Below are 40,761 nucleotides of genomic sequence, written 5' to 3' on the forward strand. Positions count from 1 at the left end.
AGATGGGTATAAGAGACAGCCTGCGTGGTGACCAGCAGCTTGGCCGCGTCCCATGAGGTCTCCGGCTTGCGCGGGTACGTCACCGGCCGCCGGTTGTCCGGATCGACCAGGGAGAAGTCGGTGGTCTCATTGCCCTGGTACACATCCGGCACCCCCGGCATCATGAGCTGGACGAGCTTGGCCCCCAGCGAGTTCGACATCGCGAAGGGCTCGATCCGCTCGGTGAACTCGCCGATCGGCAGCCGGACGGCCGCCTGCGCGAACTCCCGCAGGCGCCGCTCGTAGGCCGGATCCGGGTTCAGCCAGGAGATGGCGGTCTTGGCCTCCCGCGCGGCCTTCAGCAGGTAGTCCGTGAACCGCTCGGCCGAGATCGGCCAGGCCGCCATGAGGTTCTGCCAGGCCAGGTAGTCCAGGTGAGGATCGAAGGACACCTCCGACGACCACGCGGCCACCGCCGAAGCCCATTCCTCGGGCAGCTCCGACAGCACCGACAGCCGCGCGCGCACGTCCTCCGACCGCTTCGTGTCGTGCGTGGACAGCGTGGTCATCGTGTACGGGAGCAGCTCGGCGCAGAAGTCGTGAAACTCCTCCACCCCCACCCCGAACACGTCCGGCTCGCCCCCCACCTCGTTGAGGCAGGCCAGCGGATACCACCGGTAGAGCGCGGTGTCCTCCACGCCCTTGGCCATGACCGGTCCGCAGGTCTGCTGGAAGCGGACGATCGCCTCGTCCGAGCCGTACAGGACCTTGCGGACGAGCGGCCCCACGGCGGGCGAGCACGCCTCGGCGGCCAGCTCGACGATCTCCACGGACTCCGGCGGCGGCTCCTCGCCCGGCACCACGTACGCACGATAGACCGGCATCGCGGCGAGCAGCTCGCGCACGGCGGCCGGGTCGGCGTCGGCGGCCCTGGCCAGCCGCTTCACCTCCGCCCCGAAGAACAGGTCGAGCACCTCCCGCTTGGCCTGCGCCATGACGGGCCGGTAGTCCTCCGGGCCACCGGTCAGCTCGGTGAACAGGCGGACGAGCGGCTCCTTGCCCGCCGGGTCCACGAACAGGCCGTTGACCCGGTTGAGCACGTCGTAGCCGGTGGTGCCGTCGCAGGCCCAGTCGCCGGGCAGCCGCTCGGGGCCGATGAGGATCTTCTCGACCACGGTCCAGGTCTCGCCCACGCGGGCGCGCAGCCGTTCGAGATAGCCGCGCGGATCGGCCAGCCCGTCGGGGTGATCGACGCGGAGCCCGTCCACCAACCCCTCGTCGAGCAGCCAGAAGATCACCTCGTGCGTGGCGAACAGCACGGACGGGTCCTCGACGCGCAGCCCGATTAACGACGACACGTCGAAGAAGCGCCGGTAGCCGGGCCCCTCCCGCCAGTCGACCAGCCGGTAGTGGCCGGGATGGGGGAAGACGTGCTCGTGGTAGCGCAGCACGTCGCCGTCCACGACCGGCTCGGTGTCGTCGCCGAGCACGGGCAGCGCCACTTTCCCGCCGTCCCACTCGATGTCGAACCAGTGCGCGTACGGCGAGCCGGGCCCGTCCTTCAGCACCGACCAGAACTGGGCGTTGACCGGGTTCATGTGGTTGGGCACGATGTCCACCACGACGCCGAGGTCATGGGCGGCCAGCTGCTGCGCCATCTCCCTGAACCCCGTCGCCCCACCGAACTCCTCCCTGATCCTGGAGTGGTCGATGACGTCGTAGCCGTGCCGCGACTCGGGCGTGGCCTGGAGGATCGGCGACAGGTAGACGTGGCTGACGCCGAGGTCGCGCAGGTAGCCGGCGATCTCGGCGACCTGCGCGAAGCCGAAGTCCGGGGTCAGCTGCACCCGGTAGGTCGAGCTCGGCCTAGACACGACGGAGCACCCGTACGCTGCGGCCCGGCACCGCGATCGCCTCGCCCGCCCGGCACATCCGGGCGTCGAGCCTGATCGGCATGGCCGTGTCGATCTCCGTGTGCCACATCTCGCCGTAGTCCTTGGGGATCTGGAACTTGATCGTGTCGTAGTGGGCGTTGAACAGCAGCAGGAACGAGTCGTCCCTGATCGGCCGGCCACGGCGGTCCGGCTCGGTGATGGCGTCGCCGTTGAGGAAGACGGCCAGCGACTTCGCGTATCCCACGTTCCAGTCGCTGTCGGTCATCTCCTCCCCCGATGGGGTCAGCCAGGCGATGTCACTCAAGCCGCGCACCGGTTTGCCATAGAAGAACCTCCTGCGCCGGAATACCGGATGTTTCTTCCTCAGCTCGGCCAGGCTCTGCGTGAACTCGAGCAGCAGCCAGTTCTCCCTGACGTCCGACCAGTCCACCCAGGTCAGGTCGTTGTCCTGGCAGTAGCCGTTGTTGTTGCCCCGCTGGGTGCGGCCGAGCTCGTCGCCGTGCGAGAGCATCGGCACGCCCTGGGACAGGAAGAGCGTGGTGAGGAAGTTGCGCTTCTGCTGCTCGCGCAGCGACTCGATGTTGATGCCCGCCGGGCCCTCCTCACCGCAGTTCCAGGACCTGTTGTCGTCGGTCCCGTCGCGGTTGCCCTCTTTGTTGGCCTCGTTGTGCTTGTTGTTGTACGAGACGAGGTCCTGCAGGGTGAAGCCGTCGTGACAGGTGACGAAGTTGATCGAGGCGGCGGGCCGGCGGCTGTCGTCCTGGTAGAGGTCGCTCGACCCGGTGAACCTGGACCCGAACTCGGGCAGCGTGGCCGCCTGACCGCGCCACAGGTCGCGGATCGTGTCGCGGTACCGCCCGTTCCACTCCGTCCACCGGGACGGGAAGTTGCCGACCTGGTAGCCGCCGGGACCCACGTCCCACGGCTCGGCGATGAGCTTGACCTGCGACAGCACCGGGTCCTGCTGCACCAGGTCGAAGAACGAGCTCAGCCGGTCGACCTCGTGCAGCTCCCGCGCCAGCGTCGAGGCCAGGTCGAAGCGGAAGCCGTCGACGTGCATCTCGATGACCCAGTAGCGCAGCGAGTCCATGATCATCTGCAGGACGTGCGGCGAGCGCATGAGCAGGCTGTTGCCGGTGCCCGTGGTGTCCATGTAGTAGCGCTTGTCGCCCTCGACCAGCCGGTAGTAGTCGGGGTTGTCGATCCCCCTGAACCCCAGCGTCGGCCCCAGGTGGTTGCCCTCGGCGGTGTGGTTGTAGACGACGTCGAGGATGACCTCGATGCCCGCCTCGTGCAGCCCTCTGACCATGGCCTTGAACTCCAGCACCTGGCCGCCGCGCTGCCCCTGGCTGGAGTAGCGGTTGTGCGGCGCGAAGAACCCGATGGAGTTGTAGCCCCAGTAGTTCGACAGCCCGCGCTGTTCGAGGATGTGGTCGGTGACGAACTGGTGGACGGGCATCAGCTCCAGCGCCGTCACGCCCAGCTTGGTGAGGTGGTCGAGGATCTCGGGGTGGGCGAGCCCCGCGTACGTGCCGCGCAGGTGCCTGGGGATCTTGGGATGGCTGATCGTCAGCCCGCGCACGTGGGCCTCGTAGATCACGGTGTCGTGGTACGGGGTGGCCGGCGGCCGGTCGTGCCCCCAGCCGAAGAACGGGTTGATCACGATCGAGCGCGGCACGTAGGGGGCCGAGTCGGCGTCGTTACGCGTGTCCGGCTGCCCGAACCGGTAGCCGTAGACCGCCTCGTGCCACTTCACGCCGCCCTCGATGGCCATGGCGTACGGGTCGAGCAGCAGCTTGGCCGGGTTGCAGCGCAGCCCGCGCGCCGGGTCGTAGGGCCCGTGGACGCGGTAGCCGTAGCGCTGGCCGGGGCCGATCCCCGGCAGGTAGCCGTGCCAGATGAACCCGTCGACCTCGGAGAGCGAGACCCGGGACTCGACGTTCTCCTCATCGAACAGGCACAGCTCCACCGCGTCGGCAACCTCGGTGTAGAGCGAGAAGTTCGTGCCCGCGCCGTCGTAGGTCGCCCCGAGCGGATAGGGGTCTCCTGGCCAGATCTCGATCATCGAGGCTCCCTTGCGGTCTCTCCCATGTTCTGTTCCCCCGCTCCGCCGGACAAGCCCAGGCCCCATTGATCACTCTGTTCTTCCCACGCTCAGCCGATCATTACCCGCCCATCCGTTTCCGGAGCTCATCCATGGGCTCAACTATGGGCTCAACCATGGGCGCGAACAGGGCGTGAACAGGGATGGGCCGCCTCCGACGGCGCGGTATCGGAGGCGGCCCACACTCCCAGCATGCTCCTCGCCCGTTTGCCGCCGCGGATCCGGGCTACATGCGGATGTCATGGGCGGTTTCAGAAAGTTCTTACTACGCGGCAACATCGTGGAGCTCGCGGTGGCGGTGATCGTCGGCGCCACCTTCAGCGGGCTGGTGCAGGCGCTCGTCGCCGACCTGATCACCCCGTTGATCGGCGCCGTCACCGGCGGGAGGCAGCCGAACTTCGCCAGCTACTCCTTCACCATCAACGGCAGCCAATTCAAGTACGGCGACTTCCTCAACCACCTGCTCACCTTCCTGATCATCGCGGCGGTCGTCTACTGGCTGGTCGTGACTCCCATGTCCCGGCTCATCAGCAGGTTCGAAGGCGACAAGGCGGCCACCACCAAGCAGTGCCCCGAATGCCTCAGCGACATCCCCGTCGAGGCGCGCCGCTGCGCCAGCTGCACGGCCGAGCTCGTCCCGGAATCCGAGAAGCCCACGTAGGTATGTCGGGGATGTGCGGTCCAGGTTTCCGAGTCTTGGGTCACAGTGACGCGCGGCCGGGTTGCCGGTTCGGCAAGATGGACCGATGAGCGTTGAGTTGATGGTCTGGGACGAGCCGGTGCCGATCAGCAGGGACCAGGCCCGGGCGACCTACCTGGCGATCAAGCGGACCGATCCGGTGGCCGGCGGGGAGCCGCCGGAGGTGGCCAAGGAGCTGCCGGGGGACATCACGCTCTATCCGGGTCACGTGCTGGTGAGCATGGACCTGGACAGCATGGACGAGATGTCCGCGCAGGTGTTCACGACCGCGCGGGCGCACGGCCTGGTCTGCTACGACCCGCAGCGCGACCTCGTGCACAACGTGGCGCCGCTGGGCGTCTACGAGGGCATGCAGCTCCACACGGGTGACGGCATGGTCGTGCACGACCCCGACCTCGGGCTCGTGCACGACGTGCTGGCCACCCTGTCGCCACAGAACCCGTTCGTCGCCCTGGTGAACTTCGGCCGGCACTTCCTGCAGGTCTCGCCGGGCTACGAGCTGGAGTACAAAGAGGGCACGCTCGTCCGCGCCCTGGTGTCCGAGCTGGCCGAGGTCCAGAGCGCCTTCAACGAGTACGCCACCGGCGACCGCTCGTTCCTGATCCGGCACGAGTGGAGCCCGCCGGCCTGAGATGGGGCAGGATCATGGGCCATGAGAACCCTGTATCCGCCCATCGAGCCATACGAGTCCGGGCTGCTGGACGTGGGCGACGGCCACCAGATCTACTGGGAGGTCTGCGGCAACCCCGACGGCAAGCCCGCCGTCATGCTGCACGGAGGCCCAGGCGGCGGGTGCACCGCCAAGCAGCGCCGCCAGTGGAACCCCGAGCACTACCGCATCGTCCTGTTCGACCAGCGCAACTGTGGCCGCAGCCTGCCGCACGCCGGTGACCCGGCCACGGATCTGAGCGCCAACACGACCTGGAACCTCGTGGCCGACATGGAGCGGCTGCGCGAGCACCTGGGCATCGAGCGGTGGCAGGTGTTCGGCGGCTCCTGGGGCAGCGCGCTGGCGCTGGCGTACGCGCAGACGCATCCCGAGCGGACGACCGAGCTGGTGCTGCGCGGGATCTTCACGCTGCGGCCCGGGGAGCTGCGCTGGTTCTACCAGGAGGGCACCAGCCACCTGTTCCCCGACGTGTGGGAGTCGTTCGTGGCGCCGATCCCCGAGCAGGAGCGCGGCGACCTCATCGCCGCCTTCCGGCGACGGCTCGAAGGGCCGGACGACGACGCCCGGCTCGCCGCGGCAAAGGCGTGGTCGCAGTGGGAGGCCGCCACGATCACGCTGCTGCCCGACCCCGAGCTCGTCGAGGAGTTCGGGGAGGACAAGATGGCCGTCTGCTTCGCCAGGATCGAGAACCACTACTTCCACCACGGAGGCTGGTTCGAGCCCGAGCAGCTCATCAGGGACGTCGGCCGGATCAGGCACATCCCGGCGGTGATCGTGCAGGGCCGTTACGACGCCTGCACGCCCATGACCACCGCCTGGGACCTGCACCGGGCCTGGCCCGAGGCCGCCTTCCACGTCGTCGACGACGCCGGGCACGCCGCCACGGAGCCGGGCATCGTGGACCGGCTCATCGAGGCGACAGACGGGTTCGCGCCAGGCGTACCGCAGGGGTGACCGCCCCCACCACCAGCAGCGCGAACATCGGCGCGAGCACCAGCCCGAGCAGGAAGCCCACCGCCACGTCGTGCGGATAGTGCACGCCCACGAACACGCGCGAGAACGCCATGACCGCCGCCAGCGGCAGCACCGCCCAGGCCAGGGCACGCCACACCAGCACGAGCGTGGCCGCCGCCCCCGCCGCGATCACCGAGTGGTTGCTGGGGAACGACCAGTCGTCCGGCGGCGGGCAGGCGGCGATCGTCGCCACCCCGCCCCGGCACGGCCGGTCCTCCCTGATGAAGATCTTGATGACCTCGCTCACGACGTACGCGAACACCACACCCGCCGGACCCGCGATCACCAGCGCCAGGTCGCGGGCCGGAGCCCGCCACGCCCTGAACGCGGCGACCCCGAACAGGGCCACGAACAGGAATAACCCGGCGTCGGTGCCGACCTCGGCGAGGGTGTGCAGCCACCCGGGCGTGGTACGGGCGAAGTCGACGATGTCGTAGTACACGCGTGTCCAATCCGTAAATGACGAATGGACACGACCTTACGAACTAAGATCGTCAAGCGCCTCCACCATAAGGTGGAAAGTCGGCAAAACCTCGACCGAACGACTGACCGTCAGGTAAGGAACTGGCTGGCCAGAGCGGCCTGCTTCATCTCCAGCTCGCCCCGGGTGATCAGCCCACGGTCGAACGCCTCGGTGGTGGCGTCGCGCTCGGCGACGTAGAACGCGGCCATGATCTCGCTGCGCAGCGGGGTGAACCCGCGCTCCACGCAGTCGGAGAAGACGGTCACTTTCAGCTCGACGGCGTCCGAGGGGACCGTGCACGCGAGATCGTGCGCCTTGAGCTGCTGAACCGCTTCACGAAGGGTGACAGGACCGAGGGACCCGTTGAAACGGGTGTCAAGAGTGATCTTCACTGTTTTTGCGCCTCCATAGGTTTGCAACGTTCACATGAAGGCCGCGTATTCCCAGCTCAGAGGGGGTATGAGGGCTTTCGTGATCGGAGCGCACGTGATCGTCGGCTACAGCGGGGACCCGGGTGGGCGGGACGCTCTCGCCCTCGGCTCCGCCATCACCCGGGTGACCGGAGGAGAGCTCACCATCGCCACCGTCTACCCGCCGGGCAGCCCGGGGCTGGCGGTCGAGGCGCAGGCCAACCTGGCGCACGCGGCCGAGGAGCTGGGCCAGGCCCCGGCCGAATACCTCACCTACGAGAGCAGAGGGGCGGGCCGCGGCCTGTCGGTGCTGGCCAGCCGGATCAGGGCCGACCTGATCGTGGTCGGCTCGGCCGGCGGCGGGCAGCACGGCCGCATCGCGATCGGCGCCACCTCCGACCACCTGCTCCACCTGTCGTCGGAGGCGGTCATGCTGGCGCCGGCCGGCTACCTGCCGCCCGACGAGCCCGCCCGGCTCACGCTGGCCTACGTGCACAGGCCGCAGTGTGACGCGGCGGTCGAGCAGGTGGCGCAGGCCGCGCTGCGCCTCGACGTGCCGCTCCGGCTGATCACGCTCGACCTGCGCACGGAGGACCAGGGCAAGCTCAGGGACGATCTCGCGCTGGCGGTCCGGCTGGCGTGGGAGAGCACCGGCATCGAGGCCGAGGCCGAGGTGGCGGAGGGCCACGACGTGGCGGCCGCGCTGGCGGACATCGAGTGGCTGCCCGGCGAGCTGCTGGTGTGCGCGGCCAGCGAGGACGCGCAGCCGCACCGGGTCTTCCTCGGCGAGCTGGCCATGAAGGTGCTGCGTGCCTCCGCCTGCCCCGTGACCGTGCTGCCCAGAGGCTTCTCCTAGGCTCTACGGGTGCTCTCCGCCCGTCTGATCGTGATCGCGGTGCTCGCCGCTCTGTCCAGCGTCTACGTCCTGGCCGGGGCCGCGGGCGCGGTGCTCGTCTTCGCGGTGCAGTGCCTGTACACGCTCTGGTCCAGGAAATGGTGGCTGCTGGCCGCGCAGGCCGTGCTCGTCTACTGGGTGACGCTGGGGACGGGCGCGTCCGTGGTGGTGCTCGGCTACCTGGCGGGCTCGCTCCTGGTCACCCGGTTGTGGGCGCTGGCGCCCGGGGTGGTGTTCAGCGCCGTCGTGATCGCGTACGCGCGCGGCGGCGACGTGCTCGTGACGCTCGACCTGGCGATCACGACCGTGCTGATGACGCTGATCGTACCCGGGCTGATCCGGCTGGTCGAGCGGGTGGACGAGATGCACGCCACCCGGCTGGCGCTGGCCGCGGCGGCGGTGGGCGAGGAGCGGCTGCGCATCGCGGCCGAGCTCAGCGACGGCCTCGGCCGCGGCCTGACCCTGATCGGCGCGGGCGCGCGCCGCGCGCTGGCCGTCCCCGCCCGCGCCTCGGAGGTGCTCGGCGAGGTCACCGGCGCCGCGCGCCGATCGCTGGCCGACGCGCGCTCGGCGGCGGCGAGCTACCGCGCGATGTCGCTGGGCCCCGAGCTGACCACCGCCCGCGCCATGCTGGAGGCCGCGGAGGTCGCCGTCGAGGTGCGGGCCGGGCACACCGAGCCGCTGGGGCCCGCGGGCGCGCTGCTCGCCGCGGTGCTGCGGGAGGCCGTCACCGACGTCGTACGCCGCGGCGCCGCCCGGACCTGCCTGATCGAGACCGCCGAGCCGGGCGGCACCGTACGCCTGCGCGTCACCGACGACGGCCGCCGCACGGCCGAGGACGACAGCCTGGACGACCTGCGCGCCCAGGTACGCGCGGCCGGCGGCACGCTGGACGGCCGTCTGTCCGCCGAAGGCCGCTTCACCGTCGAGGCCGTGCTGCCCGCGCCGAACCGCAGGCCCGAGGTCCGCGAGCCGACCGACGTGTCGGTGCTGCTGCTGGCCGCCGTGCTCGTCGGGTTCAGCGTCAAGGGCCTGCTCCACGTACCACCGGGCCTGCTGCTGCCCGCCGCGGCGGTCCTGGCCGCGATCGTGGTCATGCAGCTCAGGTCCGTCACCGGGCGGCACATGGGGGCACTGGCCGTGATGGCCGTGCTCGCCTACGCCCCGATCCCGGTCTTCGGCCCGATCTGGCTGGGCACCCAGGGGTTCCTGGCGGGCCCGGTGCTGCTGGCCTTCCGCCCGCTGCTGGCCTGGCCGCTGGTCGCCGCCATCGTGGCCGGCACGGGCGCGGTCGCCTCGCTGTACGACCTGCCGCCCCAGGAGTGGCTGAACGTCACCGTCAACACCCTGGTGACCGCGCTGGTGGTCTACAGCCTGCTGCGCCTGGCCCAGCTCGCCGAGGAGCTCAAGGCGGCCAGGGAGAGCCTGGCCCGCTCGGCCGTCGTCGAAGAGCGCCTGCGGGCCGCCCGCGACCTGCACGACCTGCTCGGCCACAGCCTGGCGGCCATCCTGCTCAAGTGCGAGCTGGCCCGCCGCCTCCCGCCCGAGCGGTCGAGGGCCGAGCTCGCGGACGTCATCGCGATGGCCGAGCGCGCCGGGCACGACCTGCGCTCGGTCTCCGGCGAGCAGCGCGACCTGTCGCTCGGGGCCGAGGCCGAGTCGGCCGCCTCGGTCCTGCGCGCGGCCCGCGTCGCGGTCACCGCCGAGCTGGCGCACCCGGAGCTCCCCGCCGAGGTCGAGACCGTGCTCAGCACCGTGCTGCGCGAGGCCGTCACGAACATCCTGCGCCACAGCACCGCCCGCCACTGCGCGATCTCGACCTCGGCCGACGGCCGGACGGTCCGCCTGCGCGTCCGCAACGACGGCGCCCGCCGGTCCGAGGCCCGCCGCGGCTCGTCCGGGCTCGGCAACCTGACCACCCGCCTGGCGGCACTCGACGGCCGGCTCACCACGAGCGTCGAGGACGGCTGGTTCCAGCTCGACGCCAGCGTGACGTACGGGGAGGCGCTAGATCCAGCCGGCCTCGGTGGCGATGCGGACGGCGTCGGTGCGGTTACGCGCGTTTAGCTTGGCCACGATGGCCGTGAGGTAGTTGCGCACGGTCCCCGCGGTCAGGTGGAGCCGCGCGGCGACGTCCGTCGCGTCGGCCCCGCCCGCCACCAGCCGCAGCACGTCCGCCTCGCGCGGCGTGAGCGGGTTGTCGGCCAGGTCCCAGGCCGTGACCGCGAGCGCCCCGTCGAGGATCCGCTGGCCTCCGGCGACCTTGCGGATGGCCGCGACCAGCTCCTCCGGCGGCGCGGTCTTCAGCATGAACCCGCCCACCTGCGCCGCCAGCGCCCGCTTGAGATGGCCGGGCTTGCCGTACCCGGTGAGCATGAGCGTGTGGCAGGACGGCACGCGCCCGCGGATCGCGGCGGCGGCCTCCAGCCCGTCCATGGCGCCCGGCATGTCGATGTCCAGGACGGCCACGTCGGGAAGCTCCACGGCGGCCGCGGCGAGCGCGGCCTCGCCCGACTCCACGGCGGCCACGACCTCCAGGTCCGCCTCCAGGTCCAGCAGCGCCGCCAGGGCGCCCCTGATCACCGCCTGGTCTTCGGCCAGCAGTACGCGAATCACGGAGACATGTCTACCAGTGTCCGAATCATGAGGACGTCATGGGTGACCGGTGACGGCGTCTCTGGGCGGCGGGCGCGCAGGTCAGCAGGCTTGGAGACATGACAGACGTGGTGCGGCTGAACGCCGTGAGCAAGGTGTACGGGAAGGGCCAGGGCGCGGTCGCCGCCCTGCGGGAGGTCTCGGCCGGGATCCCGCGCGGCACGTTCACGGCCGTGATGGGGCCGTCGGGCTCGGGCAAGAGCACGTTCCTGCACTGCGCGGCCGGGCTGGACGTGCCCTCGTCCGGCTCGGTCCGGCTCGGCGACACGGAGCTGGCGAACCTCGGCGAGAGCGAGCTCACCGAGCTGCGCAGGCGGCGGGTCGGCTTCGTGTTCCAGGCGTTCAACCTGGTCCCCGCACTCGACGTGGTCGAGAACGTGACCCTCCCGCTCCGGCTGTCAGGCACCCGCGTGGACCAGGGCTGGCTGGCGGAGATCCTGCGCAGGGTCGGCCTCGAAGGGCGCGCGGGTCACCGGCCCGCCCAGCTCTCCGGCGGCCAGCAGCAGCGGGTCGCCATCGCCAGGGCGCTGGTCACCCGGCCCGAGGTGGTGTTCGGCGACGAGCCGACCGGCGCGCTGGACACCATGACCGCGCGCGACGTGCTGCGCCTGCTGCGCGAGGTGGTGGACGGCATGGGCCAGACGGTGGTGATGGTCACCCACGACCCGCTGGCCGCCTCGTACGCCGACACCGTGCTGTTCCTGGCCGACGGCCGGATCGTGGACTCGATGACCGCCCCGACCCCCGAGAAGGTCGCCGAGCGGATGACCGGGCTTGGAGCGTGGAAGTGATGATCGGATTCGCGCTGAAGACGCTGCGCCACCGCAAGGGCGCCTTCGCGGGGGCGTTCGTGGCGCTGCTGTGCGCCGCCGCGCTGGTGTCGGCGTGCCTGATGCTGCTGGAGACCGGGCTGCGCGGGTCGGTCGCCCCCGAGCGGTACGCGGGTGCGCCCGCGATCGTGGCGGCCGACCAGTTCGTCCGCGAGAGCGTCGACAAGGGCGACGGCAAGACCAAGACGAAGGCCAAGCCGCTGACCGAGCGGGCCTGGCTGCCCGGCTCGGTCGTGGCGGCGCTCAAGGGCACGCCCAGCGTGTCGAAGGTGATCACCGAGGTGACGTTCCCGTTCGGGGAGTACACCGGGCACGGGTGGGAGTCGGCCGCGCTGACCCCGTTCACGATCGCCGAGGGGCGGGAGCCGCGCGAAGCCGGCGAGATCGTCGTGGACGCCCGCGCCGGGCTGGCGGTGGGCGCGCGGCTGCGCGGCCACCAGGTCGTGGGCGTCACGGCGCAGGCCCTGCCGAGCCAGGACACCGTGTTCTTCAGCACCGCGGAGGCGCGCCGCCTGGCCGGGCGTCCCGGCCAGGTCAGCGCCGCCGGCGTCTTCCCCGGGCTCGCCGAGGCCCCGGAGGGAGCCGTGCTGTACACCGGTGACGAGCGTGGCCGGCTGGAGTTCCTCGACGCCGAGCAGGCGCGGGTCAAGCTGATCAGCATGGGCGGCGCGCTGGCCGGCACCTCGCTGCTGGTCGCGATCCTCGTGGTGGTGGGCACGTTCGCGCTGTCCATCCAGCAGCGCCAGCGGGAGATCGCCCTGCTGCGGGCCGTGGCCGCGACGCCCAGGCAGGTGCGCGCGCTGGTCGGCGGAGAGGCGCTGCTGGTCGGCGTGGCGGCCGGGGTGCTCGGCTCGGCGGCGGGGCTGGGACTGGGGCTCTGGCTGCACTCGACGTTCGTGGCGCTGGGCGCGACCCCGGCGAACCTGCGGCTGGTCGTCAGCCCGTTCCCCGCCTTCGTGGCGCTGCCGGCCACGGTCGGCGCGGCCTGGGTCGCGGCGCGGGTCTCCGCCCGCCGCCTGGCCCGGATCCGGCCGGTGGAGGCACTCGGCGAGGCCGCGCTGGATCGCGGGCGGCTGCCCTGGCCGCGGCTGGCGGCCGGGCTGGCGGCCGCCGCCGGCGGCGCGGTGCTCACGCTCGTCCTGTCCGGGCTGAGCACCGAGGCCGCGGCCACGCCGGTGACCATGCTGACCGCCCTGGTCTGGACGATCTCCCTCGCGCTGCTCGGCCCGCTGGTCGCCAGGGCCGTGGTGAGGGCGCTCCCCCTGCGCGGCACCGGGGTGAGCGGCTACCTCGCCGCCAGGAGCCTGCGGGCCGCGCCGAAGGGGCTGGCCGCCGTGCTGTCGCCGCTGACCCTGATGGTGGCGATGACGTGCACGATCCTGTTCGCCCAGACCACGGCGGGGCACGCGGCGCAGGAGCAGGCCGACGCGGGCAGCCTGGCCGGCCACGTGCTCCCCGGGGCGGCCGCGTCCGCGTCCGCCGTCGCCAGGGTCCCCGGGGTCGAGGCCGTCACCCCGGTCCTGCGCACCTCGGTCAGGGTCGGCCTGACCAAGTACGCCGCCCAGGCCGTCGCCTACGACCCCCGCACGATCGATCTGGGCGTCGTCAGCGGGTCGATGAAGGGGTTCGGCGCGGGCTCGGTCGCGCTCAGCCGGACGGCGGCCGACGGGCTCGGCCTCGCGGTCGGCGGCCAGGTGCGCCTCACGCTCGGCGACGGCACCCCCGCCACCCTCGGCGTCGCCGCCGTCTACACCCGCGGCCTGGGCTTCGGGGACCTGACCCTCCCCTACGAGCTCGTCGCCGGCCACGTGGACGACCCCGCGGGCACCCTCCTGGTCTCGGCCCCCACGCTGACCGGGGACGCGCTCGCCGCGGCGGTGCCCGGCTCGGTCGTGCTCGACCGGGCCCAGGCCGCCGAGGTCAGCGCGGCGAACCCGCAGGTGACGTTCGTCGCGCTGGGCCTGATCATCGCCTTCACCGCGATCGCCGTGGTCAACACCCTCGCCATGGCCACGTCGGGCCGGTCGAAGGAGCTGGCCGTGCTGCGGCTGGCCGGCACCACCCCGCGTCAGATCCTGCGCATGCTGCGCCTGGAGACGCTCTGCGCGGTGCTGACCGCCGCGGTCGCGGGCACGGCGATCTCGTGGGTGACGCTGTCGGCGTTCGGGGCGGGGATGACGGGGTCGGCCACGCCGTACGTGCCGCCGGTGGCGTACGCGCTGGTGCTCGCCGCGTCGGCCGCCCTGGCCCTGGCCGCCACGGCCCTGCCCGCCCGCCTGGCGCTCAGGACCCGGCCGGCCGACGCGGTCTCCACCGCCTGACCGGGGTCTCCGCCGCCTGACCGGGGTCAGCGGCGGATGACCGGGGTCAGCGGCGGATCACCTGGTCGTACAGCTCCAGGTAGCGCTCGGCCATCACGGACGGCGCGAAGCGGCGGCGGGCCTCGCGGCGGCACTCCTCCGGGTCCAGCTCGTCCACCCGCAGGACCCACTCGGCCAGCTCCTCCTCGGTGTCGGCCAGGAAGCCCGTGCGGCCGTGGTCGATGATCTCCGGCAGGCACCCGCGGCGCAGGCCCACCGGCGGGACGCCGAGCGCCAGGGCCTCGACGACGGCCGTGCCGCCCGGCTCGTCCCACTGGATCGGGAAGAGGGCGGCGCGGGCCGAGGCGTAGAGGTGGTCGCGGGCCGGCCCGCCCACCGCGCCGACCCACCTGACCAGATCCCCGTCCAGGTATCGGGACACCTGGTCGAGGTGGTAGCGGACGTCCGGATGGCTGTGCAGCGGGTGATAGGGGTTCTGGGTCACGACGTCCAGCTCCGCGGCGGTGTTGCGGCCGCAGACCGGGCCGGCCAGCACCAGCGGGAGCCCGAGCTTCTGGCAGATCCTGGCCGCGATGTGCTGGCCCTTGAGCCCGCAGATGCGGCCCATGACCATCAGGTGCTCGCCCTGCTCGACGCGCAGGTCCCGATCGGCGAGCGGGGTGGCGAGGTAGACGGCCCCGAGCGAGGCCGCGCGCAGCGCCTCCGGGGCGCGGGCGAGCTGCGACTCCGAGACGCCGTTGACCGCGATCGACGGCGGGAACGCGCCGTAGAACGCCGGATGCTTGTGCAGGTCCCAGTGCAGGGTGTGCAGCACGGGCGGCCCGCCGAACGCGGACAGCACGCCCGGCCCGACGACCTCCAGGTGGTCGTGCACCAGGTCGATGTCGTCGCGGGAGCGCAGCTCGGCGACCACGCGGGCCTGGTGCGCGTGCGCGATGCCCATGACCTGGTTGTACGGCTTCTGCAGCTCGGTGAACTGGTCCTCGTCGAAGGCGGTGATCAGCTCGTCGACCTCGAGTGTGCTCGTGCCGGCCGCGGCCAGGACCACGCTCACGCCGCGCTCACGCAGGCACGGCACGAGGGTGGCGACCACGTTCTCGATCCCGCCGTAACCGGGAGGCGGGACCTGGAGCCACGGGCCGGCGTTCACCAGAACTCTCATACCACGTCCTCCTCAAGGACGAGGGAGGCGAGCGGAGGCCGCTCGGCCACCGCCACGTCCACCAGATCCGCCCGCCCTTCCAGCCCGAACTGCAGGAGCGATTGCGCCGGCGGCTCCGACGCCAGCACGCGGCCCTGGCGTTCGAGGCGGGACCAGGCGGTGAGCATGATCTGCCCGGCCATCCGGCCGAGCGCGGACACCGGCTGGTGGGTGTGCGCGCGGTGTCCCAGGTCCACCTGGGCCATCGCGTCCAGCCCGACGAGCTGGAGCAGGTCGACGAGGAGCCCGAACTCCACGCCGTACTCGGTGACGAACGGCACCTGGGCGAGCACCTCGCGCCTGGCGGCGTACTCGCCGCCGAGCGGCTGGGCGATGCCGGCCAGCTCCGGCCAGAACATGTTGAGCAGGGGCCGCGCGACGAGCTCGGTCACGCGGCCACCCGCGCCGCGCCGCACGATCCCGTCCTCCCCGATGTACGGCCGTTCGTACGTCGCCTTGACGAAATGGAGGTCGCTGTTCACCAGCAGCGGCCCCACCAGCCCCGATACGTAATGTGCCGCGAAACTTCGCAGGTCGGCGTCCACGAACACGACGATGTCGCCGCTGGAGGCCGCCAGCCCCTTCCAGAGGGCCTCGCCCTTGCCGGTCAGCGGCGGCAGGTGCGGCAGCACCTCGTCCTGTGCCACCACCCGCGCGCCGGCCTCGCGCGCTCGTTCCGCGGTCGCGTCGGTCGAGTTCGAATCGACCACGATGATCTCGTCCACCAGAGCCACGCGTTCGACCAGGTCACGACGGATCACCGAGACGATGTCACCTACCGTGCTCTCTTCGTCACGGGCAGGCAGCACGACGCTCACCGTCGTGGTCCCCTTGGCCGGCATTAAGGCGTCCACCGGCCATTCCGCCGCAGTGCTCGAATGCGGGCCGTACCACTCCTGAACCCTGGCCAAGGCTCGCAGATCTATCTCCATGCAGTCAGCCCCGATCTTTTGAGGTCACGACTTCTGCCCTTATCAGGCGCGTTTGAACATTGCTGTTTGGCCGCGCTTAGATGTGGCATATGCCGGGTTGTGTCCCCAATGACCCGTGTCGGCATCATAGGTGCCGGAAATATCGCCGCTCGTCATGCCGACGTCCTGTCCGGATTCCCCGATGTCACGATCGCTGGGATCGCCGACACCGATCCCCACAGGGCCGAGGCCTTGGCCTCCAAGCATGGCGCCCCCGCTTATGGCGGCCATGCGGACCTGCTCAATGCCGGCGGTCTGGATGCTGTCTACGTCTGTGTGCCTCCTTTCGCGCACGGTAACCCGGAACGTGACGTTCTGTCGTGTAATCTCCCGATTTTTGTGGAAAAACCGCTTTCGCTAGACCTCCAAACCGCAGAAATGATCGCGTCCGAAATCGAGCAAAGATCCCTGCCGTCCGCGGTCGGTCATCATTGGCGCTACCTGGACATCGTTCAGCAGGCCCGTGACCTGCTCGCCGGCCGTCCCGTGCGCCTGGCGCTCGGTCACTGGCTCGATAAAGTGCCTCCGGTCAGCTGGTGGCTCGACCGCACGATGTCCGGCGGCCAGATCGTCGAGCAGGCGGTTCACGTGCTGGACCTGGCTCGGCTCCTGGTCGGCGAGGTCACGATGGTGCACGCCGTACCTGCCGAGGAGGAAGGCTCCGCCGACGGCCCGAGAGAGGTGCGCGGCGAGGTGGACCGGGCCACGGCGGCGGTCATGCGCTTCGCCGGCGGCGCGCCCGGCCTGCTCGCCACCTCCTGCCTGCTCACCCGCAAGCACCGGGTGGGCCTGGAGGTGTGCGCGGACGGCATCGCGCTGGAGCTCAGCGAGACGCGGCTGCTCGTGGACGGCGAACGCGTGATCGAGGACGACGGCCAGGCCAAGATGCGCGTGGACCGGGAGTTCGTCAACGCCGTGCAGGGCAAGGACGCCGACGTGCGCGTGCCGTACGGTGAGGCTCTGCGGACCCACCGGCTGGCGCTGGCGCTCGCCCGGTCCGCCGTCGAACGGAAGCCGGTGATGCTCGATGAGCACCATTCTTAGCATCGAGGGGCCGGGGCAGGTCTCGCTGGTGGAGGAGAAGCTGCCCGACCTGCCCGACGGCGGGTTCATGGTGGCGACCACGCACAGCGGCGTCTCCGCGGGCACCGAGCTGACCTACGTCAAGGGCACCAATCCCTACCTGTCCTCGACCTGGGACCCGTCGCTCGGCCTGTTCCTGGAGGGCGCGCCGTCGGTGGGCTATCCCGTGCGCGGCATCGGCTACATGCAGGTGGGCCTGGTGGTCGAGACGCGTACGCGCGCGGTCCAGGAGGGCGCGCTGGTCGCGATGGCGTACGGGCACCGCACCGCCTACGTGGCGGACCCGATGACCGACAGGTTCGTGGAGCTGCCGGAGGACCTCGACCCGGTGCTCGGCGTCTACGTGGCCCACATGGGCCCCATCTGCGCGAACGGCCTCCTGCACGCCGCCCACGACCTGCACGGCCCGGCCGTGCGGCACCTGGGGGACGGCGTGCGCGGCCGGCGGGTCGTGGTGGTCGGCGCGGGCGTGGTCGGGCTGCTGACGGCCTGCTTCGCCATGTCCTGCGGCGCGGCCGAGGTCGTGGTGGTGGACGAGACCCCGGCCAGGCTCGCGACCGCCGAGGCGCTCGGCGCCGGCGTCCTGGCCGCCGACGACGACCCGGCGGTGACGTTGAAGCGGCGCTGGCGGCACGGCCCAGGCGACCGCGGCGCCGACGTCGTCTTCCAGTGCCGTGGCCAGGCCAGGGCACTGGGGCTGGGGCTCAAGCTGCTGCGCCCCCAGGGCACGCTGGTCGATCTGGCCTTCTACACGCAGGGCGCCCAGGAGGTGCGGCTCGGCGAGGAGTTCCACCACAACGGGCTGACGCTGCGCTGCGCCCAGATCGGCAGGGTGCCCAGGGGCCTGGCGCACGCCTGGGACAGGGAGCGGCTCTCGCACGAGACGATCACCCTGCTCAGGGAGCGCGGCAGGTCGCTACGCGAGCACCTGATCACTGACCTCGTCGGGTTCGCCGACGCTCCTGAGCTGCTCACCGACCTCGCCGCTCGCCGTCGCCACGCCATCCAGGCCGTGCTCTGCGACCACGTCGAGGATGAGGGCGGCTGACCAGCTGAAGTCCCGGCAGCCGTGACCGCGCAGCGTGAGCGGGTCGAAATACTCGCGGAAGCCGGCCCGCGTGACCGCGTTGATCATCTCGTTCGCGAGAGGGGCTGCCAGGTCGGGGCGGCGGTCCCTGAGCCCGTGCCAGACCAGCCAGGTGAGGTTGATCCAGCTCGGCCCCCGCCAGTAGCGGGCGGCGTTGAACTCGGGGGCGGCCGGCGAGTAGCTGGACAGGATCCCGTCCTTGAGCGCGAACCGGTCGAGCGCGGTCCCGATCAGCGCGTTGACGATGTCGCGCGGCAGGTCGGGCAGCATGAGCGGGGTCAGCCCGGCGGCGCTGTGGGAGCGGATCAGGCAGCCGGTGAGCACGTCGCGGGCGTGGAAGAGACCGTCGTCGTAGAGGTGCTCGACCATGGCCTCGGTGATCGCGGCCGCCTCGCGCCGGTGGGGCTCGGGGTCGAGGCCGCACACCTCCGCGATCCTGGCGAGGGTGGCCTCCGCGTTGCCGTACGCGGCGTTGAACAGCGGATCCTCGACCTGGAACCCGCCGTGCCTGCGGTAACCCGAGTCGCGGTAGGCGCGGGCGATGGCGACGTAGCGCTCGTAGTCGCGGTCGGTGGGCCGCTCGTCGGCGCTGACCGTCTCCAGATCCCTGCGGACGAACCCCGACGTGCCCGGCTGGATCGCCTTGAGCGGCAGGTCCCAGGCCGGGCTGTTGTCCATGCCCGACTCCCACGGATGCAGGATCGAGATCAGGCCCTCCTCGGAGCGCCTGGCCGTGCGCAGGAACGCCTGCTGCGCCACGAGCCTGGGGTAGATCCGGCGCAGGAACCCCGGATCGGGCTCGGACAGGTGCGTCTTCCAGGCGGCCAGCGCGTGGACCGGGGGCTGGACGATGCCGGAGGTGGCCGAGCCCGAAGGCGCGCGCGACTCCCAGAACTCCGGCCCGGGGAAGTAGGCGCCCTCCGGCACCTCGGGGTTGAACACGATGTGCGGGACCCGGCCGTCGCGCCACTGGGCGCCGAACAGGCTGAGCAGCTCCGACCTGGCCCTGCGCGGTGCCCAGCGGGCGTTGCCGATCGCGATGAAGGCGGAGTCCCAGCTCCACTGATGCGGATAGAGCCGACGGGAGGGAACCGTGTAGCTGCCGTCCCAGTTGGCCACCAGGACTCGCACGGCGTCGCGAAGGATCATAGAAACTTCCTGACGAAGGCTGCGGTTTGGGGGAGAACGATCTCGGGCTCGCCACGAAGCCGGCATTCGAGTGCGAGATAGCCGTCGAAGCCGACGGCGTCGAGCGTGGCGAGCTGCGCGCCCCAGTCGAGGTGTCCGGTGCCCGGCTGGTTCCTGTTGGACTCGCTGATCTGCATGTGCGCGAGGTAGGGGGCGGCCTCGGCCAGCGAGCGGCAGGGGTCGTCCTCCTCGATGTTCATGTGGTAGGTGTCGCCGACGACCCTGATCGAGTCCATGGCGCAGTAGGAGACCGCGTCGGCGAGCGAGTTGACCATGTGGTTCTCGTAGCGGTTGAGCGGCTCCAGCATGATCAGCACGCCGTTGCGCTGCGCGTGCTCGCCGAGGATGCCGAGCGCCTCCGCCAGCACCTCCCGGTCCTCCTCCGGGCTGCGCGGCGGCTCGAACGGCGGGAGCCGGCGCGAGAACTGCCCCCAGGAGGCGGGGGTCATGACGCCGATGCCGCCCAGCTCGGCGATCACCGTGAGCTGCGACCTGAGCTGCTGGATGGCGTCCTTACGCTTGGCCGGGTCGAAGTCGCCGATGAAATGGAGCATGTCCACGCACACCGTCGGCATGACCACGCCGTCGGCGAGCGCCCGCTTGAGCTCGGTCAGGCGGCCCGCGAAGTGGAAATCGCCCTTGCCCCGCAGCTCGATGGCGTCGAACCCGGCATCGACCGCGAACGCGAACTTCTCCTGCAGCGTGCGTCCCGGCAGAAGCTGCTCCTGTACGGCGAGCTTCACTGTGACTCCTCAAATCGGAAGACGAGTTGAAGCACCTCGGACTGGTGCTTGTCCAGCAGTTCGTAGGCCTCCTGGGCCCGCTCGGCGGGCATGACGTGGGAGACGAGCCGACCGGCGTCGACCTCGCCCCGGTGTACGAGCTCCATGAACGTGCGCTGCAGCCGTTCGACGTCCCACCGGTGGGCCAGCCAGGAGGCGACGCCGCCGATCTGGGAGGAGACGAGCTGGACCTGGTTGTGGTGGAACTCCTCGCCGAGCCTGAGCCCGATGCCGTCGCCCTGGTAGAAGCCGGCGGCCACGACCCGGCCGCCCTTGCGGACGGTCCTGATCGCCTCGTGCAGGCCGAGGTGGTTGCCGCTCAGCTCGATGACGGTGTCGGCGCCGTCGATGCGCTTGCGCATGAACTCGGCCACCGACCCGGCGGTCACGTCGAACGTCTCGGCCGCGCCGAAGCTCCTGGCCAGCTCCAGCCGGTCGGGGATGGCGTCGGCCGCGACCACCCTGGCGCCGCTGAGCACGGCCATGCGGGTGGCCAGCAGCCCGATGACGCCCTGGCCGAAGATCGCGATCTGGTCGCCGAGATGCACGTCGGCGGCGTGGACGGCGTTGAGCGCGATGGCGCCCACCCGGGCGAAGATGCCGGTCAGGGGATCGGCGCCGGGCGGCAGCACGTGGCCGACCAGCTTCTCCGCCGGGACGACGGCCTCGGCGCGGTGTCCCCAGATGCCCCAGACGAGGCTGCCGACGGGCGGGTCGGCGACATCGGGCGCCGCCTCCACCACCTCGCCGACCTCCTGGTAGCCCCAGCCGGTCAGCGGGTACGCGTGCGTCTGCCCTTCGACGAAGAGCCGGCGTTCCGTGTCCCATTTGCTGCTGAGATAGGGATTTGTGCCGCGATAGGCGGTGAGTTCGGTGCCCGCTGAGACTCCTGAGTAGAGCGTACGGATGCGTACGGAGCCCGGCACGAGATCGGCGGGCGACTCCAGGCTGACGCGGACTTGGCCTGGCTCTTCGAAGGTGATGACGCGCATTCCCCACACTTACGCTTTTTGATCAAACAAAAGTCAAAGATTTAGTGCTTGTTTGCACACGATAGTTGCGCTCGTAACACTCTTAAGTCTACGACTTCCGCCGAAGGAGACTGATGAAATTAGGGTTTCTGACAGCGTGTCTTCCGGAAAGCGACCTTACCGACATACCACACCACCCTGGACACCGGGGTTTCGGAGCCGTCCGGAGCCGCCGGCCACCGCGCTTCGGATGACCGAAATCACATCAGAGTAGATCGTTTCGGCGAAGGCGAACGTGATCCAGCCGGGCGAAATTTCGCGTAGAGCGGACTCGCGCTTTCCCCGATCGTTCCCTGCCAGAGCAATCCGCGCCCTGGCGCAGGGATGCAGGTGAACGCTTACCTCAGCCGGGATCGGCAGCACGGACTGGGTACAGACCGGTCTCGGTATCGCCTACCGCACGTTGCGCCAACTGATCGTGGGGTAAGGGCGGCGTAACCCCATCAGAGGAGCGTGCCATGCCGAAGAAGGTAACCGCCGTCCTCTCCGTCGCGCTGCTGGCCGCCGCCTCACTGGCGGCCTGCGGCGACGACGGTGGCGAGCAACCGTCCGCGAGCAACCAGATCACGGTCTGGACCGAGGAGAACCTCGGCGACCGAATGGCCGTGCAGAACACGATTGTCGCCGAGTTCACCAAGAAGACCGGGATCCAGGTGAAGCTGGTCGGCGTCGGCGAGGACCAGTTCAGCCAGACGATGACGGCCGCCGCGGCGGCCGACGACCTGCCCGACGTGATCGGGGCGCTGCCGCTGTCGGCGGTGCGCGAGCTGGAGGCCAACGACCTGCTCGACACCGAGACGCCCGGCAAGGTCGTCGAACAGCTCGGAAAGGACTCGTTCTCCCCGCGCGCCCTGGAGCTCGACACCTCGGGCGGCAAGCTGCTCGCGGTGCCCAGCGACGGGTGGGCGCAGCTCATCCTTTATCGCAAGGACCTGTTCGAGAAGGCCGGGCTCCAGCCGCCGGACACGTACGAGGCCCTCCAGGCCGCGGCGGCCAAGCTCAACACGGGCGGGGTCGCGGGCATCACGCTGGCGATCGCGCCGAAGGACTCGTTCACCGCGCAGAGCTTCGAGCACGTCGCGCTGGCGAACGGGTGCCAGCTGGTCGACAACGCCGGAAATGTCGCCCTTGACTCGCCACAGTGCGCGAAAGCATTCGAGTTCTACGCGAACCTCGCGAAGAGCTACTCGGTCAAGGGCAAGCAGGACGTCGACTCCACCAGAGCCACCTATTTCTCCGGCAAGGCCGCCATGATGATCTGGTCGTCGTTCATCCTGGACGAGATGGCGGGGCTGCGGAAAGACGCGCTGCCGAGCTGCCAGGAGTGCCGCGCGGACCCCGAGTGGCTGGCCAAGAACACCGGCGTGGTCACCGCGCTCAAGGGGCCCGACGGGAGCGCGCCCGCACAATACGGCGAGATCGTCTCGTGGGTGGTCACGCGGGACGCCGCCAAGGATCCGGCGGCCAAGTTCATCTCGTACATGATGAACGAGGGCTACGAGCGCTGGATCGGGATGGCGCCGGAGGGCAAGTTCCCGGCCCGCAAGGGCTTCGAGGACAAGTGGAACAAGCTGCCCGCCGGAGTCGACTCCAAGAAGCCGCTGGCCGACGTCTACCCGGCCGACGTGCTCGACGCCCTGCGCAAGAGCCCTGACACCTTCGCCCGCTGGGGCATCCCGCAGGGGCAGGGCAAGCTGGTCGGCGCCACGATGGGCGAGCTGCCCGTACCCAAGGCGCTGAGCGCGGTCGTCGACGGCTCCCTGACCCCACAGGCCGCCGCCACCCAAGCCAAAACCGACGTCGAAACCATCAAACGCGGGATCCGGCAGTGACCCGGCGAGGGAGTGCCGTCGTCTGGAGGAGCGGCGGGAGCGAAGCGACCACAGCGGGGGAAGACGGCGGCATGAGGCGACCGAGCCCGCCTCACGGAGTGAGGCCATGAAAACCCTCCGTCAGCAGGAAGGGCGGGCTGGGCTGGCGCTCATCTCGCCCACGCTGATCATCACGCTGGTCGTGGTGGTGCTTCCGCTGCTGTGGGCGATCATGCTGGCGTTCCAGGACGTCCGGCTGATCAACATCCGCCGGGTGGGCGTCTTCGGCCACTACACGCTGGAGAACTTCGCGTACGTCATCTCCGAGCCCGGCTTCTGGACGTCCCTGGTCAACACGCTCGTCTACACCGTCGCGGGGACGGCGTTGTCGATCGTGATCGGGCTGGTGACCGCGCTGGCGCTGCGCGACAGGTTCAGGGGCCGGACCCTGATCAGGGCCTCGATCCTGGTCCCGTACGTGGCCCCGGTCGTGGCCGTGGCGTTCCTGTGGGAGACGATGCTCAACCCCCAGTACGGCATCGTGAACTCCTGGCTCAAGGAGCCGATCGCGTTCCTCACCCAGGCCAAGGGCGAGTTCCTCGGCCTGGAGGTGCCGGTCGCCCTGCTGACGGTGATCGCGTTCGAGGCATGGCGGTATTTCCCGTTCGCGTTCCTGTTCATCCTGGCCAGGCTCCAGGCGCTGCCGGCGGAGCTGGACGAGGCCGCGGTGGTGGACGGGGCCACGCCCACCCAGCGCTTCCGCTACGTGATCATGCCGCAGCTCTGGCGGATCATCGCGCTGCTGTCGGTGCTGCGGTTCGTGTTCACCTTCACCAAGTTCGACGACGTCTACCTGCTCACCGGCGGCGGGGCCGGGACGGAGGTGGTCAGCGTGCGGGTCTACAACTTCCTGACCGCGCGTGACGACATCGGCGCCTCGGCGGCGCAGGCGATCGTACTGGCGATCTTCCTGGTCGTTTTCCTGGCCATCTACCTGCGGTTCTTCGCGGGAGGCGCGAATGAGCAGAGATAGGTTCGAGCGCGGGCTGCTCAAGGTGCTCAAGCCGCTGGTGATCCTCTTCCTGTTCCTGATCACCGCGTTCCCGTTCTTCTACATGGTGATGCTGTCCGTGCGCGACATCCAGGAGCTCATCCTGGAGCCGGGCTCGCTCTGGCCCCGCAGGTTCACCCTGGACACCTACGTGGACGTGCTGACCAGGCAGGGGTTCCTGACCTTCCTCAAGAACAGCGCGATCATCGCGGTCGCCTCCGTGGCGGTCACGCTGCTGATCTCGATCCCCGGCGCGTACGCGGTCGCCCGGCTGCGTTTCTTCGGGCGGCGGCAGGTGCACTTCCTGTTCCTGGCGGTGTACCTGTTCCCGGCGATCGTGCTGGCCATCCCGTTGTTCGTGCTCTTCACGATGCTCGGGCTGCGCGGCTCTCTGGTCGGCTTGATCCTCGTCTATATCGCGCAGACGGTGCCGGTCACGGTATACATGCTCCGCAACTACTTCGAGACCGTGCCGCAAAGCGTGGAGGAAGCGGCCGCGATCGACGGATGCACGAGACTGTCCACCATCTGGCGGGTGGTGCTGCCGCTGTCCAAGCCCGCGCTGATGGCCACCGGCCTCTACGCGTTCATGATCGCTTGGAACGAGTTCCTGTTCGCCCTGCTCTTCCTCGTGGAGCGGAGGGAGAGCTGGACGGTCTCCCTGGGGCTCTCTCAGCTGGCGGGGAGCATAGAGATCCCGACGACGGTCCTGATGGCAGGATCGGTGGTGCTGACGTTGCCCATCGTGATCGTGTTCTTCGCCAGTGAGCGACTGCTGACGGAGGGGCTCACGGCGGGAGCAGAGAAGGGATAGATCATGCTGACGGCAGGGCAGATCCTCCAGCTCATCCGCAATGGCTCCTGCCGTACGCGCAAAGAACTCATCGAGTACACCGGCCTGTCCCGGTCGACGATCACCGACCGGGTCGACCGGCTCATCGACGCCGGATACATCCACGAGTCCGGGGTCGGCACCTCCGGGGGCGGGCGGCCGCCCTCGGTGCTGGACGTCGACGCCACCCGGCGCCTGATGCTGGTGGCCGACCTGGGCGCCACGCACGCCAGGGTGGCGCTGACCGACCTGGCCGCCCGGCCGATGGTCGAGGAGAGCACCGAGATGCGCATCGAGCTCGGCCCCGACGCGGTCCTGTCGTGGGTGCGCCAGGCGTTCCAGCGGATGCTGGACCGGGTCGGGCGGCCGGCCCGCGAGGTGTGCGGCATCGGCCTGGACCTGCCCGGCTCGGTGGACCACACCACCGGCCGGGTGATCAGGTCGTTCCTGATGCCAGGGTGGGACGACCATCCGGTGGGCGCGGCGATCGGCGCGACGTACGACGTGCCCATCCTGGTCGAGAACGACGCCAACGCGATGGCGCTGGGCGAGTGGTGGTCGTCCTGGCGGCGGACCGACTCGCTGGTCCTGATCAAGGTGTCGACCGGGATCGGCACCGGCATCGTGCTCGACGGGCAGATCTACCGGGGCGTCGAGGAGGCCGCGGGGAACATCGGGCACGTACGCCTGCGCGAGACCGACGACCGGGTCTGCACCTGCGGCTCGCGCGGCTGCGTGGCCTCGCTGGCCAGCGGCCACGCGCTGGCCGGCGACCTGGGGCAGCAGTCCAGCCGTGACGTGCTGCGCCTGGTCCAGGCGGGCGACCCGGAGGCCATCGCGCGCGTGCAGGAGGCGGGCCGCACGCTGGGCATCGTGCTGGCCACGGCGGTCAGCCTGCTCAACCCCGGCGTGCTGGTGCTGGCCGGGGACATGGCGGAGACCCGGGAGCACTACCTGACCGGGATCAGGGAGAGCGTCTACCGGCGCAGCCTGCCGTACACGACCAGGAACCTGGAGATCGTCACGACCTCGCTGGGCGGCCGGGCGGGGATCGTGGGGATGGCGGTGATCGTCATGGAGCACGTGCTCTCCCCCGCCTCCGTGGACGCCGCCCTGGCCGGCTCCGGGCCGGGCAGGCGCACGAAGACCGACGCCGTCGGGTGAGACGCGGCTGGCTCAGCTCGCGCGCCGCCGAGGCCATCGGGCGAGCCCGCGCCCGTGCAGGCGGGCGGTCCCGTCAGGCGAGGGACTGTCGCAGGAGAGCGGGCGCGTCCACGAGCGAGGGACCGTACCAGGTGAGCAGCCGCCCGCTCACCAGGGCGCAGGTCAGGCCGGGGAAGGACTCGGGGCCGTCGTCCCGCGTGAAGGCGTAGGGCTCGTCAGGCAGCACCACGAGGTCGGGACGCCGCTCGGCCAGCTCGGCCAGCGCGATCTTGGGGTAGCGCTCCGCGTGGCCCGCGTACAGGTTGTCCACGCCGAGGTGCCTGAGCACGTCCCCGGTGAACGTGTCGCGCCCCACCACCATCCAGGGCCGCCGCCAGATCGGGATGACCGCCGTGCGCCGCGGGCCCGCGGCGGGCGCGCGCCACGCCCGCTCGGCCGCGTCCAGCCACTCCGGCCTGCCGGTGCGGCACGCGTGCGCGAACATCCGCGCCAGCGAGGCGAACGCCTGCTCCAGGGTCTCGATCCTGGTGACCCAGACCGGTACGCCCCCTGCGCGCAGGGCCTCGATGTCGGGCGCGCGGTTCTCCTCGGCGTTGGCCAGGACGACGTCGGGCCGGAGCTTCCTGATCGCGTCCAGGTCGGGGTTCTTCGTGCCCCTGACCCTGGCCACGTCCAGGCCGGCCGGGTGCGAGCACCAGTCCGTCGCCCCCACCAGCGCCTCGGGCACCGTCGCCGCCACCGACTCGGTCAGTGACGGCACGAGGGAGACGATCCGCCGCACGGTCTCGGGGATCTTCACGGGCACACCGGTGTCGTCGTCCACACCAGCAGCCTAGATCTGCGCGTAACCGCGACGGGATGTCGGTATAGATCCGTAGAATCCACGACAAAGATCATTAACTCGTGATCGGGGGATTGACGGTTGGAGCGAGAGTCACCAGGCTTCGATCCGCGCACACCCAACGCGGCCCGGCTCTACGACTACTACCTCGGCGGCAAGGACCACTTCCCCGCCGACCGGGTGGCGGCGGAGAAGATCCTGAAAGTGGCTCCCGAGTTACGGGCGGCGGCTCGGGCGAACCGGGCGTTTCTGGCGCGGGCCGTCCGCTTCCTCGCCGAGGCCGGCATCACGCAGTTCCTCGACATCGGCACCGGGCTGCCGGCGCAGAGCAACGTGCACGAGGTCGCCGGGAAGGTGCACCAGGACGCGCGGGTGGTCTACGTGGACCGGGATCCGGTGGTGCTGGTGCACGGCAGGGCGCTGCTGGCCGGGCACGGTGACACGACCGTCGTCGAGGGCGACCTCCGCGAGCCTCACCAGATCCTGAAAAATCCGGACGTGACGCGGGTGATCGACTTCAACCGTCCCGTCGGCGTGCTGCTGCTGGCGGTCATGCACTACCTCACCGAGTCCGACCGCCCTCAGGAGGTCGTCGCGAGCCTGCGTGACGCCCTGGCGCCGGGCAGCCACCTGGTCGTCTCCCATGGCACCAGCGACGCCCGCGCCGCCGCCGTCGAAAAGGCCACCGAGGTCTACCGGCGGGCCGGTCTCCCGCTCACGCTGCGCGGCCGGGCCGGGATCACCGCGCTGTTCGAGGGGTTCGAGCTGGTCGAGCCGGGGGTCGTCTGGCTGCCCGAGTGGCATCCCGAGCAGGCCGACCTGATCGACTTCGCCAGCGGCCCCGAGTCGTCGCTGCTCCTGTGCGGCGTGGGCAGGATGAGCTGAGCCGGGAGGCACTCCGCCCAGAGCCGGACCCGTGCGGGTCGGGCTCTGCGGCGGAGGCCGGGCGGGGCTACCTGCGGGTCCGGCCGCCGCGGCGGAGGCCGGACGGGGCTACTTGAGCGCGGACAGCGCGCTGTCGTAGTCAGGCTCCTGCGTGATCTCCGGCACCAGCTCGGAGTAGATCACCTTGTTGTCGCCGTCGAGCACGACCACGGCGCGCGCGGCCAGGCCGGCCAGCGGCCCGGACTCCTGCGCCACGCCGTAGTCGCCGAGGAACTCGCGGCCCCGCATGAGCGAGAGCGTGGTCACGTTGTCGAGCCCCTCCGCGCCGCAGAACCGCTTCTGCGCGAAAGGCAGGTCGGCGGAGATGCAGAGCACGGTCACGTCGGGGTGCTCGGCGGCCACCTCGTTGAAGCGGCGCACCGAGGCCGCGCAGACGCCGGTGTCGACGCTCGGGAAGATGTTGAGCACCTTGGTCCCCTGGCCGAAGTCCTCCAGCGAGCGCTCGGCCAGGTCGGCGCCCACCAGGCGGAACGCGGGCGCGGCGTCCCCGGGCTTCGGGAAGGTGCCGCCCACGGTGATGGGGTTGCCCTTGAAAGTGACGTCAGACATGAAAACCTCCGGATAGCGATGTTCCCCAGATCGCGATCCTATCGGCGCGGCCTCTCCCGCCCGGCCCGGGCCAGGGCGCGTGTCAGGCCCAGCACCATGCCCAACACCAGGTCCGGGGCCAGATCGGGCCGGGGCCGGGGCCAGATCGGGCGCCGGGTGCGGGGCGGCGCGGCGTGTCAGGCCCAGTCGTGGCGGGCGGCGTGCCAGCCGAGCTGCACGCGCGTCCGCACGCCCGCGAGGTCCATCAGCGCGCGCAGGCGGCGCTGGAGGGTGCGCAGCGACAGGTCGAGCTGGCCCGCCACGGCCTCGTCGGTCAGCCCGGCCAGCAGCAGGGCGAGGATCTTCCGGTCCAGCTCGGTGACGGCCGCCTCCGGGTGCTCCTCCAGCGCGTCCGCCCCGTCCACGCGCAGCGGGTAGGCCCGCAGCCACACCGCCTCGAACAGCGCCTCCACGGCGGCGAGCAGGCCGCTGCGGTGCAGCAGCACGGCCGCGGGCTCGCCGCCGGGCTCGGTGGTGAGCGGGACCAGCGCCAGCTCGCCGTCGGCCATCATCAGCTTGATCGGCAGCTTGTCCGCCACCCTCACCTGTACGCCCCTCCGCACGGAGTCGATCGTGCCCGCGGCCACCCCTGGCGTGGCCAGCATCTCGCGCTCGACCACCACGCGATACGCCACGCCGCGCTCGACGCCCTGGTTCTCGGCGGTGTTGTCGCTGGGCGAGACCGCCACGAACGGCACCGTGGAGAACGAGCGCACCTGCCGCGTGGCCGCCCACTGGATCTGCAGGAACCGCTGGCGTACCGCCTCCACGCCGGTCACGACCTCGATGAGATCGCCGACGGCGCGATCGGTCGCGGCCATCCTGTGCTGCTCGGCCAGCGCCACGATGGCCAGCTCCGCCGTACGGAGCTCCTCCCTGCGGGCGGTGAGCAGGCCGCCGAGCGCGACCGAGGGCGGCGCGGCGACGTGCCGTACGGGAGCTCCGGCCACGCGCGAGACGAGACCGCGGCCGATCAGCGCGAGCAGGTCCTCCTCCACCGTGGACAGCGGCCGGTCGAGTGCGGCGGCCAGCTCGGCGGCGGCGCTGGGCGCGTCCACCAGGAAGCGATAGACGGCCTCCTCCCCCTCGGTGAGACCTAACGCCTCCAGCACGGTGCCCGTCTCCCTCTGCTCGGCCGGAACGCCGACCAGTATGGGAGAGAAGACCGGGCCGAAGGCGACGTCGCCGCCTTCGGCCCCGAATCGTGACTTCACGGTTATTCAGCTAACAATCGCCCGAATGATCTCTTGACGCACGGCGTTCCCCTTCGCGTCGGCCGCCGTGGCCTTCAGCGAGAGCGAGCCGCGGCGCACGACCGTGGTCCACGCGCCCTTGCCGCTCGGCACCAGCACGGCCGGCTGCCAGGTCCTGCCGTCGTCGTACGAGACCGACAGCGTGGCCCTGGCCGCCTTGCTCGGCGCGTCCAGCCACTCCTGCGTGGTCGCCGACAGGCCGAGCTTGACGAGCGGGCCGAGCACCTTGACGTCGTAGTCGAGCTGCATCATCGGGATGTCGGTCCGGTACTGGCTGCCCTCCGGCGGTCTGGCCGAGACGAAGTCCCACTCCGTGTGGGTGCGCGTGGACGTGCGCCACCGCTGCGCGTCCCGGTTCACGTCGAGCGTGACCCGGTAGGGGGCGGCCTCGTCGGGCAGGCCGTCGAAGACCGCCATCGCCCGGCCCTTCGACTGCTTGACCAGCTTGTCCCCCTGGTAGAGGGCGATCGACATGGTCGCGTACTCGTCGCCGCCACCGCCGGAGTGGCCGGGCGTGCCGTCGCTCAGCGGCGGGATGTTGAGCTGGAGCCCGCCGCCGCTCTCGCGGAAGGGCCCCCAGTACTCGGTCCCGAGCCTCGGCCGCACCACCGGCGCGAACCATTCGTGCGTGACCCGCTGGCCGGGCCGGTAGACCTGGGGCCGCTGGCGCATCTCCCAGTCGTCGTTCCCGCCGATGAAGTGGTTCTCGTACCAGCGGTAGGCGCCGGTGCTCACCCACTCGGTGCGCTCGGCGGGGAAGTACTCGCGCTCGGGGAAGCCGAAGGCCGGGCCCCAGCCGTCCTGCAGGTTGTAGCGGAACCCGCCGCCCTCCTGGCCGGTGGTGGCGCCGCGGTAGACGCCGCGCACCTCGGCCAGGTCGCGCGGGCGGTAGGACAGGTCGCGGTCGGGGACGGCGCCCTTGTGCAGGTCCACCAGGTCGTACAGGTAGGAGGGGTAGGTCTGCTGCCGGACCGTCACCTGCTTGCCCGCCAGGCCGGCCGCGCTGTCGCGGGTGACCAGCACGACGGGGATGGGCAGGTTCTCGCCGTAGAACTCGTAGAGGCGTCCCGGCTCGTCGTTGACGACCACGAGCAGCTTCGCGCCCGCCGCGACGGCCTGGGCGGCCCGTTCCTCAGCGCTCACCTCGGCGCTGCGCGTGACGATGACGGCCTTACCCTTGGCGTCGATGCCCGCGTAGTCCTGCGCCGCGCCCTTGCCCGCGGCGACCGTACGCAGCCGGGACCGGCCGTCGGTGAGCGTGCCGCCGCCCTGCACGGTCGTCACCAGCTCGGGGCGTCCCGGCACGGCCAGGGTCAGCGCCGGCTCGCCCAGCCGCCAGCGGGTCAGGTAGTCGAACGAGCCCTTGGTGACCTTGCGCGTCGGGGAGACGTAGACGCTGTCGTACCAGATGGGCAGGATGTACCCGAGCCTGATCGGATCGCCGTCCGGCACGGTCCTGGCGAAGTCGAGCTGCAGCTGCCGCCGCTCGCTCAGCTTGGGCGTGCTGACGCCGACCGGCCTGGCCCGGCTCGCGTCGAGCACGACCTCCTTGCTCGCGTCGAGCGCGATCTCCGGGTCGGCGAGCAGCGCCATGCCGCGGGTGTCGGCCCGCTCGCCCGGCACCTCCAGCAGCGAGAAGGCCATGTAGGTGGAGGGCGGCAGGCGCAGCGTGCGCTCGCCGTCCACCTCGTAGGGCGCCATGCTGCCGTCGAACCCGGCCAGCACCACCCGGCCGGAGACGGGCTTGCCGGCCCGGTCGCGCAGCTTGAGCGTCAGGTCGTACAGCTCGCGCTCCTTGACCGCCCCGAACGCGGTCCGCACCGGCGTCGCGCCCGAGTTGCCGGCCGGAGTGGCCGTCACCAGGCCGGAGACCTGGGTGTCCGGGGGCAGCTTCGCCGGGTCGATGCTCAGCGTCGCCTCGGCCGTGCCGTGGGCGGGGACGGTGAGGCGCGCGGCGGAGAGGGTGGCGGCGTCGGAGCCGCTGACCGCCAGGTCGAGCGGCACGTCGGCGTCGCCGTCGTTGCGGTAGGCGATCGTCCGCTCCGCCTTGGGGTCGCCGGCGGCGTGCGGCCAGTCGTAGAAGGCCGTGGGCACCGAACCGGTCGCGGTGATCGTCGCGCCGACGGCCGCGGCCACGTCGAGCCGGCCGGTCCCGTGCTGGAACGGCGTGTACGGCAGCGGCTTGGCCGAGCTCATGAGCGCGTCCTTGAGCTGCTGTCCGGTCCAGCCGGGATGGCGCTGCACCAGGATGGCCGCCGCGCCCGCCACGTGCGGGGTGGCCATGGACGTGCCGTTCAGCCGCCAGTACGGCCCGGTCGCCTCGGTGTTGTACGACGAGTGCGCCGCGTTGATCGAGACCCCGGGGGCGGAGATGTCCGGCTTGAGGCCGTAAGACCGGTAGAGCGGCCCCATGCTGGAGAACTCGGCCCGCTCGTCAGCCTTGTCCACCGCGCCCACGGTCAGCGCCGAGGCCGCCGAGCCGGGAGCGCCGATCGTGCCCTCGCCGTAGCTGTTGCCCGCCGCGATCACGAACAGCGTCCCGTGCTGCCTGGACAGGTTGTCCACGGCCTGGGCCATCGGATCGGTCCCGCCGTCGGGGACGTCGCTGCCCAGGCTCATGCTCACGACCTTGGCCCGGCCCGCGGCCCACTCCATGCCGGCGATGATCCAGGAGTCCTGGCCGTAGCCGTCGTCGCCGAGCACCTTGCCGACGACCAGCTCCGCGCCAGGGGCTACGCCCTTGTTCGCGCCCTGTGACGCGGCGCCGGTGCCCGCCACCGTGGAGGCCACGTGGGTGCCGTGGCCGTTGACGTCCTTGACCTCCTCGCCCGGCACGAAGCTGGTGGACTCGGCGATCCGGTCCTTGAGATCGGGGTGGGTGCCGTCCACGCCGGTGTCGAGCACGGCCACCTTGACGCCCGTGCCGTCGTAGCCGGCGGCCCACGCCTGCGGGGCGCCGACCTGCGGGACGCTCTCGTTCAGGGCGACCTTGGCCCTGCCGTCCAGCCACACCTTGGCGATGCCGCCGGACCTGGCGGCCGGCGCGGCGATCGTGGTCCAGAACGGGCGCGGGTCGTCGCCGACCTGGAGTGCCGCGCCCTTGACGCTGGGCAGCGGGCGCACCACCTGCGCCCCCGGCAGGGAGCGCGGCATGGCGCCGTCGTAGGTGACGATCACCGGAGGCGTGCCGCGGTAGCCCATCCCGGCTAATTCGGTGATGTTGAACAGCCGCCGGTCGAGGCGCTCGGCGGCGATCAGCGGGACCGCCTCGTCGGGGAGCACGTAGAGGTCGCCGCCGGCCTGCTGGACCCGGACGCCGCCCTGGGCGTCGGCCGGCCGGTCCACGGTGACGACGTCCTGGTCGCCGGGGCCGTCCACGTAATGGACCCGGTCGCCGGTGATGAGGGTGAGCTCGATGCCTTGGGGTGGAGTTTCCTGCTGGTCCGCGTGCGCCGCCCCGGCGGGGGCGGCCAGACCTGTCGCCACGAGGGCGACCACGAGCACGCCGGTCAGCCGACCGGCGGGTGGAGTGAGGGGCATGACCGGATTTCACCTTTCCCACCAGGGGGCGGGAAAGGTGGTCCGGCTGGCGAAAACCCGCCCTGACGGGACTTCGCCAGCCGGACCTGACCTCTGGGGTCAGGTCCGGCGGCTCGGGCTCAGACGTTGCGCCGGTACTGGCCGCCCGCCTCGAACAGGGCCTCGGTGATCTGGCCGAGCGAGCAGCCGCGGGCGGCCTCCATGAGCACGTCGAACGCGTTCTCCTCCGACATCGCCGCCTCACGCAGCCGCGCGAGCAGCGCCGGGGCCTCGGAGCGGTTGCGCTCGTGGAAGGCGTGCAGGCGGTCGAGCTGGGAGCGCTTCTCCTCTTCCGTGCCCCTGGCCAGCTCCAGCTTGTGCGGCTCGGGCTCGTCCTCGCCGCGCGGGTTCCTGAAGGTGTTGACGCCGACGATGGGCAGCGAGCCGTCGTGCTTGCGCATCTCGTACAGCATGGACTCATCCTGGATCTTGCCGCGCTGGTAGCCGGTCTCCATCGCGCCCAGCACGCCGCCCCGGTCCGACAGCCGCTCGAACTCGCCCAGCACCGCCTCCTCCACCAGGTCCGTCAGCTCATCGACGATGAACGAGCCCTGCAGCGGGTTCTCGTTCCTGGCCAGGCCCCACTCGCGGTTGATGATGAGCTGGATCGCCATGGCCCTGCGGACCGAGTCGGCCGACGGGGTGGTCACGGCCTCGTCGAAAGCGTTGGTGTGCAGGCTGTTGCAGTTGTCGTAGATGGCGATCAGGGCCTGGAGGGTGGTGCGGATGTCGTTGAAGTTCATCTCCTGGGCGTGCAGGGATCTGCCCGAGGTCTGGATGTGGTACTTCAGCTTCTGCGAACGCTCGCCCGCGCCGTAGCGCTCCCTCATCGCCACCGCCCAGATGCGGCGGGCCACCCGCCCGAGCACGCTGTACTCGGGGTCCATGCCGTTGGAGAAGAAGAACGACAGGTTGGGCGCGAAGTCGTCGATCTTCATGCCCCGCGCCAGGTACGCCTCCACGTAGGTGAACCCGTTGGCGAGGGTGAAGGCGAGCTGGCTGATCGGGTTGGCCCCGGCCTCGGCGATGTGGTAGCCGGAGATCGAGACCGAGTAGAAGTTGCGGACCCCGTTCCTGATGAACCACTCCTGGATGTCGGCCATCATCCGCAGCGAGAACTCCGTGGAGAAGATGCACGTGTTCTGGCCCTGGTCCTCCTTCAGGATGTCCGCCTGCACGGTGCCCCTGACGGTGGCCAGCGTGCGGGTGCGCAGCTCGCGGTCCTCCTGCTCGTCCGGGAGGCGGTCGTGCTCGGCGTGGAAGCGGTCCCTGGCCTGGTCGATGGCGGCGTTCAGGTAGAAGGCCAGGATCGTGGGGGCCGGGCCGTTGATCGTCATGGAGACCGAGGTGTTGGGCGCGGCCAGGTCGAACCCGTCGTAGAGCACCTTCATGTCGTCGAGCGTGGCGATGGAGACGCCCGACGTGCCGACCTTGCCGTAGATGTCGGGCCGCAGGTCCGGGTCGTGGCCGTACAGCGTCACCGAGTCGAACGCCGTGGACAGCCGCGTCGCGGGCTGGCCCTCGGACAGCAGCTTGAACCGCCGGTTGGTGCGGAACGGGTCGCCCTCCCCCGCGAACATCCTGGTCGGGTCCTCGTCGTCACGCTTGAACGGGAAGACGCCGGCGGTGAAGGGGAAGGCGCCCGGCAGGTTCTCCGACCGCAGGAACCGCAGGAGGTCGCCGTGGTCGGAGTAGCGCGGCAGGGCCACCCGCGGGATGCGGTTGCCCGAGAGGGTCTCGCGCCAGAGCGGGGTGTGGATCTCCCGGTCGCGGATCTTCACCACCAGCTCGTCGGCGGAGTATCGCTCCTTGAGGGCCGGCCAGGCGTCGAGCAGGGCGCGGCTCTCGTCGCTGAGCTCGCCGTCCGCCCGCGCGACCAGCTCGGCCAGCCGCGGCTCCCCGTCCAGCAGGGCCTGTACGGCGGTGACCTGCTGGCGGCGGCGGGCGATCTCGGCCTGGGCCAGCGTCTCGGCGTGGTAGCCGCGGACGGTCTCGGCGATCTCGGCCAGGTAGCGGACCCTGGCGGGCGGGACGATCGCGGCCGACGCCTGCGAGGTGCGGCCCGAGACCTGCGGGAGCAGCCCTGGGCTCTCCCCGGTCGGCAGGAGCCCCTTGAGGTGGTGGTAGAGGGCCGTGACGCCGGCGTCGTTGTAGCGGGCGGCGATGGTGCCGTAGACCGGCATCTCGTCGGGTGACACGCCGAACGCCTCGCGGTTGCGGACAAGCTGGCGGCGTACGTCGCGCAACGCGTCCTCCGCGCCGCGCCGCTCGTACTTGTTGATCACCACGGCTTCGGCGAAGTCCAGCATGTCGATCTTCTCCAGCTGGGAGGCCGCGCCGAACTCGGGCGTCATCACGTAGATGGGCACGTCGACGTGCGGGACGATGCCGGCGTCGCCCTGGCCGATGCCGGGCGTCTCCACGATCACCAGGTCGTATCCCGCGGCCCGGCAGGCGGTGATCACGTCGTCGAGGCAGGCGGGCACCTCGTTCTGGGCGCCCCTGGTGGCCAGGGAGCGGAAGTAGGTCTGGGGGCCCAGGCTGTTCATCCTGATGCGGTCGCCGAGCAGCGCGCCGCCGCCGCGCCTGCGGGTGGGGTCGATGGCGATGATCGCGATCCGCAGCTTGTCGTCGTTGTCGACGCGGAACCTGCGGACCAGCTCGTCGGTGAGCGAGGACTTGCCGGAGCCGCCCGTACCGGTGATGCCGAGCACGGGCGCGCGCCGCTGCAGGGTGCCGCGCAGGCCCTCGACCAGGTCGGCGGGGGCGCGGCCGGACTCGATCAGGGTGATCGCGCGGGCCAGCGCCGCCTGGTCGCCCGAGGCCACGGCCTCCACCGAGGGGGCGTCGCCGAGCTCGACGTCGCAGTCCTCGATGAGCTTGTTGATCATGCCGGGCAGGCCGTACCGCTGGCCGTCCTCCGGCGAGAAGATGCGGGTGACGCCGCGCGAGTGCAGCAGCTCGATCTCCTCGGGGACGATCACGCCGCCTCCGCCGCCATACACCTTGACGTGGCCGGCGCCGCGCTCGCGCAGCAGCTCCACCAGGTAGGAGAAGAACTCCACATGCCCGCCCTGGTACGAGCTGATCGCCACCCCCTGGGCGTCCTCCTGGATGGCGGCCGTGACGATCTCGTCGACCGAACGGTTGTGCCCGAGGTGGATCACCTCGGCGCCCTGCGACTGGAGGATCCGCCGCATGATGTTGATCGCCGCGTCATGGCCGTCGAACAGGGCCGCGGCGGTCACGAAACGGACTGGGTGTACCGGGACGTGCACGCCTGATCACTCCTTCGTGAGGGCTACTCCTTCGAAGATACTAGGACGTCCTACTATTTCCCAAGAGCGTCCGGGGTAAGGAGGGGGCAAGGGGGGTGACGGCGATGCGTGCACTGACGTTCGTACCGGGCTGTAAAGGGACGCTCGACGTGGGGGAGGTGCCTGATCCGGCGCCTGGTCAGGGCGAATTGCTCGTCCAGGGCCTGGCCCTGGGGATCTGCGGGACCGACCGGGAGCTCGCGGACGCCGACTACGGCTTCCCGTCCGGCGGGCGGGAGCGCATGATCATCGGGCACGAGTCCCTCGGCCGGGTGCTCGAAGCGCCGGAGGGCTCCGCCTTCTCCCCCGGCGACCTGATCGCCGGTGTCGTCCGCCGGCCCGACCCCGTGCCCTGCGGGGCGTGCGCGCGGGGCGAGTTCGACATGTGCCGCAACGGCGGCTACACCGAGCGCGGCATCAAGGAGCTCGACGGGTTCGGCAGCGAGCTCTGGAGCATCGAGGCCGGCTACGCGGTGCGGCTCGATCCGGCGCTCGAACAGGTCGGCGTGCTGGTCGAGCCGGCGTCGGTGGTCGCCAAGGCCTGGGACCAGATCGAGCGGATCGGCTCGCGCGGCTGGTTCGAGCCCCGCACGCTGCTGGTCACGGGGGCGGGGCCGATCGGGCTGCTGGCGGCCCTGCTCGGGCAGCAGCGCGGGCTGGAGGTGCACGTGCTGGACCGGGCTCCCAAGGGCCTGAAGTCGAGCCTGGTGGCCGATCTGGGCGGGACCTACCACTCGGCCTCGTCGCTGGCGGAGTTCACCGATCACAAGCCGGACATCATCATCGAGTGCACCGGGGCCGGGTCGCTCGTCATGGAGGCCATGACCTCGACCGCGCCTGTCGGGATCGTGTGCCTGGCGGGCCTGTCGCCCGGCGGGCGCGCGCATCGCGTGGACGCCGGGGTGATCAACCGGGACGTCGTCCTGGAGAACGACGTGATCTTCGGGACGGTCAACGCGAACCTGCGGCACTTCAGGGAGGCGGCGGTGGCGCTGGCACAGGCCGACGTCGGGTGGCTGGAGCGGCTGATCACGCGACGGGTGCCGCTCACGCGGGCCCTGGAGGCCTTCGAGCCCGGCGACCACGTCAAGGTCGTCCTCGACCTGACCGCCTGACACGCCGCCCGGCCCGGCGCCCACCTGACCGCCTGACACGCCGCCCGGCCCCGGGGCCCGCATGACCGCCCTGCGCCCTGTGCGGCCGGGTGGCCGCCTGGTCCGGCCGGGTGAGCGTCTGGGCGGCTCAGTCCGGCTCGTAGGGCTTGCGGCGCGTCGGGCCGGCGTGCTTGGAGGCCGCGCGGGCCGAACCTGCCGAGACCCGGGTCCGCGCGGGACGTCCCGATTGCGCGGGGGCCGGGTGCGGCGGCGCCCCGTCCGGCTCCGCGGGCGGTTCCGGGGCAGGGGCCTTCTGGCGGGCCGGCGTCTTGTCACGCGCCGAGGTCTTGGCGCCTGCCGGGGCTTTCGCCTTCGCCGGAGTCTTGGGGGTCGCCGGAGTCTTGGAGTTCGCCGGAGTCTTGGGGGTCGCGGGAGTCCTGGGGCTTGAGGTGGCCGCCGGGGACTTGGGGCCTGAGCCGCCCGCCTGGGACCTGGTGGACGAGGTGGTCGAGGTGGCCGCCGGGGGCCTGTCGCGTGCGCCCTTCTCGGCCCGGCCGGTGCTTGGTGCGTTCCACGGCCAGGTGAAGCGGCGGTGGGTGCCACGCCGGCGGCCCGACACGCGTAAGGACAGGACGATGGTCATGAGCACCATCGCGGCCAGCAGCGCGGGCGGCGTGCCCAGCACGTCCAGCGGCGATCCCTGCCCGGCTCCGGCGCGCGGCGCGGGGACGAACGGCTGCTCGGTCGAGCGGATCTCGTCGAGCTTGCCGGCCTCGGCCTTGACCATGCGCGGCAGGCCGTACCCGACGACCTTGTCCGTCTCCCTGGTCTTGCGCTTGAGCCAGACGCGATCGACGTTCGCCTCGATGGTGTGGATCTTCGTGCCCTCGACGCGCTCCACGACCCCCACGTGGTCGATGCCCTTGTAGCTCTTGCCGCCGCGCCAGTCGAAGAAGACCAGGGCCCCGGGCTCGGGCTGTTGCGTCCAGGCGCCCTGCTTGATGAACCAGGCCGCGTGGGAGGGTGTCCAGGCGAACTGGCCGACGTAGTCGCTGATGCCGGCCCTGTCGGCGGCCCAGGCGATGAACATGTCACACCACGGCGCGTCGCGATACTGGGTGTCTTGGACGCGATCCGCGTACCACTGGCCGAACTTGGTGAACTGGCCGCTCTTCTCCTTGTAGCCGAGTTCCTGCCGCACCGTCTTCAGCAGCTCGTCAGCGATCGGGTCCAGGGTGACTCCTCCCAGAAAACCGCCAAATCACGATGGACTGTAGTAGCGCCATCGCGAGTGTGCGCGCATGACCGGGAAAGTGTCGTGCTATGTACCGAAATTTCGGCTCTGTGACTCCTGAGGCTGGTGAGACTCACTACTACCCTGGTTAGGAGCCGGCACCGACCCTGTAGACGCCCGCGTCTCCCGCGCCGGGCGCGACCACGTCGGCCACGACCACGGTCACGTTGTCGGGCGAGCCGCCCTCGTTGGCCAGGTCGATCAACCGCTGGACGGCGGCGCCGGGGTCTGCCACCGTGGTCAGCACCTCATGCAGGACCTCGGGCCCGAGCACCGTCGTGAGCCCGTCGGAGCACAGGAGGTAGCGATCATCAGGCTCGGCTTCGCGCAACGCCATGTCAGGCTCCGCCCTGCCCTCGCTGCCCAGCACGCGCAGCACCATGGAACGCCGGGGGTGCACGGCAGCTTGATCCTCCGTTATCCGCCCTTCGTCCACCATCGACTGCACAAGTGTGTGATCCTTGGTCATCTGGTAAAGAGCACCATCGCGCAGCAGATATCCGCGGGAGTCACCGAGATGAGCCAGGGCGAACCGGTAGCCGTCCCACAGCATGGCGGTCACCGTGGTCCCCATCCCCCTGCGCGCGGGGTCGATGTCGGCCAGCTCGACCAGCCTGCGCGCCGCCTCGTGCACGGCGCCCTCCAGCGCCGCCTCCAGGTCGGAGCCGGTCTCGGGAAGCGTGGCATCCAGCTCGCGCATGACGGCGATCGCCGCCGAGCTCGCCAGCTCGCCGGCCGCGTGTCCGCCCATCCCGTCAGCCACCACGAGCAGCCGGCCACTGGCGTAGCCCGAATCCTCGTTCTGCTCCCTGCGGCGGCCCACGTCTGATCCGGCGGCATAGCGGATGTTGTGCTTCATACCCTGCAGTAAATCATTGGTTGAAAGACTTCACAAGCAGATGCGCTGAAGACTCTTGTGAACTACTGTGGGCTTCATGAGCCACGACCCGACCGTCAACGCCGGGGACATCGCCCGGCTCGCCGGTGTCGGGCGGGCCGCGGTGAGCAACTGGCGCCGTCGCCACGACGACTTCCCCCATCCCATCGGCGGCACCGCCAACCAGCCGCTGTTCTCCCTGCGCCAGGTCGAGTCCTGGCTGCGCCGCTATGGGAAGTCCTACCAGGTCTCCCTGGGAGATCGGGTGTGGCAACGCCTGAAAGCGGCGGGCGATTTGCGACTGGGTGAGCTGGTTGCCCAGGCCGGCATTCTGCTGACCCACCTCGCGGAAACCCGCGGCACCGAGCCCGTCACCGGCGAGGCGGCCTCTGACGGCCGCCCCGGCGGCCGTTCGCCGGTCCCCGGCGCGAACCCCGCGGCCGGCGACGACCTCCCGGGCGTGGCGGGCACCCCTGCCGCAAACGCCGCACACCCGGACGGAACGGGCGACGCACGCGGCGCAGGAGTCCGGCATACGGCCGGGAGCGATCCACGCGCAACCGTAGACGACCCTCACGCGGCCGGCGACGACCCCCGGACGGCCGGAGACGATCCCCGGACGTCCGGAGACGATCCCCGGACGTCCAGAGACGACTCCCGGACTACCGCAGACGGCCCCCGTATGACCGGAGACGTCACACGGACGGGCGGGGGCGACCCCCGGACGGCCGGGGGTGACGCTGGTGGCCCCGAGGTTCGGAGTGCGGCCGGAGACGACTCGCGCGCGGCGGGCGGCGGCCCGCGGGTGGGCGGCCCGCGGGTGGGCGGCGCGGCGG

The 40,761-nt window shown here is 70.9% G+C and carries 31 protein-coding genes and 2 pseudogenes; 16 read left to right on the plus strand and 17 right to left on the minus strand.

Annotated features, from left to right (window positions below):
• Positions 1–1,853 (minus strand): malto-oligosyltrehalose synthase (treY, locus tag ETD85_RS27110; protein ID WP_138692599.1); only part of this gene is annotated, 1,853 nt, incomplete at its 3' end.
• The gene (glgX, locus tag ETD85_RS27115) at positions 1,846–3,939 is read right to left on the minus strand and encodes a glycogen debranching protein GlgX (protein ID WP_138692600.1); all 2,094 of its coding nucleotides are present in this window, start codon (positions 3,937–3,939) and stop codon (positions 1,846–1,848) included. The genes treY and glgX, both read right to left, overlap by 8 nt.
• A gap of 280 nt (positions 3,940–4,219) precedes the next feature.
• On the opposite strand from glgX, the gene mscL reads away from it, so the two are divergent.
• The 3 genes from mscL to pip all read left to right on the plus strand — a co-directional run bounded on the left by mscL (position 4,220) and on the right by pip (position 6,302).
• Entirely contained in the window at positions 4,220–4,639 is a 420-nt protein-coding gene (mscL, locus tag ETD85_RS27120; RefSeq protein WP_138692601.1) for a large conductance mechanosensitive channel protein MscL, read from the plus strand.
• 85 nt (positions 4,640–4,724) lie between these two features.
• The gene (locus ETD85_RS27125; RefSeq protein ID WP_240779449.1) at positions 4,725–5,309 is read left to right on the plus strand and encodes a hypothetical protein; all 585 of its coding nucleotides are present in this window, start codon (positions 4,725–4,727) and stop codon (positions 5,307–5,309) included.
• Positions 5,310–5,330: 21 nt separating this feature from the next.
• Complete coding sequence (gene pip, locus ETD85_RS27130; protein ID WP_138692602.1) at positions 5,331–6,302, plus strand: prolyl aminopeptidase; 972 nt, start codon at positions 5,331–5,333, stop codon at positions 6,300–6,302.
• Here the strand turns inward: pip and ETD85_RS27135 are convergent.
• Together ETD85_RS27135 and ETD85_RS27140 are read right to left on the minus strand one after the other, a co-directional pair.
• Positions 6,256–6,804 (minus strand): phosphatase PAP2 family protein, encoded by a 549-nt coding sequence (locus ETD85_RS27135; RefSeq protein WP_138692603.1) that lies wholly within the window; start codon positions 6,802–6,804, stop codon positions 6,256–6,258. The two genes, pip and ETD85_RS27135, sit on opposite strands and share 47 nt — an antisense overlap.
• Positions 6,805–6,914: 110 nt before the next feature.
• On the minus strand, positions 6,915–7,217 hold the full coding sequence (locus ETD85_RS27140) for a hypothetical protein (RefSeq protein ID WP_138692604.1): 303 nt from the start codon (positions 7,215–7,217) through the stop codon (positions 6,915–6,917).
• 79 nt (positions 7,218–7,296) lie between these two features.
• Here ETD85_RS27140 and ETD85_RS27145 point away from each other — a divergent pair, with 79 nt between their 5' ends.
• Positions 7,297–8,091 carry a universal stress protein gene (locus ETD85_RS27145; RefSeq protein ID WP_240779450.1) on the plus strand — a complete coding sequence of 265 codons (795 nt, stop codon included), beginning with the start codon at positions 7,297–7,299 and terminating at the stop codon, positions 8,089–8,091.
• Between the two features lie 9 nt (positions 8,092–8,100).
• Positions 8,101–10,197 carry a sensor histidine kinase gene (locus ETD85_RS27150; RefSeq protein ID WP_206058614.1) on the plus strand — a complete coding sequence of 699 codons (2,097 nt, stop codon included), beginning with the start codon at positions 8,101–8,103 and terminating at the stop codon, positions 10,195–10,197.
• Here the strand turns inward: ETD85_RS27150 and ETD85_RS27155 are convergent.
• Positions 10,138–10,746 carry a response regulator transcription factor gene (locus tag ETD85_RS27155; protein ID WP_138692605.1) on the minus strand — a complete coding sequence of 203 codons (609 nt, stop codon included), beginning with the start codon at positions 10,744–10,746 and terminating at the stop codon, positions 10,138–10,140. The two genes, ETD85_RS27150 and ETD85_RS27155, sit on opposite strands and share 60 nt — an antisense overlap.
• Positions 10,747–10,844: 98 nt before the next feature.
• Between ETD85_RS27155 and ETD85_RS27160 the strand changes: the two genes are divergently transcribed.
• On the plus strand, positions 10,845–11,576 hold the full coding sequence (locus ETD85_RS27160) for an ABC transporter ATP-binding protein (protein ID WP_170246857.1): 732 nt from the start codon (positions 10,845–10,847) through the stop codon (positions 11,574–11,576).
• Entirely contained in the window at positions 11,576–13,936 is a 2,361-nt protein-coding gene (locus ETD85_RS27165) for an ABC transporter permease (protein WP_138692627.1), read from the plus strand. Before ETD85_RS27160 ends, ETD85_RS27165 begins: the two co-directional genes overlap by 1 nt.
• 46 nt (positions 13,937–13,982) lie before the next feature.
• Here ETD85_RS27165 and ETD85_RS27170 read toward each other — a convergent pair whose 3' ends face one another.
• Complete coding sequence (locus ETD85_RS27170) at positions 13,983–15,098, minus strand: glycosyltransferase (RefSeq protein ID WP_138692606.1); 1,116 nt, start codon at positions 15,096–15,098, stop codon at positions 13,983–13,985.
• Positions 15,095–16,069, minus strand: a complete 975-nt coding sequence (locus ETD85_RS27175; RefSeq protein WP_138692607.1) for a glucosyl-3-phosphoglycerate synthase — start codon at positions 16,067–16,069, stop codon at positions 15,095–15,097. The genes ETD85_RS27170 and ETD85_RS27175 overlap by 4 nt, the downstream gene beginning before the upstream one ends.
• A gap of 108 nt (positions 16,070–16,177) precedes the next feature.
• Here ETD85_RS27175 and ETD85_RS27180 point away from each other — a divergent pair, with 108 nt between their 5' ends.
• Together ETD85_RS27180 and ETD85_RS27185 are read left to right on the plus strand one after the other, a co-directional pair.
• Positions 16,178–17,152: a Gfo/Idh/MocA family protein gene (locus tag ETD85_RS27180; protein WP_138692608.1), complete on the plus strand. Its 975-nt coding sequence runs from the start codon at positions 16,178–16,180 to the stop codon at positions 17,150–17,152.
• On the plus strand, positions 17,136–18,239 hold the full coding sequence (locus ETD85_RS27185; protein ID WP_138692609.1) for a zinc-binding dehydrogenase: 1,104 nt from the start codon (positions 17,136–17,138) through the stop codon (positions 18,237–18,239). Before ETD85_RS27180 ends, ETD85_RS27185 begins: the two co-directional genes overlap by 17 nt.
• 9 nt (positions 18,240–18,248) lie before the next feature.
• On the opposite strand, the pseudogene ETD85_RS67565 reads toward ETD85_RS27185, so the two are convergent.
• From ETD85_RS67565 to ETD85_RS27200, 3 genes and pseudogenes are all read right to left on the minus strand, one after another.
• Positions 18,249–19,493: pseudogene (locus tag ETD85_RS67565) on the minus strand (MGH1-like glycoside hydrolase domain-containing protein); the annotation flags it as partial.
• Positions 19,424–20,209: a sugar phosphate isomerase/epimerase family protein gene (locus ETD85_RS27195; protein ID WP_138692610.1), complete on the minus strand. Its 786-nt coding sequence runs from the start codon at positions 20,207–20,209 to the stop codon at positions 19,424–19,426. The gene ETD85_RS27195 and the pseudogene ETD85_RS67565, both read right to left, overlap by 70 nt.
• Entirely contained in the window at positions 20,206–21,240 is a 1,035-nt protein-coding gene (locus ETD85_RS27200) for a zinc-binding dehydrogenase (RefSeq protein ID WP_138692611.1), read from the minus strand. Before ETD85_RS27200 ends, ETD85_RS27195 begins: the two co-directional genes overlap by 4 nt.
• A 497-nt stretch (positions 21,241–21,737) precedes the next feature.
• On the opposite strand from ETD85_RS27200, the gene ETD85_RS27205 reads away from it, so the two are divergent.
• The 4 genes from ETD85_RS27205 (at position 21,738) to ETD85_RS27220 (ending at position 26,137) form a co-directional block, all read left to right on the plus strand.
• On the plus strand, positions 21,738–23,111 hold the full coding sequence (locus ETD85_RS27205; RefSeq protein WP_138692612.1) for an ABC transporter substrate-binding protein: 1,374 nt from the start codon (positions 21,738–21,740) through the stop codon (positions 23,109–23,111).
• A 106-nt stretch (positions 23,112–23,217) separates the two neighbouring features.
• Entirely contained in the window at positions 23,218–24,123 is a 906-nt protein-coding gene (locus ETD85_RS27210) for a carbohydrate ABC transporter permease (RefSeq protein WP_138692613.1), read from the plus strand.
• On the plus strand, positions 24,110–24,955 hold the full coding sequence (locus ETD85_RS27215) for a carbohydrate ABC transporter permease (protein WP_138692614.1): 846 nt from the start codon (positions 24,110–24,112) through the stop codon (positions 24,953–24,955). Before ETD85_RS27210 ends, ETD85_RS27215 begins: the two co-directional genes overlap by 14 nt.
• A 3-nt stretch (positions 24,956–24,958) precedes the next feature.
• Positions 24,959–26,137 carry an ROK family transcriptional regulator gene (locus ETD85_RS27220; protein ID WP_138692615.1) on the plus strand — a complete coding sequence of 393 codons (1,179 nt, stop codon included), beginning with the start codon at positions 24,959–24,961 and terminating at the stop codon, positions 26,135–26,137.
• Positions 26,138–26,210: 73 nt separating this feature from the next.
• Here the strand turns inward: ETD85_RS27220 and ETD85_RS27225 are convergent, their stop codons facing one another.
• On the minus strand, positions 26,211–26,960 hold the full coding sequence (locus ETD85_RS27225) for a helical backbone metal receptor (protein ID WP_138692616.1): 750 nt from the start codon (positions 26,958–26,960) through the stop codon (positions 26,211–26,213).
• A 99-nt stretch (positions 26,961–27,059) separates the two neighbouring features.
• On the opposite strand from ETD85_RS27225, the gene ETD85_RS27230 reads away from it, so the two are divergent.
• Positions 27,060–27,863 carry an SAM-dependent methyltransferase gene (locus ETD85_RS27230; RefSeq protein ID WP_138692617.1) on the plus strand — a complete coding sequence of 268 codons (804 nt, stop codon included), beginning with the start codon at positions 27,060–27,062 and terminating at the stop codon, positions 27,861–27,863.
• Between the two features lie 108 nt (positions 27,864–27,971).
• Here ETD85_RS27230 and tpx read toward each other — a convergent pair whose 3' ends face one another.
• The 4 genes from tpx to icmF all read right to left on the minus strand — a co-directional run bounded on the left by tpx (position 27,972) and on the right by icmF (position 36,621).
• Positions 27,972–28,472 (minus strand): thiol peroxidase, encoded by a 501-nt coding sequence (gene tpx, locus ETD85_RS27235; protein ID WP_138692618.1) that lies wholly within the window; start codon positions 28,470–28,472, stop codon positions 27,972–27,974.
• Between the two features lie 176 nt (positions 28,473–28,648).
• Positions 28,649–29,725 carry a helix-turn-helix domain-containing protein gene (locus ETD85_RS27240; protein WP_206058616.1) on the minus strand — a complete coding sequence of 359 codons (1,077 nt, stop codon included), beginning with the start codon at positions 29,723–29,725 and terminating at the stop codon, positions 28,649–28,651.
• Positions 29,726–29,731: 6 nt separating this feature from the next.
• Positions 29,732–33,304 carry a S8 family serine peptidase gene (locus tag ETD85_RS27245; protein WP_206058618.1) on the minus strand — a complete coding sequence of 1,191 codons (3,573 nt, stop codon included), beginning with the start codon at positions 33,302–33,304 and terminating at the stop codon, positions 29,732–29,734.
• A gap of 119 nt (positions 33,305–33,423) precedes the next feature.
• Positions 33,424–36,621, minus strand: a complete 3,198-nt coding sequence (icmF, locus tag ETD85_RS27250) for a fused isobutyryl-CoA mutase/GTPase IcmF (protein WP_138692619.1) — start codon at positions 36,619–36,621, stop codon at positions 33,424–33,426.
• A gap of 104 nt (positions 36,622–36,725) precedes the next feature.
• On the opposite strand from icmF, the gene ETD85_RS27255 reads away from it, so the two are divergent.
• Positions 36,726–37,775 carry a glucose 1-dehydrogenase gene (locus ETD85_RS27255; RefSeq protein ID WP_138692620.1) on the plus strand — a complete coding sequence of 350 codons (1,050 nt, stop codon included), beginning with the start codon at positions 36,726–36,728 and terminating at the stop codon, positions 37,773–37,775.
• 127 nt (positions 37,776–37,902) lie between these two features.
• Here the strand turns inward: ETD85_RS27255 and ETD85_RS27260 are convergent, their stop codons facing one another.
• Both ETD85_RS27260 and ETD85_RS27265 read right to left on the minus strand, forming a co-directional pair.
• On the minus strand, positions 37,903–38,955 hold the full coding sequence (locus ETD85_RS27260; protein ID WP_138692621.1) for a CHAP domain-containing protein: 1,053 nt from the start codon (positions 38,953–38,955) through the stop codon (positions 37,903–37,905).
• A 181-nt stretch (positions 38,956–39,136) separates the two neighbouring features.
• Complete coding sequence (locus tag ETD85_RS27265) at positions 39,137–39,907, minus strand: PP2C family protein-serine/threonine phosphatase (protein WP_138692622.1); 771 nt, start codon at positions 39,905–39,907, stop codon at positions 39,137–39,139.
• Between the two features lie 76 nt (positions 39,908–39,983).
• Here ETD85_RS27265 and ETD85_RS65930 point away from each other — a divergent pair.
• Positions 39,984–40,761 (plus strand): annotated as a pseudogene (locus ETD85_RS65930) (N-6 DNA methylase); the annotation flags it as partial.

The sequence above is a fragment of the Nonomuraea zeae genome (genome assembly GCF_005889725.1).
GTDB classification, from domain to species: Bacteria; Actinomycetota; Actinomycetes; order Streptosporangiales; family Streptosporangiaceae; genus Nonomuraea; species Nonomuraea zeae.

Bases quoted from the DNA above. Each gene is read 5' to 3' on its own strand.
- ETD85_RS27265 (WP_138692622.1), bottom strand. From the start codon at position 39,907: ATGAAGCACAACATCCGCTATGCCGCCGGATCAGACGTGGGCCGCCGC.
- ETD85_RS27210 (WP_138692613.1), top strand. From the start codon at position 23,218: ATGAAAACCCTCCGTCAGCAGGAAGGGCGGGCTGGGCTGGCGCTCATC.
- ETD85_RS27125 (WP_240779449.1), top strand. From the start codon at position 4,725: ATGAGCGTTGAGTTGATGGTCTGGGACGAGCCGGTGCCGATCAGCAGG.
- ETD85_RS27215 (WP_138692614.1), top strand. From the start codon at position 24,110: ATGAGCAGAGATAGGTTCGAGCGCGGGCTGCTCAAGGTGCTCAAGCCG.
- ETD85_RS27185 (WP_138692609.1), top strand. From the start codon at position 17,136: ATGAGCACCATTCTTAGCATCGAGGGGCCGGGGCAGGTCTCGCTGGTG.
- ETD85_RS27200 (WP_138692611.1), bottom strand. From the start codon at position 21,240: ATGCGCGTCATCACCTTCGAAGAGCCAGGCCAAGTCCGCGTCAGCCTG.
- ETD85_RS27180 (WP_138692608.1), top strand. From the start codon at position 16,178: ATGACCCGTGTCGGCATCATAGGTGCCGGAAATATCGCCGCTCGTCAT.
- pip (WP_138692602.1), top strand. From the start codon at position 5,331: ATGAGAACCCTGTATCCGCCCATCGAGCCATACGAGTCCGGGCTGCTG.
- ETD85_RS27255 (WP_138692620.1), top strand. From the start codon at position 36,726: ATGCGTGCACTGACGTTCGTACCGGGCTGTAAAGGGACGCTCGACGTG.
- ETD85_RS27175 (WP_138692607.1), bottom strand. From the start codon at position 16,069: ATGGAGATAGATCTGCGAGCCTTGGCCAGGGTTCAGGAGTGGTACGGC.
- tpx (WP_138692618.1), bottom strand. From the start codon at position 28,472: ATGTCTGACGTCACTTTCAAGGGCAACCCCATCACCGTGGGCGGCACC.
- ETD85_RS27220 (WP_138692615.1), top strand. From the start codon at position 24,959: ATGCTGACGGCAGGGCAGATCCTCCAGCTCATCCGCAATGGCTCCTGC.
- glgX (WP_138692600.1), bottom strand. From the start codon at position 3,939: ATGATCGAGATCTGGCCAGGAGACCCCTATCCGCTCGGGGCGACCTAC.
- ETD85_RS27165 (WP_138692627.1), top strand. From the start codon at position 11,576: ATGATCGGATTCGCGCTGAAGACGCTGCGCCACCGCAAGGGCGCCTTC.
- mscL (WP_138692601.1), top strand. From the start codon at position 4,220: ATGGGCGGTTTCAGAAAGTTCTTACTACGCGGCAACATCGTGGAGCTC.
- ETD85_RS27160 (WP_170246857.1), top strand. From the start codon at position 10,845: ATGACAGACGTGGTGCGGCTGAACGCCGTGAGCAAGGTGTACGGGAAG.
- ETD85_RS27205 (WP_138692612.1), top strand. From the start codon at position 21,738: ATGCCGAAGAAGGTAACCGCCGTCCTCTCCGTCGCGCTGCTGGCCGCC.
- ETD85_RS27245 (WP_206058618.1), bottom strand. From the start codon at position 33,304: ATGCCCCTCACTCCACCCGCCGGTCGGCTGACCGGCGTGCTCGTGGTC.
- ETD85_RS27170 (WP_138692606.1), bottom strand. From the start codon at position 15,098: ATGAGAGTTCTGGTGAACGCCGGCCCGTGGCTCCAGGTCCCGCCTCCC.